Genomic DNA, 57,671 nt, shown 5'->3' with positions numbered 1-57,671 from the left:
CGTTGTATATTCGCTATAGAAGAGAGTTGTAGGGCAATTAACCTTCGTAGATTGTATAGAGGGTTGGCTAGAGAAGCCTAAGCGCGTGAGCCGAGCCTGGACCTCGTTGAGCCATTCGTCAGGCATGTTTGGACTAGAATCAGGAATAAGTGGATGCGTCTGTTCAAAGGTTCGTAGCTGGTCGTGAAAGGTGATATTTACCATAGTAACAGACTCCATGCGCTAAATATATGAGGTGCGGCCTGCGAGTTGGACTATTTCCAGGACTTTTGCTTTGGCCTGGCTAGTACCGCGAGCTATATATCTTGCATGCTATCTGTTGAAAGAGTATACTCAAGTGCAGTGAACGGGACAGGTCATAAGCGCGTGAGAAAACATTGTATGTGCCTCCTAGGAAGCACATTGCGTTTTTCTCTACATCGGTGTATTATAGCCTAAAGTTCCAGCAAATGCCTAGCGCGTAATATAAGTCAGCACAAGGACAAATTATTGCACGCTGTGAAGAGATACTGATTTACGGGAGAGATGCGCGTTGTCCAAACAACTTCGGCTCGATGTCGCACAGCTAACTGATGTTGGCCGCAGGCGTCCCCATAATGAAGACAATATGGCCTACGTCATTCCTAAAGACGCCCAGATGATGGCGAAGAAGGGCGCTCTCTTCATTGTGGCTGATGGTATGGGCGGACATGCTGCAGGTGAAGTGGCAAGCGAAATCGCTGTCGACACAATTAGCAAAGAATATTACCAGAATGGCAGGGAAGATGTCACCGAATCGCTGGTGTATTCCATCAAGCGTGCCAACACCCTGATCCATCAACGTGCCGCTGAGAGCGTTATGCGCAGTGGCATGGGAACGACCTGTGTCGCCGCTGTTTTGTGTGGTGGCACAGCCTATGTTGCGAATGTCGGTGATAGCCGTGCCTATCTCATGCATAAGGGGCAGGTAAAGCAGGTTTCGCAGGATCATTCATGGGTAGAGGAACAGGTGCGGGCCGGTTTATTGACCGGGGATCAGGCTCGTTCGCATGCCCAGCGCAATGTTATTACACGCTCACTGGGGACTAATGCGGAAGTCGAGATTGATATATTCTCCGAACCCCTTGAAGAGGGTGACTCACTACTTCTGTGCTCCGATGGCCTCTCTGGTCAGGTAGAGGATGATGAGTTACGCTCGATTGTCGACCAGTATCAGCCGCGCGAGAGTGTCTATCATCTCGTCGAGCGTGCTAATGAGAATGGTGGACCTGATAACATCACTGCAATTGTCATCCGTGTACAGGAAGTAGGTTGGGAACCTCCTAATGCTCGCCGTCCCATGAGAATGAGTAGCCGGGAAGTGAGCGATGAGCCAACCAAGATTATTGGGAGCCTCGCGGGCGCGCCTGTCGGGTTATTGACGCAGAGTGCTGATGCATCCTACCCTAATTCGCCTCTGCGTGTGGCGAGCGGATCGTTGGCTGCTGAAGGAATGCCCGCTCCACAGGCCGCAGTGCCGCTTCCACCTTCTAAGAGCAAGCGTCTGCTTTTTCCTACCCTTGCGATATTTGTGCTTCTGATTGTGGCCTTGCTCGGTGGTGGTGCGTTCTATTTCCTAGGATTGGGGCAGATGGGCGTTAATGTCAATGAATCCCTGTCATTAGCGGACCAATATATTACTCAGGCAAAAGGTACATTAACTTCGGATCCTGCGAATGCCCTTCGAGAGCTTAAAAATGCACAGCAGCAAATGACAAGGGTTCAGCATGTGGCCCTTTCTACGGAGCAACGGACAAAGCTTAATAGCTTGAGTGGAACTTTGGTGACCAGTACCAAGAGTGCGATTACCAATTATAATCAACGCTATTTGATCTCGCCCATTCCATGCTCAAATACGGGCTCCGCTTCGATCTCAAGTGGGAAGACTAAGGCTCAGGCCGATACACTTGCCGTCGTTCAGCATAATGATAAGAAGCTCTTTTATGCTTTGGGATATGATAAGGCCATCTACCTGATGAGCCAGAATGGCGGTACACATACTTTAGGCGAGAAGATTAATGTCGAAGGGCAAGTCCTCTCTATCGCAAGCGCGGGTACGCGCCTGCTTGTCTTGACATTAAACCTGAACGATAGTAGCTATTCCTTGCAGGTGTTGACGCCCAGTAACGATGCTGGAACAGCCTTTAACACGACTAAACTTCCCATCAGCCAGGAATTGACGGCGGAACATACTCCAGCTCCCCTGATCAGTGCCTGGGATAACGATGCGTTTGTGGTGTTGAATCCAACCAATTCCGATAGCACAGTGCTGGTGCTTAAGTATGATCTGAATGCTACCGATGCGAAAGCGCAGAAGATGGAGTTGTCCGCTGGCAAGATCCTGAGCCTTGCGGCCTTCCCGGACAAACAGCTCTTTCTCTTGCTTGACAATGGTAATATCCAGAGCGTTCTGTTTGCCGAAGGGAAGCGTGCCGCCGCTGGCGTAGGGATACAGCAGCCAATCTACACGCCATTGTCAGTCAGCACGCAAGGTTTCACTAGCAGCACAAGCCCTGTTCCGGCTCCGGTTCCTCAGATGCAGACGCTACTGATGATTCCACGTGCTACAACTTCAGTGCTAGCTGCTAATAAGGTGGGTGATGTGCCCCATCTCTTTATTGCTGATAGCTCGAATCATCGCCTGCTCGACCTGAATATTGTATCCTCTGGGAACTCGGGTACAACCCTTTCGGGAGATAATACGACTGGCACTCCACAACTCAAAATGCAGTTGTCTCGGCAGTATGTTTCCCCAGTGCTGTTGAACAGTTTAAAAAGCATCACACCCGATCCGGATGGCAACAAAGTCATATTGATCTCCCAGAGTGGCCCGGTTGATGCCCCGCGCACCCAGATCGACATTGACGCTAATAAGTCGCCGAATACCTGCCAACCTTGAGATCGCACGGAATATAGCATACCTCTCCTTGAGAGTATCTCGGGAGAGGTAGCTTTTTTGTGTCGTTCGCAGTATGATTGTCGGTAATCTATTGGTGGATCCACTATCGTCCGATACATTATCAATAAAAACTATAAGGAGTTCTAATAACGTGGCTTTTGAGGTGCATTACCGTACTGCTACCTGTGGTGAATTGACCGTGGAGGACGTTGACCGTGAGGTTGTCCTCTCTGGCTGGGTCAATCGTCGCCGCGATCATGGCGGTTTGATCTTTCTCGACTTGCGAGATCGCTATGGTCTGACCCAGGTTATCTGTGATCCTGAGCGTTCCGGAGGAGCACATAAAATTGCTTCTGATGTCCGGTCTGAATATGTGGTGCAGGTGAAAGGTGTGGTCTCACGTCGTCTCCCGGGCACTGAGAACCACCAGTTGGAGACTGGTGAGATTGAGATCGTCGCTCAGGAGATGGAGATTCTCAATGCCTCACGTACTACTCCTTTCCCGATTAATAGCGATGCTATACAGGTCGATGAGTCCCTGCGCCTCAAGTATCGCTATCTTGATCTACGCCGTTCTCGTTTGCGTGACAACATCGTCTTGCGTCATCGCATCGTCAAGGCTATGCGTGACTATCTCGATGAGCGTGGTTTCTTGGAGATCGAGACGCCAATCCTGATGAAGAGCACACCTGAAGGTGCGCGCGACTATCTGGTACCCAGTCGCTTATATGATGGCGAGTTCTACGCCCTTCCTCAGTCGCCACAGCAGCTTAAGCAGTTGCTTATGGTTGGGGGTATGGACCGCTATTTCCAGATCGCACGATGTTTCCGTGACGAAGATCAGCGTGCGGATCGTCAGCCCGAGTTCACCCAACTTGATCTTGAGATGTCTTTCGTTTCCGAAGAGGATGTCATGAGCCTGATGGAAGACATGCTCATTTTCCTGATTGAGAAGACGGTGCCACAGAAGCATATCAAGGCCCGTCCCTTCCCCCGCTTAAGCTTTAAAGAAGCTATGGACCGTTATGGCACCGACCATCCTGACCTGCGCTTTGATTTGCCTCTGATTGAGATTTCAGACCTGGCTAGCGCGGGGACCTTTGGTGTATTCAAGAGTGCCCTGGCGGCGCAGGGCATGGTTAAGGGAATCAAAGTGCCTGGTGGTGCAAGCTATACTCGCAAGGAAGTCGACGAACTGACTGAGTTCGCTCGTACCCTGGGTGCGAAAGGCTTGGTTCAGCTTGCCATTCAGTCGGATGGCACGCTTAAATCGCCCTTGACGAAGTTTATGACTGCTGAAGAGGTGCAGGCGATTGTGAACCGCCTGGAAGGCCAGCCAGGGGATCTCTTGCTCTTTGTAGCTGATAGTGTCAAGGTTTGTAATGAGGTTCTTTTCCGTTTGCGCGTCAAGCTCGCTGAGCGCCTCAAGCTGATTGATCCACAAGAGATGGCGCTATGCTGGGTAGTGGATTTCCCTCTTTTCCATTACGATGAAGATTTGCAGCGCTATGATGCCGAGCATAATCCTTTCTCCGGTATGGACGAGACTCATATTGAGCGTCTGAATAGTGATCCGCTCAACATACGTGCCAAGCAGTACGACATCATTTGTAATGGTTATGAGGTTGGTGGCGGTAGTGTCCGTATCAATGTCGCCGAACTTCAGCGGAAGATCTTCTCGCTGATGAAGATGAATGATGAGCAGATTCATGAGCAGTTTGGGCATATGCTAGAAGCCTTCGAGTATGGTGCGCCCCCTCATGGTGGCATTGCATTAGGAGTTGATCGCCTGGTGATGCTCTTTGCGGACGAGGAAAATATTCGTGAGGTCATCGCTTTCCCCAAGACGCAGAGCGCGCAGGATCTCTTAATGGGTGCCCCATCCCCTGTTGACGAGAAGCAACTGACAGAGCTACATTTGCAGGTGCGCCGACAGCCTCAAAATCAGGAGACTCGCTCCTAAAATTAAATTGCTTGATAATAAACGGGGGGGCAGAGGTGTTGATGCACAAACATCTTTGCACCCCGTTTATGCTGCGAGAGGCTCTCCTGTCCTGAATAAACAGCCTGAATTTCTGCTTAACCTTTCCCCCTCTACTCCCCGTTATTCGATGTCTCCTGTGAGTCTCTGAACGCGAAGAAGGCAAATATGAAAGGCTGGACGCGAGGGCAAAATGTTCTAACCCTGCCCGTCTTCAGGTGTATGGCGGGCTAGAACGGTAGTTTTAGGTCTTTCGACAGAGTGTATTCATGAGGTCGATTTGGATAGAGTTCTATAATTATTATAGGTATCTAGTTATTATAGGTAAAGGTACCATACGAAAAAACCCAGACTCAATCGTAGGTTTGACATCCGGTTGGGAGGATGGAAGGAGAGAAGTTTATGACATCGATGAATCAGGGAAATCCAAATCGTATTGCAACAGCACCCACAGGCCCGGCATCGTCCGCGGCCAATATGTTACATCGCCAGGCAACAACTGCCCTGGGGAGCACAACTGTAGGGATTGCTCCTAAGTTTGTGCCCACTCTCAGTGAAGACGATGCCGTTGTTCAGGCCCGTTTGCTTAAAGCGTTAGCTGATCCAACACGTTTGCGCATCTTGAGCCTGCTGAGCCGCCACGAAGGGGAAGTGTGTGTCTTTGAGATTGTAGAAAGCTTCACCTTGGAGCAGCCGACAATTTCGCACCACCTACGTATTCTACGTGATGCGGGTCTGGTTGATTGCCGTAAAAAGGGCTTGTGGGCCTACTATTATGTGCGCCGCGACGCTCTGGCACGCGCGCGCGATGTCATAGAGGGGCTTGCGTAGTCGCCTATGAGGTAGGGACTGGGATTGACGCGCACTGGTACAATCTGGTGTTTGCAGGTCGTAGCTAGTGCGCCCACTCGGCTTCTTACGCATTCTGGCATTTTTCTTATATCCTTTGTCTGCCGTGACCCTGCCTTTATGCTCCACTCTGAGACGCGTATCTTATTTTCGTCTCTGCATATGCAGGTTAGCGGCAGTCTTCACAAGAAAAAGAGATTTTCTATGGAGAGCCGAAAAGCTCTTGACAAGTTCAGGGAAATGAGGTAGTATACAACCCGTGATTGATCCCGTAGCTCAGTGGATAGAGCGTTAGATTGCGGATCTAAAGGTCGGAGGTTCGACCCCTCTCGGGATCGCTTAACAATCAACTTATTTTTGATTGTTGAAAAACTTACAATTGAATACGCTGTTTTTAGAAATTGATCCCGTAGCTCAGTGGATAGAGCGTTAGATTGCGGATCTAAAGGTCGGAGGTTCGACCCCTCTCGGGATCGCTACAAGCAAAACGAGTCGGCACAAAGTGTCGGCTCGTTTTGTATTTGGGTTAAAAACTATTTTTTATTAATATGTTGTTGTGATGAGATCATTCATAAAGCCAGGCTGGTCATTCTGCCAAAGGGAGGCGCTAAAATGTTGCGCACGCAACATTTTAGCGCCTCCCTTAATTTGCGTATGTAAGCGGATAAATCTTACACGCTAGATTGTAGCGTCAACGACTTCCTCGATTTTCGCCTCAGCGCGTTGCTCGCTATCAGGTGTATTGAGTGTAGTCAATTGCCGAATCTGCGGCCAGATACCTGTAACCGCTAGTACCACTACAATTGTGCCAATCCCGCCTGTTATGACTGTAAGCATTGGTCCCAACCATTGGGCCACCGCTCCTGATTCAAAGCCCCCAAGCTGATTTGAAGACGCGATAAAAAGTGAATTGACTGCTGATACCCGGCCTCGCATATGGTTGGGCGTGCGGGTGAGCATCAGAGTGCTACGAATAATCACACTGATGTTATCGAGGGCTCCTAGCACGAAAAGCATGAGCAGTGAGAGCCAGAAGGAGGTTGAGAAGCCAAACACAATTGTCGCAACGCCGAAGCCTGCCACCGCCAGAAGCAAAGTTCTGCCCGCATGGCGAAATGGTGGTCGGTGCGCGATCAAGAGTGTCATGCAGATGGCGCCAATAGAAGGAGCTGTATCCAGCCAACCTAGACCTGTTGGTCCCGTTTTAAGAATATCTTGTGCATAGATGGGAAGCAATGTCGTGGCACCACCAAATAAAACTGCGAAGAGGTCAAGCGTAATCGCAGCTAGGATGATTGGTGAGTGTCGCAAGAACTGCAAGCCCTCGCCCAGGTCTTTAAGTGTAGTCTGCTTTTTCTCGGCAGGCTCCTGGAATGTGGTCTGTTGGATGCGTATCTGCGCAACCATCAGTACCATGAAGATGCCTGCTAATGTATTGAAAATATAGACAGGAAGAGTCCCTTGGAAAAGGGCGATAGAGAAACCTCCCAGGGCGGGACCAATCACTGAAGCAAGCTGCCAGGAGCTATTAAACCATGTCGCGGCCCTCTCAAAGCTATCCTCAGGTATGGTCTCAGACAGAAAGGCTGATGAGGCTGGACTGTTGAAGGCAGAGGCGCAACCCATGAGTAGGAGACAGCCATAAATCATCCAGATCGGAGCCTGATTGTAGGAAAGCACCGCTAATCCTAGCGAGATGAGTGCCAGAGCGCCTTCTGTTATGAGAATAATGCGTTGTCGATTGTGGGTATCGGCAATCTGTCCTCCCGGAAGTGAGAGAAATATGACTGGCAAAACCATGACTAGACCCACACCACCCAGGACGAGTGCGGAATGTGTACGCGCGTAAAGTTCCCAACCAATGGCGATGCTAAGCATGCGCTGTCCAATGCTAGCGACTAGCGAGCCCAGAAAGAGCAGGCGAAAGTTGCGAATGCGCAGGACTCCATATGGATCGGGCTTGACTTGTGGGGCTGGATCTGGTGGTGGATGATCTCCATTTTCCCATATTGATGTTGTGTCTGACATAAATTCCTCGTTGCGTTGAATTGTGAGCGACTAATTAGAGTTGATTATAGCTGATGAGATGATTGGGTCGCGCATACGATGGGGGGTGTCGCGGATCTCTTTTCTAAAAACAAAGCAGAAGGCAATTATCTTCCCCCTTTTTGCATTTCCTTTGATAATCCATAATCTTCACATACAGGGAAGTGGTTTTGAATATTAGGGGCCAGACGAACGTAGTAGTGCCCAAATCGCCATTTTGTTAGTATATAAGCCCATATATACCCTGTCCTGCTGGTACTATTGGGGGGTGTTTTCTTTTATTTTTGTCAAGGGAGGCAGGCTTTGCCGACTGGTAGTTATGGGCTTGTGGGAATGTGAAAAATGCTCATGAGAGAAAATGCGCGAGGAAATTTAGGGTACAATCTCAAACACAACCGCTTGAAGATATAGTACCTTTCGAATCCTGAGCGCGACAGCGCTAGCCGCCTTCAGAGCGGTGTGGGTATTTACCTGAGATCGTAGTGCCGTTACTCATAGATGCTTCTTCAACGGTACTGCGATCCATATGTCCAATCCGCGCGGTGGTTACGCGCTTATACTCTTGACGTGGTTATCTGAAAAAGGAGCTAAGGATGAAGCAGCCCAAAAAGTATAGTAACTATACCCCGAATTACGCCAGGTACTTACACTGGCACGTGAAGAGGCTATTCGTCTCTGCCATCGTTCGGTGGGTAGTGCTCACCTATTTCTGGGGTTGCTCAAGCTGAATGATTCGCTTGTAGAAGCGTTATTTGCATCCCTGCATACCAGCCCCTATCGAGTTGCTCAGACGCTCGAATTTGTCTTGGGTTATGGTAATAAAGCATTAATTAGCACGCCAGGACTCAATCCTTCCGCGCGTGCTACACTCCGGAAAGCAGAAGAGGAGGCCGCGCTGGAGAACGAAGAATTTGTCTCATTGGAACACTTATTAAGGGCAATTTTTCTGGAACAGGATAGCACGACAATGGGTGTACTAAATACTATGGATATCTCCGCTGAAGACGCCCAACAACAATTGAGACATCTGACAAGTAAAGGTTATGACAATCTTCAGTTCGCGGTTCGTTTTCAGTCCTGTTACGATGAAACACCTCTCTTAAATGAGTTTAGTCGTGACTTGACCATGGAAGCTCTGATGGAAGAATTAGAGCCCGTTGTGGGGCGCGAGCCACAGATAGAGCGTATGCTTCAGGTTCTGGCCCGTCGCTCCAAAAATAATCCTGTACTTGTCGGCGAGCCTGGGGTTGGTAAGACTGCATTGGTTGAGGCGCTAGCGATGCGTATCATTGAGGGCCAGGTGCCAGATGAGTTTCGTGAGTGCCGTGTTGTGGCGCTTGATATAGCTGCCCTGGTGGCAGGTACAAAGCTGCGTGGTGACTTTGAGCAACGCCTACAAGGCGTGATGCGTGAAGTGTCTGCCGCTAAGAATGTGCTTCTCTTTATTGATGAACTACATACTCTGGTGCAGAGCGCAGGTGGCGAAGGGTCGCTTGATGCTGCCAACCTATTTAAGCCCCTGCTAGCCCGCGGCGAATTCCGCTGCATTGGGGCGACAACACAAGAGGAGTATCGCCGCCATATTGAGTCTGATCCTGCGCTGGAGCGCCGTTTCCAGATGATTGTGGTTCCTGAAGCGACTATTGACGAGACTATCGCCTGTTTGCGCACTCTGCGACCTCGTTATGAGAACTTTCATGAGGTGACGATTACCGATGCTGCTCTGGAAAGCGCTGCTCAGCTTTCAAAGCGCTATATCCAGGAGCGCTTCTTGCCCGACAAGGCGATTGATCTGGTTGATGAGGCTGCCGCACGCGCACGCGTCAGGCGCACTCTGCCACCACGCGCTATCCAGGTCTTACGAGATCAGCTTTTGAGTACGACACGTGAGAAGGACTATACTATCTCACAGGAGGATTTTCCTAAAGCGCTGGCATTGTTGAAGCGAGAGCAGCAGCTACGCCATGATCTCTGGTTGGCTGAACAGAGCTGGATGACTGATATAACGCCTTATCCTGTCGTAGATGAAGAAGATATAGCGCATATTGTGTCTAGTTGGACAGGTATTCCTGTTACGCGCTTGTCGACCAGTGAGCGCCGCATGTTGCTTTCACTGGAGAATGAATTGCATAAACGCGTGGTGGGGCAGAATGAGGCTGTTCAGGCCGTCGCACGTGCTGTACGTCGTGCTCGCTCGTCGATGCATGATGGGCGTCGACCCATCGGTTCATTTCTCTTTGTCGGTCCAACTGGCGTTGGTAAGACAGAACTGGCGCGTGCGTTAGCTGACATTGTCTTCTCCGATCATAACGCACTATTGCGTTTTGATATGTCTGAGTTTATGGAAAGCCATCATGTCTCACGCCTAATCGGCACCCCGGCTGGCTACGCAGGGTACGAACAGGCGGGTCAGTTGGTGGAGTCGGTGCGTCGTCGCCCATATAGCGTGGTACTCTTTGATGAGATTGAGAAGGCACATCCTAAAATCTTTGATCTGCTCTTACAGATCCTTGAAGATGGAACGTTGACAGATGCGCGCGGTCAGACTGTATCATTTAAGGATACGATCATTGTGCTCACCTCAAATGCTGGTGTTGAGCAGCTTACGACAGGCTCGATGTCGTTTTTACCTCGTCAAAAGAATGCAGAGGTGCTTCAGCATCAGGAGATAGAGCGTATTCGTCAGCGTGTGCTCCCCGCGCTCAAGAATCTGTTGCGCCCAGAACTGTTGAATCGCTTTGATGATATAATTATCTTCCATTCTCTGACAAAAGAGCATCTGCGTCAGATTGTTGATATGTTTATTCAGCAGACGAAAGAGCGGCTTGACAGTCGTTTCAACACGCTACCAGTGAAGCTGGAGGTCACCTCGCAGGCCCGCGAGTTGCTAGTTCAGGTTGGTTATGATGCCTCCTATGGAGCGCGTCAAATACGCCGAACGATCCAGACTTTACTGGATGATATGTTGGCAGAGGCAATTTTGCGTGGAGATATCGTTGAGGGCGATGAGGTGCTCATTGATGCTGATCCTGAAACTCGATCGCTAGTCCACGTGAAAGCGGCTGCTATGCCAGCTCTAGCGACTAGCGCCTCTCAAAAGGGACACCGCACTCCAACGACCATTGGTGCTGCTTAGCATATAAAATGCCTGATAAGAAAAAGGTCGTGGCTCAATACAAGCCACGACCTTTTTCTCTTTTGAGACTCTCACGATTCTTATATATGTTTTACTTGCCTGTTTGTGTGAGTAGGAATCGAAGCCTATCGTAGTATGAGATGACCTTGTTTAAAATTTCCATTTGTGAAAAACTAGTATACGCAATGTAAAAGAGAGTATAAACGTTTTGGAAAACATATAAATGCTATACATGTCTTAGTTGACGCATTTGTCTTTTGCTGTTATGATACTATTCTGTAGGCTCAAGAAAACGTTTAAGGCCGCTTCATGACCCCGAGCGTTCTAGCGCCACCACCACTGTGACTCCTAAGGGAGGATCGTGAGTTTATGTCCCCAGTGGGGGTCGGGTTTCACAAAAAATGTTTACACTCTATAAGAGGATGTATCTGTCACATGGGGGTGCACTGTGACTGAGTCAGCAAACTGGCGTGAAGTATTGGGTCGCATCATACAGGATACCCATCAGAGACAGCGAATAGCGAACGCATTAGATATCAATCCTGTTACCTTGACCCGTTGGGCCAATAATACTTCAACGCCGCGCACACAGAATTTGCGCCAGCTCTTGCAAGCCCTTCCCGAGCATAGCGCCGCCTTTATGGAATCGCTGCCAGATGAGGTAAGCAAGCCTTTTCAGGACCCCGAGATGATGAGTGTGGAGGTGGATACTATCACGATTTCCCCTCTTTTCTACTCTCGCTTGGTGAATGCTCACTGTAATCTGCCTTCTATCCTGCGCTTTAGTTCGCTTTGTGATATGATCTTGCAGCAAATTATCAAACATCTGGATCCGCATCGTGTTGGACTGGAACTGACCGTTGTGAAATGCATGCCTCCTTCGATTGGGGAAAGGTGCGTAGCTCGCGAGAAATTACCGGTCGGGGCACCGCACCCTGGGATCATGAATTGGAGCACCGCACTGCCTTTCTCGGTGTAGAGTCGTTGGCAGGTTATGTGATTAATACGGGTAACGCGCGGGTGATTGCAGATCGTTCAGATGGTTTTCAGCTATTTCCGGTGGTCTGGGATGAGCATGAACAGAGCTCAATGGCGCATCCCATTATGCTGGGTAACACGATTGCGGGGTGCCTGCTCGGCTCAAGTACACGCCCAAAGTTTTTTCTCTCCAGGTCCCATCAAGCCCTTTTTGCTGCTTATACTAAGCTCTTAAATCTGGCATTTAGCGCTGATGATTATGTGCCTCTGGACATGGTTGAGCTCTATCCTATGCCACTCCCTGCAAATCAGCAACAGTTTCTGACGCATTTTCGCAGTCGTGTTACTCAAGTCATGATACATAACCAATTAACGGTTGGCAAAGCTGAGGATGAGGTCTGGTGCCAAATAGAGAAAGACCTCTTGCAGTATCAAATGCAGCATGCATGAGACTATTTCTGGATATTTTTTGAGGATCAGGTTGTTTCTAATACTTTGAGATAAGAGAGACACCTATAGCAATTAGCCTCTTTGCTCGATTGCTATAGGTGTGTTTTTGTTCTTTACGTACCGCAGCCTCGAGGGCGAGCTTGACAAGGAAACTGCAAACTCTGAGGAGATCAGTGCTTACTGTTGACCGTGAAGCGGTGTGCTGGCTATAATGCAAAGGGTTTTGTGTTCAGCGATGATGTCGAGAGCCGCTGTTTTTCATAGAGGATAATGCATAGTATGCAGAGAATATTTCGTGTCTCCTGGTTCCCACTGGCCCTGCTTGCGGTAGCGTTGTTAAGTGTAGGCTTACGCCTGTATGGCGTGAATTGGGATGCAGGTAATAGTTTTCATCCTGATGAACGTCAGATTCTTTTTCGTATCACAGCGCTTGGCTGGCCTACAAGCTTCTCTCAATTTCTTGACCCTAATCATTCGCCGCTAAATCCGCACTTTTTTGCGTATGGTTCATTTCCCCTCTATCTCCTGGCTGTATTGTCATTTCTTATCTCGCGTTTGACAATGCAATCACCGATGACGTTTGTCGAATTAACCCTTCTGGGGCGTGTTTTATCCTCCCTTCTTGATACCGGCTCTGTCTTGCTGACGGCGTGGCTGGCGCTTTTGTTAACGCGCGACTTAGGATTTGGTCGTCGAGCTACCCAGTGTGCAACTCTGCTAGCTGCCATTCTGGTCGCGTTCACTCCTTTTCAGATCCAACTTTCCCATTTTTATACTGTTGATACACTTCTGCTCTTTTTTGTTGTGCTTACGCTCGTCTGTTGTGTTAAATATGTACAGTCCCGCCATGATCTGTTCTGGGCTGCCTGTTGTGGGTTGAGTTTTGGTCTGGCTCTGGCGACGAAGTTCAGCGCGGCTCCGCTCGGGTTACCAATCGTTGTGGCTGTGTTGTTGCGCGGCTGGAGACGGCGCGCAATTTATGAGGTAGGTACGGGGCTTCTGCTGTGCTTTATTCTAACCGCGCTTATATTCTTTGTTACTCAGCCATATGCATGGCTTGATATGCATAACTATATTGATCAGGTGAAAGAGCAGGGGAACATGTCTCGCGGGTCCCTGGATTTTCCCTATACACGTCAGTTCGCGAGCACGATTCCCTATATATACCAGGGGTACAACCTATTTTTGTGGGGTCTGGGCGTGATGTTGAGTTTGGCTGCTGTGGCTGGTCTGGTCTGGATTGCTCGAGGTCTATGGAGACGGAAGGTTGGACTAACCTGGCTCATTCCGCTCTCATGGTTGATTGTCTATAGTGTGATCATCGGTAGCTTTTATGTTAAGTTTATGCGTTATCTATTGCCTATCTATCCTCTTTGCGTGCTGCTGGCGGCTACTGTCCTGATCGCGTTTGTGCGTTCTTGCTGGACCCCTGAGCCACTAGCTACTATGGCGCCTGCACGTCGTAGGCGGAGCTATGGTGCGCAAGCTATTTCTGGTATTGCCTTACTGCTAGTACTGGCTGGCACGATCTTTCAAGGTTTGGCGCTAGCCAACATTTATAGCCAACCAAACACACGAGTACAGGCCTCTCGCTGGCTCTATACACATCTGCCGCGTGGAAGCCTACTGACATATGAACTATGGGATGATTCGCTTCCCATTAGCGTGGATCATTATGATCCGTCGTACTTTGCCCAGGTTACCTACCTTGATGGAAGTGGCAATGTCGCGACTGGGCTACCACTTTATGATGATGATACTCTGACCAAGGCGCACTTACTGGCGAATCTCCTTCCGACGGTTGATGCGCTACCCATGGCTTCGGATCGACTGGATATGTCTATTCCACGCTTGCCTGCTCGCTACCCTCTTACTATGCGTTATTATCAAATGCTGTTTTCTGGACAGCTTGGCTTCCGGCTGGAAGCCCAATTTGAGGTACGCCCTAACCTGCTTGGCGTGACGCTTGATGATAGTGGGGCGGACGAGAGCTACTCAGTATTTGATCATCCCAGGGTACGCATATTTGTGCGCCAGACCCCATATCCCTATACCCCTGAGCAACTCTACCAGAAGTTAGTTACGGGCCTTTCCCTGCCAAATTAATAGAAAGTGAAGAGTTATAGTGGACTCTTTACCCCATTGTAAGCGACGAATTGGCGTGAAAGGTAGGAACAATGGGCCCGAAACGTATAGAAATCCTCAGGTATGACGTTATGTATCTGTAGAAACTGTCTATTAGGGAGCGAGGCATGCTTGAATTATTCCAGATGTGGGCGCTGGTTGAGGCTATCGGTATCATTAGCCTTCCGCTCACTATCACCGTATTTCGCAATCTACCGGATCGTGGTTGGGCCTTTAGCAAGTCATTGGGCGTGATTGTCTTTGTGTTCTGTGTCTGGCTGCCGTTAATGTGGCTACGCTTTCTCCCTTATACTCAACTCTTTCTGCTAGGCATTGCTTGTATCTTGCTAGCGCTTAGCCTTCCTGGCTGGTTATGGAAGCGTCGCGATATCTGGAAGCTTATGCGTTTGAACATACCCTATATACTCGCGACAGAGGTTGTGTTTTTGAGTATGGTGCTCTTGTTGGGCTGGATACGCTCGTTTGGTCCAGAGATTCGGGGTTGGGAAATGTTTATGGACGAGGGCTTTCTCTCGTCTATCATGCGGAGTGCGCACCTACCACCCAGTGATATGTGGTACGCGGGAAGCGCAATCAACTACTACTATTATGCACATTTCTTTATAGCCACGCTGGCAAAGCTACTTGGACAGCCCTCCTATGTGGCTTTTAATACAGGTATATGTCTGCTTTTTGGTTTGACGGGTATCAGTTTCTTCGGGGTTACCTGCAATATTGTGAGTTGGACACGATACCTGCGCCAACGCTCTAAGGAGGGTCTGGCGTCAGAGGTGGTCCCCTCAACGGCCTATCCGTCGCTGACAGGGAGTATCCTCTTTGGTTTGCTTGCGATTTTTATGGCCCTGCTCATGGGCAATCTTGCCTCGACTCAAATCTGGTGGCAGAATCACGGCATGGTTACGACAACAGCCGACCAAGCATATATCTTCTGGGTGGGTCCATCGCGTGTTATCAGCAAGACGATCAATGAGTTTCCCGCGTTTAGCTTCCTGCTCTCCTGCTTCCATGCTCATGTGCTTTCCTTTGCCTTTACCGTGCTCGCTCTGGGCGTTGCCTTCAATCTCTTACTAGAACCTGCGGGTAAGGGATTGAATGTCTTTGGTGAGGGATGGCGATTGGGGCTGACGTTGTTCTGCACCGCGCTCATCCTGGGCGGGCTCTATCTGATGAATGGTTGGGACTATCCAACCTATCTGGGTCTGTGCCTGGTTTGCATTGTGTTTCAGCAATGTCTGGCCTATCAGTTACGCTTTCAGTGGGCGTTGCTGCTGGATATTTTCGTTGCTGCTGTGACGCTGATAGCTCTCAGTTTCTTGCTGTACCTACCTTTTTTTCTGACGTTTGTCTCCCCGGCCCAAGGGCTGGGTCTGGTTGCGCCCCAAGACCGTTCATCGCTTACCAACGAATTGCTGATTTATGGGATTTTTGCCTTTGTGGTTATTTCGTTTCTGGTTGTTAGTGCCTTGAAGCGACCTCTCCTTGATTTGACGATACGACGAGATCCCGATGGCTCTCTACATCAGTTACAGTTCAGCGTTCGCTTGACCTGGGTCCTGGTTGTGGCTGTCTTCTGCCTAGGATTGCTGGTGCTGGTGTTTGTGCGTAATAGTACGACATTGCTGATTGCGGGTGGAGTTGCTGTTGCAGCGTTTGTGCTGGCCCTGTATCATCTGGGAGATCGCGCACACGCATATGCGCTTCTGTTAGGGGGGCTGGCTTTCTTGCTCATTGCGGGGTGTGAAGTCTTTTTCTTGCGTGATGTCTTTGCAGACCAGGACCCGCGAATGAATACCGTCTTTAAGTTCTATTTTCAAGCCTGGGCCCTACTTTCTATTGCCTCTAGTGTCGGCCTATCTTTTCTTGTTGCGAGTTTGCGACCTGTTAAGTTGAACGTTGTCACGGTACATTGGCTGCAAAGGTTTGGGATTGGATTGTGGTACCTGCTTCTGCTGATTTTTATGCTAGCAGGTGCTGTCTATCCTCTGCAGGCGCCTTACGCGCGCTATGGTCCTGGAAATGTGCCAATCGCAAGTAAGGCCCTCTCCTCAACTGGTAGCTTGAATGGGCTGAATTACTTAAAGAATGACCCTCTGTATCCAGGTGACTATGCGGCAATTCTTTGGCTCAATGAGCATGTACAGGACAATCCAGGTATCATTGAAGCAGTAGGGGGAGACTATACGGAATATGGGCGTATCTCCATTTTTACTGGCTTGTCTAGCCCTATAAATTGGCCTGGTCATGAGGTGCAATGGCGGGTTGCCTTACTGCATAACCCGGTTAACGCTGAGGACTTTAACCAGCGTCAGACTGCGGTGGATCTGGTGTATCAAGATCCAGATAAGAATATGGTCCTGCAAAATATGAAGCGTTATCGCGTAGAATACCTATACGTTGGACCTTTAGAGTATAAGAAGTATCCGTCTGCGAATCTCCACCGTTTTGCCGCTTTCATGCAAATCGTCTATAATGCGAATGGTGTGACTATCTATAAGATCAAATCTTAAGAATGCTTTTGCTTCGTATGTGAGAAGCATAGTCGTCGCGAGATGACGCTGGCGAATACTTTTTACTCTGGAATAATCTGCCTGAATTAATGACTCTATTTCAACAATGGCATGAAGGCCCTTTGGGGCAAGGGAGGATAAAATCTTTGAAGCGATCAGACACCGAAACTCGTCAAGATGGGCAGCATAAACCCGACCTTACTACTTCGGAAGCGTTGGACCAAGTGGAGAAGGCTGAGGAAATGCAGGAGGAGGAAAGAAACGAGGATCAACGCGACGAGACAATAGTGGAGCCGTCGCCTAAGGAACTCACTCCTGAAGAAGCAGTAGCTTTTGTGCCCGAGGTGGAAAATGCGCAAGATCTTCCTGATGTTGCTCCCTTCCTAGTTCCTGAGCCAGAAGAAAGTGAAAGCACATCCGAATCTACTCCTGTAATAGAGGAGGCTGTTGCTGACCAGCAGATAGAGCAGCCTTTCTATGAGTATGAAGAAGCAGTTCCGGTGCCCGAGCAAATATCTCAGGGCTTTCGCTTCATGCGACCATCACGAGAGCAGATCTTACGTTGGGCACCGTTCCTGGGTCTGATGCTTCTTGGCGCGATTCTGCGTTATTGGGGCCTGGGCGATAAGCCTTTGCATCACGATGAGAGCCTGCATGCCTACTACTCACTGATGCTCATGCATAATTTGGAGAACTGGTTGGGGTGCTTCAGCCCGACTAGTAGTTGCTATCGCTATGATCCCCTCTTACATGGCCCCTTCCAGTTTCATGCTATTGCCCTGGTCTATCAGATATGCCAATGGTTGGGTTTGCCGGAACACGGTGTGAATACAACAACAGTACGTATCGCTGCGGCAACGCTAGGTACGGTGATTGTGGGACTACCATACTTCATACGCGACTATCTGGGGAAATATGGTGCCCTGGTAGCCTCATTCTTGCTGGCTGTCTCGCCTAGCATGGTCTATTTCTCACGCTTTGCGCGCGAAGATATCTATATGGCCTGCTTTACTTTGCTGGTCGTGGTGGCGATGGCACGCTATTGCCGGGATCGCTCGCTCTCATGGCTCATCATTGGTTCAATTGCCTTCGCGTTGTCCTATGCAACAAAGGAGGCCACATTCCTGACAATTGCAATCTTCGGCAGCTTTTTTGTTGGCCTGATTGTGTGGGATATTGGTGCGCGCTTTACCCTGGTCCGAAATACACGCGATACCAACGCAGGGCCGATTCATGCTTTGACACAGACATGGGCTCCCTGGGCGGTGCTTATGCTGGCAGTTGTGGCTGCTCCCCTGGCACTGCTCTTTTTCCGGTATATGCATAATCTCTCGCTCTATATTAATGATGTGAAGACGAAGCCGCTGGCGGATACCTTTGTCGCGCAGTTAAAGAATGTGACAGTGGCGATTGTGCCCTGGTTGGGCATCGCGCTTGGTGTGTATGTGCTCGTCATCTTGATGATGGAATACTTTGAGAAGTTGCCTGTGAATGATTCGCGTCGTCGTGGTCTGGCAAAGTTTGTAGACCCCGTCCGGCAGCCTCTTCTGGATGTGGTGACGACGATGCCCTGGATTCACTGGGTCTTCGCTATTCTCTGTGGCTGGGCAGTTTTTCTCGTTCTCTTCACAGTCATTTTTACCAATATCCGGGGCGGTATTGGTGATGGTATCTGGCAGGGATTGTATTACTGGTTGCAGCAGCAGCAGGTGGCGCGTGGTGATCAGCCCTGGTACTACTACTTTCTGTTGATTCCCCTGTATGAACAGGTTGGCTTAGTGTTTGGCATTGTGGGCGTGATACGCTGTCTGATACAGCCATCGCGTTTCCGTCTCTTCCTGGTCTATTGGTTTCTTGGCAGTGTTGTCATCTACACCTGGGCTGGCGAAAAAATGCCCTGGCTAATGATCCATATGACCATGCCAATGATGCTTTTGGCCGCGATTGGTTTACAGCCTGCATTAGTGAAGGTTGTGGCTTTCGTTCGTGAGCGAATCGTGGCGGCACGCGAGAAACGTGCTCATGAAGAGGGACAGTTACCAGTCGCTGAACCTCATTTCCATATTCAGCCCGTCAGCGCTGCTGGTGCCATAGCAACACTCGTGGTAGCGGTGTTGTTGCTGTTGCCAACACTACAAAACATGTTCCAGGTCTCCTATGTGCATGCGGCTGATGGTCCGCACGAAATGATGGTCTATGTTCAGACAACGCCTGATGTCAATAAGGTGATGGACCAGGTTGCGGCTGTCGATAAAAAAGCCTATGGAGGGCAGCAGAATATGCCCGTGAGTGTGATGGGCGATGCTACCTGGCCCTTTGCCTGGTATCTGCGCGATTATCACCAGACAACATTTATCAATACCACCGAGCAAGATCCCTGCCCAGCCATTTCAGGTAACCCGCCAGTGATTATTGTAGGGGGAGATTGCCTGGCGTCCTACAAGGCAAGTTACCAGGAAACGTATAAGGTTACTACCTACCATATGCGTACCTGGTGGGATGAGGGGTATAAGTTACCACCCTGTGTTCCTTCTAAGAATGATACCTGTGAGGGAAAGCCAACCTGGGGAGGGGTTGGGCCTCTGCTCTGGTTAAGCTATGGCGATACGCCTCCCAAGAATGCCCAATTTGATCTTGGGCGCGCTAGCTCTAATGTCTGGAATTGGTGGTGGCATCGCCAGGCCATTGGAAGCACGACTGGCTCATATGATATGGCGATCCTGGTTCGCAACGATTTGGCTCGCTAATAATACAATTATGTGCTAATGAACGGCGAAGAGCCGCATCTGGAGAAACGACCAGATGCGGCTCTTCGCCGTTATGTGCATAGAATATTAGAGCGGTTTGTCATATCGTTGTTCTAATATATTATGTTTGATTGGAAAATGTTGCCATGTAATCAAATGGCGATAGGCTTGAGTAAGTGCTGTTGTTTGGCTGCGATGACAGCCTGCTCTAGTACCGCGCTTATAATAGGAATGAGGCGGGAATTGGGCATCTCCTGAAAGAAGAGTGCAATCTCCATTGAGAGTGGCACCTGAAGCTTTCCTAGATTGCCTTGACTCTTTGCGGGGGGGTGAGTGCGTTGTGATTCAGGAAATAGCAGGACCAATAACCAAGGTTATGTAGTTTCAGCAATTCCGCTTGCGGCTGAGGGAAAAAGAGATTCACGGCTTGAGGCATAATGCCTCGGCGTTCAATGATCATCCTCTCAACAGTCCCTGCGATAGAAGTATTTACAACTATCTCTTGTGAGAGATATGGATTTTGGAAGACCATCATACGCAATTCAAGATAAAACTGCCTGGTAGTAGTATGCTGATGCCCGATCCAAAATTGAGTAACCTGGATGTGAAAATATTGTACCAGTGCCTCACCGAGCCACTGAAGTAATTCATCGAAGTGTTCGACCTCCCTTGCCACCATAGGTAGACGAGCCAGGATGGTCCGTTGGTAGTGATGCAAACGTGCCCCATCATGTGTATAAGCGAATCCCTGCGAGTTGTTCAATGTTTATCTCCCACTTCCTACCGGGCCAAGTTTAATGCTTGTGTAAAACATTGTCAGATAATGTACCTCCGTTACTCATCAATATTACACGAAAGTAGTATAGGTGTGTCAATGTTATAGAATTGGATTTCTCAATATTAATAATTATTTAATGTGGGCATAGAAGAGGAGTGCATGAGTTTTGGGTTTTGATACAAGGAGCCTGAATAAAAAAAATGCTAACATAGTGTGCCTGAGTTTAGAAATAGTAATAGAGCACCCCCACTTCGACCTTGAGAGCCGAGATGGAGGTGCTCTATTATCCTGGTATAGGAAAAGCTGTTTAGGCTTGAATCAGGCTCGCAAGCCGCTGTATGCCACTTGTGATCTCATCTGGAGTCAGTGCGCAGAATGGTAGACGTACGAAGCGCTCATTGGCCCCTGCCTGAGCTTCTTGCTCGCTCAGGAAATCCGCAAAAAAGGCGCTACCATCAGTGAGCATGAGTCCTTCTTCTTTAGCTCGCGAAAGCAACTGCTGGTAATTACTTTCGCGTGGTAGAGTCACGCTGATAAAAAAGCCGCCTTCCGGTTCTGCGAAAGCAATATCGGGAAGATAGGTTTTGATAGCGTTTATCGTGGCTTGCAGGCGTGGTGCGTAAAGCTGCTTTAAGTTTGCCAAATTTTGCTCGAAGAAGCCTCGCTGATGAAACTCAAACACTGCTGCCTGAGTGGGAAGCACCGGGGCGAGAATTGTCTCCTCGGCGAGTGCTGTGAGGGGTTTGATGATCTCGCGGGGGCCGACTATATACCCTACACGGATGCCGGGGCTAATCAGTTTGCTATATGAGCTGACTGTCAGTACGCGGGTAGATTGAATATCGCGCAAAAGAGGCAATTGCTCACCGCTATAGCGTAGCGTGCGATATGGAACATCTTCCAGGAGCCAGAAACCATGCTTCTCAGCTAACTGTACCAGAGCGTGTCGCTTCTCGGCTGAGGTTGTGACACCTGAGGGATTCTGGAAGTCGGGTATGACGTAGAAAAAGCGCGGCGTGTATTGTGTGAGCGCCTCTTCCAGGGCTGACAGATGAATGCCATCAAGGTCGAGTGGAATGCCTACTACTTTCGCGCCACGACGACGAAAGGTTTTGATGGCGCGATCATAGCTAGGCTGCTCAGTGAAGACAACATCGCCTGGTTTGACGAGAAGTGCTGTAAGCAGATCTTGTAGATGGAGCGAGCCATTGCCGATCAGCACTTGATCTGGCGCCACCTGATACTGCTCAGCAACTAATTGGCGTAGTGGTGCGTAGCCGCCATTGTGTCCATACTGAAGAACAGTTTTTCCATCTGGCCCTGCGAGCACTGCTTGTAGGCACTCGCTCATCAGTGCCGTAGGAAGTGCCTCCTGGGCTGGTACTCCACGCGTGAACAAAATAGGACTGCTGGTAGATGTGGTTGCCTTTTGCATGCGATCGATGAACTCCTTCAAATGTAAATTAAACAGTATAGTGACCCTCTATTTGAGAGACGCTATGAGGGGTCATTCTTCCCAGGCTGAGCCTATGAATGGAGCAGCACGATTTTTCCCTGGGGCTCTCCAGATTCCAGGAGGGCATGTGCCTCGGCTGCTTGCTCAATGGGTAAGGCGCAAGCGATGAGAGGTACGAACTTCTTCGTTGCAATCAGTTGCAACGCCTGTTCCTCTTCCTGGGGTGAGGCTTGTAGCTGCCCTCCACCTATGACGGATATGCGCTTGAGTCGCCAGGATTGGGTATCAACGGTGCTTTCCTTGCCACCCAGATTCCCAATCAGAACAACCCGCCCGTTGGGCGCGCAAGCCTCCAGGCTTTGCTGTAAGGTAGAGCTTACTAGCTCTATTACCAATTGTACTCCGCCTAATTTCTGCAATTCTTGCCCAACATCTTGCTGGCGGTGATTGAGTACAAGATCGGCTCCCAACTTACGGAGCTCTTCTCCTCGTTCGTGAGAACTGGTGGTGGTCGCGACCCAGGCCCCCCTTTGTTTCGCGATTTGGATGGCAGCGGAGCCAACTCCACTGGAGCCAGCCCAGATCAGAACTCGTTCACCTGCCTGGAGTTTGCCAAGTGTAAAGAGACTGCCCCAGGCTGTTGAGGCTGCGAGACCAGCCGCCGCAGCTTGCTCAAAGCTAACACTGTCTGGAATACGGGCCAGGTGTGAGATCGGCGCGGCGATCTTCGAGGCATAGCCACCACCGCCCAGGGCTCCCAATGCACGTGTTGTCAGGACTCGCTCGCCAGCTTGGAAGCCATGCCCATTCGCAAGTATGATGCCAGCCGCTTCCAATCCTGGCGTAAAGGGGAGTTGAGCAACAGGACGACTTCCGTCTCGCTGAAAGAGATCTAGATGATTGACCGTCGTTGCCTTTACCTCTAAGAGTATCTGGCCTGCCAAAGCAATAGGATCGGGTACATCTCGAAGTTGAAGCACATTGGGGGCACCATAGCTAGCGAATTGGACAGCTTTCATCGTATTTCTCCTTCAGACGTATTGCTCGTATATCGAACCGTTTCTGCTTGCAAGCGGTTTCACACAGGAATTGAGTTGTTCTCACATATTGTATCGCACATTCACCAGCCCTGCCGAGTTTGATTCACAGAGGTGCATACTTGGGGGCGAAGAATTCTCTTGTAATTAGAACAAATGTTTTATATAATAAGGGGGCGCAGAAAGAATAGTTTGGTAGGCGAATACGTAGCGTTTTTGCAATGTTGTTTTATGGTGGGCTAGGGGATAACACATGCGACTGATAACACCACTTACTCTTGTTTCTATCCTGGTGAGAGATCAGGATATGGCACTCCGCTTTTATACAGAAGCTATCGGTTTGGAGAAATGCCTGGATGTCACATATGCGCCAGGATTGCGCCTGGTTACTGTGGCCCCAAAGGGGCAGCGGAAGCCGCAGCTGGCGCTTGCTAAACCTGATGCATTTCATGATGATGGGTGGGTGCAAACTGCTCAGGAACGGATGAAACACAATGTTCCCTGGGTCTTTGCGACTCAAGATTGTATCAGTATGTATGAGAAATTGGCGACAAGAGGCGTCTCGTTCTCCCAGGTTCCGACACGACAATTATATGGGGTTGAAGCCATGTTCACCGATCCCGATGGCAATATGTTTTCTTTGTTAGAACCATCTCCTGAAGCGCGTTCGCTCTGCCTGGCTCGCTGTATTGGGTTTGCTGCATAAGAAGCTTTTGCCCTGTTCAGGCGGGCGAAACTGGTTTATCATCCTTCTATCCTTCTTATACTCACCTCGATCTCTACTGAAATTTCCAATACTAGCCAGCGTTCTTCTTTATAATGGGAGCGCTGGCTAGTATTAGAAGTGTCCTCTCCAAATTAGCTACTCCTCAGGACTTCGTAGCTTAGCGAGCTAAGGATGGCTGTTTTCTTACATGACTGCTTTGATATGTAGATGTGAGGCGGATAGTACTCATAGTACCTCTTTGGCTTATGCGTTACTTTGCTCATAGATGGACCGTCTTGCATTCGTGAACAGAACATCCTGTGCAACGATTTCTCAGGTCTTATACGAAGACTAATGCTGCTCTCACATAGTGTTGGTGCTCAGGCCTTCGTATAAGGAGCAAGAAAAATGTTTGGAGATTTGCATGTCGTTAAGTAATCTGGAGGAAGTCTCTGTAGCGTCAGTCCTTACCGAAGAACAGACAGCGCCTACAACCCCGGTCATCGCGCCAACACGCTCTTACCGCCCTTATCCCTGGAAAGTTGCGAACCAGTTACTGGATCTCGTTGACGACCTGACTGGTGGGCGTGCTGGTATGATACAGCGTCTCGGCACTTATGTTTTTATTGGTGGCCTCGCCGCGCTTGCGAACCTTTTCTTCTTCTTTGTCTTTAATCACTATGTTCCAATTGCTAATGATCAGGCGCGAAACGTTTTTGCGTTTATATGCGCAACCGAAATTTCTATTCTAGTGAATTTTGGCCTCAATGACTACTTTACCTTCCGACATATGGATGGAGGCAGGGATCGCTCTCGATTACAGCGCTGCTGGCGCTTTCATCTTACCTCAGTCAGTGGGAGTGTCTTAACATTTCTGATTCAATTTGGTCTCTCGCAGTTCGCGCATGTGTGGCCCTTCTTTGCCCAGGCAATCGCGTTGATTCTCGTTTTGTTCTATAATTTCTCGGCGCATCACTTCTTTACCTATCGCCGTGTCAAAAAGGTTGCCTCAGCCGAGTAAACAGATGGCAAGAAGTGTGTGTTAGCTCGATATTACTGTATATAGTGTGCCGTTCATGGACCTCAGCACAGTTAGCCTGGACGGTCTTACGTCCAAACACACAAGTTCAATTTGCGGGGAAATCGTGTGGTGGCAAGGCAAGCAGCCGCACAGGCGGTACTGGTAGCCGTATTTTAGGGTGAACCTATGTAGGTAGAGCGTGATTTTCAAGCGTTAAAATGCCCTATGACGCAGGTGCGTATCACACCTGCGTCATAGGGCATTATTGATTAGGCCCAGCGAATAAGGCCCATCTCATATTTCTCGGTTAGAAGTGGGTGAGAGGGAACGACACGGACATTGTAAGCAATACTGCCGCTTTCGGCTGGTGTGAGATGGATATCGAAACGATAGGCTCCATCCTCTTCACGCTTGATATACTTCATGGTGACCGTGTGTTGAGGTTTCGCTAGCTCCTCTTTCGTGTTGCCATATACTAGTTCCACACTGATATCTTCAGGCGTCAGGTTTGTGGTGCGGACCCAGGCATGTACATCAATGCCCTCACCCAGGCTAAGCTGTCCATTACGCTGACCCTGAATGTAGAGCTGTAGATTGCTCCAATATCGATTGATGCGTTCTTTCCAGGCTGCGAGAGTGCGTACATCTTGATAGTTGCCATCTCCCGCCTGTATACTCTGCTCAATATCAGGTACATAGTAATTGGTTGTATACTCTTTGACCATACGGCGCATGCTGAACTGGGGCATACAGGTGCTAATGGCTTCCTTCATATACCCGATCCAGCGATGAGGAATATCCTCGTTGTCACGGTCAAAGAAGGTGGGAATAATCTCCTCTTCTAAAAGGCGATAGAGCGAGAGGCTATCGGCCTCGGCCTGAATTTCTTGATCGTGGTATTCACGCTCTTCGCCAATCGCCCAACCATTCTGCCCATTATAGCCCTCGGCCCACCAGCCATCCAGAATACTACAGTTTGGCTGTCCATTAAGAGCCGCCTTTTGCCCACTGGTACCACTGGCCTCATAGGGGCGGATGGGAGTATTCAGCCAGAGATCCGTGCCAGAGACAAGATAGCGCGCCATATCGATATCATAGTTCTCCAGCAGAATAATCTTGCCTTTGAATTCTGGGCTACGTGAGGCGCGATAGATCTGCTCTATGAGCGCTTTGCCCGGCTCGTCAGCCGGGTGAGCCTTACCAGCAAAGATGATTTGCACCGGGCGTTCGGGATCATTCAGGATGCGCTTGAGTCTGTCGAGATCGCGGAAAAGCAGCGCGGCGCGCTTATATGTGGCGAAGCGGCGTGCGAATCCGATAATGAATGCGTTCGGGTCAAGCATCTGCTCGAACTCGTCGATCTGAAGGGAGCCTTCTCCCAGGCGTAGATGCTGTTGCTTTAGTCGCTCGCGGGCGTAGTCGATTAGTATCTCTTTGCGCTGATGATGTGCCTCCCATAGCTTGGCATCGGGAAGTAGTTTGATGCGCTCCCGCCAGAATTCCGGATCGTCAACATTTCGGCCCCAATCGGCATCCAGATAGCGTTGGAAGAGCAAATTGATTTCAGGTGCGATCCAGGAAAAGGTATGTACCCCATTGGTTATATATTCGATAGGCACCTCATCAACATCGAGTCCAGACCAGAGGAATTGCCACATTTTGCGGGAGACCGCTCCGTGCAGTTTGCTCACCCCATTATGCTGCCCAGTCAGCTTGAGAGCTAGCACTGTCATGCCATAGGTCGAGCCCCAGCCATGATCCTCGCGTGCTACCTCCATAAACTGGTCGCGGTTTAACTTTAGCAAGCTCCAATAGGAGTTGAAGTACTTATCGACCAGGTCATAGTTGAAGGTATCATTGCCAGCAGGAACCGGCGTATGTGTCGTAAAGAGCGAGTTGGCGCGGACAACCTCACGTGCTTCATTGAAGCTGAGTCCACGCGCGACTAGTTCGCGACAGCGTTCCAGGCTCAGGAAGGCCGCGTGTCCTTCGTTGAGATGCCAGGCTGCAGGAGTGATGCCCAGAGCGCGAAGTGCGCGTACACCGCCGATACCCAGCACAATCTCTTGTGCGATACGCATCTCGCGATCACCTGCGTAGAGGCGTGCGGAAAGTTCACGGTCGTTAGGGGCGTTGGGATCAACATCGGTATCCATGAGATAGAGGGGAACGCGCCCGACCATCAGTTTCCAGACCTTGGCATAAATGCGTCTGCCTGGAAGATCGACGCTGATAACCACTTCATTCCCATCAGGATCGACTGCTGGTACTGCCGGAGCTTCAGAGAAGTGCAGCTTTTCGTAAAGTGCCTCTTGCACACCATCGCGATTGATTTGCTGAATGAAATAGCCCTGAGGATATAGAAATCCGACGCCAACAAAGGGCAGGCCCAGGTCACTTGCCTCTTTACAATGATCGCCCGAGAGAATCCCCAGGCCACCAGAGTAGATGGGAAGAGATTCATGGAGTCCAAATTCTGCCGAGAAGTAGGCGATAGTCCTATCTTGCAAATGAGGATAGTTCTGTGAGAACCAGGTTTCATCCTCTTCAGGATGCATATAGCGATCAAAGTCATGGATAACGCTGTCATAGCGCTCTAGGTATTCGCCATCGTCGGCGACCTGTTCCAATCTTTGTGGCTCTACTTCGCTGAGGAAGCGCACCGGGTTATGCCCAATCTGCTCCCAGAGTTCTGGGTCAAGCGAGCTATAGAGCTCACGTGCCTCGGGATGCCAACTCCACCAGAGATTGTATGCCAGCTCATAGAGGCGGCTAATGCGAGATGGCATAATGGGAAAGACCGTTATGCGACCGTAGACTTTCACAGGTCTAGACTTCCTTTCTTCTCTCAAATGAGAATATCTGTGGCATGGAGCGCAACATATACACCCCAGCGTCAAGCTACAGGTGGAGTGTGAGGTCGATGCGTGTGCCTGCCAATCTTCTACCAACACCAGAGATACCAGTACAAGTGAGGCATATGTACCACTTTGTAATTGTGCTTCAATATGGATGATAGGTACCTGTACTTTCAGTATACAAAAAACCTGCTCAGATAAAAAGGCGTTCTGAGGCTTGGCTGGTGTTAGAGCAAAGTCGTTTTCGCTGATTTATGCAGGGGAAGGAGCGGAAAGAGGGCACAGGAAAAGAGGGAGGCTCGCTTCCAGATAGAAGTGACGGGAAGGTTCCACCCTGCAATGTCCTGTGTCCTTGCGGATTGTTAATTCTCGTTGATTTTGATCCAGCCGTGGCGCAAAGCATGCACAACTGCGGCTGTACGATCGCTGACGGATAACTTCTTGAGGATTGAGGTGATGTGGTTCTTTACGGTTTGATCACTGATCTTCAATGACTTCGCGATCTCCTTATTACTGTTACCGCGCGCGATGTAGTCAAGAATTTCGACTTCGCGACTGGAGAGGGGTGAATAACTATCCTTTGGTGTACCCTCTTCCTTCTCAACGGTCAATTCATGGAATGACCGCAGAACACGACTAGCGAGCTGAGGTTTGGAGAGCACGTCATCATTGATGAGGTATTCTCCCTGACTGACTTTGCGCACGGCATCGACTAATTCTTGCGCGGTAATGTTGCGCGTATAGTATGCAGCTGCACCAACTTTGATGGATTGAAATAGGCGCTCCTCGTCTTCGGAAGGCGTCAGCATAATAATGGCCGTCCGGGGTGCGAGATGACGCGTCTGCCGTGCTATCTCAAGTGGATCAGAGGAAGTGAGACCTGCATCGATAAGGGCGACATCTGCGGTATTGGTGCGGACTATGTCCAGCACTTCTCCAACATCCGTCGACTCTCCAATAATTTCGCAGTTACCCATCTGTTCCAGGGTAGCTCGAATCCCCTCACGGAATAGAGGTTGTTCATCAATGATGATGACACGTATCGTTTCCATGCATTCCCTTCTTGCGAAGAGCAGACAGCGTGGAGGCGCCACCGCTACACTGCCTACACTCTTTATGTAGCAAAACTCCAAGTCGAACTGGTTAAAAGGGGCGCTTTTACCCAGTAATATAGTCCCTGTTGTGCCAGGGGAAAGTACTATTACCTTTGGTTGTGCCCATTATACACACAAAACGCGCTGTGAACAATTGGTCTGAGGGCAAAAATTCTATTTCTGTGCGAATAGATGTATCTGAGTGGGGCACTGAAAAGGCTTGAAATGTGGGAGGAGGGCAAAATATTTGAAGGAGCCGCATTATGTCTGATCGCTCTGGACTATGCGGCTCCTTTCTGGAGACGTTTCGCTACAATGTCTGTTTATATTCTCAACATGACGTCGGCAAAATTACTCTTTAAGCGAAAACCTGAGCGTTAATCGCAGCAGGTTCTCGCTTAAGATATTAGAAGCGCTCCAGGCGTTGCAAGGTGGTATTAATACCAACGCGCAAGCACTCGATGACGCCTCTCCCTGTTACGGCGACAGCTTCGTAGCTCGGGACACGATAGGGATTAAGATATTTTTCCAGAACTGAGACTGGTAATGTATCTTGCAGGTCGCGCTTATTCCACTGCATGACCAGAGGATAGTCTGTGATATCCTTATTCATGCGACGTAACTGTTCTTGTAACTCATTCCAGCACTCGATATTCTCTTGCAATTTACTTGCCTGGGAGTCAGCCACAAAAACGACGCAATCGGCACCCTTGAGGACGGAGATACGTGTCTGCTGATAGAGAATCTGGCCTGGGACCGTATACAACTGGAAGCGAATATTAAAACCCTGGACCTTACCCAACTCCAAAGGAAGTAAGTCGAAGTAGAGCGTACGCTCTGTCTCCGTATCGATGGATACCATGCTTCCTACGTCTTGGGGATTTACTGCCTGATGGATGTAATGAAGGTTTGTAGTCTTGCCACAGAGACCAATGCCGTAATAGACAATTTTGCAGTTGATCTCTCGTTTCGCCATATTGATCAGAGACATATCATTTCGTTCTCCTGCCCACTCTTACGCCCACTACCTGTATAATGATGTATATCAGGCAGTAGTGTGTGCTACTACTGTCCGGGACAGTATATCGTATTTTGACAAAATTGCCAACGGCTTGCGATTACTGAGCGGAATCATGTGAAAAATTGGTTTCTATTTTGGAGCAACCCATATTTTGTGCTGCTTCTTTAGAAAGACTCGCCGAAGGGTTTCATCACAGCAAGAAGGATCTTCTCAAGGGCTCCGCTTATTTTAGACAAGAAAACGCCCAGGTATTACGCTACTAGCATGCTCGTCCTGGGCTGATGACATTGAGATGCTGTACTTGAGCGAGACATGGTGAGCGGTAATACCTTGCGATCAGGTCGTGTTCTCTCTCATAATCAACCGTTGATACGCCAAAATTGTACGCTATTTCACACAGTAATGCAATGTATGGCGAGCGGCTAGCCATTTTGTAAAGTTTTTGAAGAGGGTGTAAGAAAGGTCTGCTATTGCTGCTTCTCCTGGTTTGTGCCTTTAGTTGAGGTATCCCATTGACGAATGACCTGGAAAGGGCTAGACTTACAGTAAAATGCGACGCATATCTGTCTTTCAGAAGCGAAAGCTTTCCAGGTCTTATCGGTTCGACTATGCACGGCATCGCCATGGTTGGGGCGGAATCTTGAAGCGTTTCTGAAGATACTGATACAAATAAAGGTTGAGGGTTGGCGCATGACTACAACTGCTTCTACTCCCATTGATACGGATTTCGAGATCGTGATTGGCCTGGAGGTCCATTCGCAACTGCTGACGAAGAGCAAGATGTTCTGCTCTTGTAGCACTGGCTATGCCAATGAAGCCCCGAACACACATGTGTGCCCTGTCTGTATGGGCATGCCTGGTGTGCTGCCTGTAATTAACGAAGAGGCTGTTAGCTATACGATTATGACGGCGCTCGCGCTGCATTGCTCTATCCCCGAATACTCTAAATTTGATCGCAAGAGCTATAATTATCCTGACTTGATGAAGGGTTATCAGATCTCACAGTATGATATCCCACTCAGCCACGACGGCTATCTGACTATCGAAGTGAACGGTCAGAGTCGGCGTATTGGCGTCACACGTGTTCACCTGGAAGAAGATACCGCCAAGCTCCAGCATCGGGAGGGGTATAGCTTGATCGATGTGAATCGCTCGGGTACCCCACTCATGGAGATTGTCAGCGAGCCTGATATGCGTAGCCCCGAGGAGGCTCGCCTCTACATGCAAAAGCTGCGTGAGATTCTGGTCTACTTGGGTGTGTCCTCTGGCCGTATGGAAGAGGGAAGCTTGCGCTGTGATGCCAACGTCTCTGTACGCCCACGTGGGCAGGAGCGCCTGGGGACGAAGACCGAAATCAAGAATATGAACAGCTTCCGCGCCGTCGAGCGTGCGCTCGATTATGAGGCCCGCCGCCAGATTGCCGTCCTGCGCGAAGGTGGACGGATTCGCCAGGAGACACGCGGCTGGGATGAGGCGCGTGGCATTACACTGACGCAGCGCGTGAAGGAACATGCCAACGACTATCGGTACTTTCCAGAGCCCGATCTGCCTCCGCTGATCATTAGCCGTGAGCGTGTTGAGAGCATTCGCGCTGGCTTGGCAGAATTGCCGGATGCCCGCCGTGCCCGTTATGCCAAGGATTATGGTCTTTCTGAGCAAGAAGCCAATGTCATGACTGAAGACAAAGCCCTGGGTGATTACTTTGAACAGGTTTTGAGTGTGTCTAAGGTGAAGGATCAGAAGGCCCGTGCGAAAGCCGCAAGCAACTGGCTTTTGAGCGAAGTTGTGCGCCTTTTGAATGCGAAATCCATCGTAGTGCAAGAAAGCCCACTTTCACCCGAAGCGCTGGCGAATCTGCTTGACCTGCTGGAGGGTGAGCGTATCACTGGCAAGCAGGCCAAAGAGGTACTTGATGAAGCCTTTGTTTCGGGCGAATTACCAGAAAAGGTAGTAGAGAGAAAGGGCTTCAAGCCACCAATTACGGATACTAGTGCCCTGGAAGCCATTATTGACGAGATTATTGCTAAGAACCAGAAAGTCGTCAATGACTACCTGGGTGGCAAGACCAACGCGATGCAAGCCCTGGTTGGTCAGGTGATGAAGCAAACGCGCGGTCAGGCCAAAGCCAATATGGTTCAGCCCTTACTGAAGGCCAAATTAGATAGTTTGCAACCATAGTCCACGGGGAGCAGCCGGTAATGAGCAGTGACGCGAAAAGACGGGCTGTGAGCGCGTGGAAGAAGGAGTGCGCAAGACATGGACGACGAGGTCAAGTCTTTCTCATTCAATCCCTATCACATGGCGGTCCAGCAATTTGAGCTGGCCGCCGACCGACTGGATCTCTCGGAAAATATGCGAGAGATTCTACGCCAACCCAAGCGTGAGCTCACTGTCCATTTCCCAGTGCGAATGGATGATGGCTCAATCAAAACGTTTACTGGCTACCGTGTTCAACATAATGTCAATCGTGGCCCTGCCAAAGGAGGCATTCGTTATAGTCCAGAGGTAACGCTCGACGAGGTTAAAGCTCTGGCGATGTGGATGACCTGGAAGTGTGCCGTAGTTGGCATTCCCTATGGTGGCGCGAAGGGTGGAGTGATCTGCAATCCCAAAAGCATGAACACTGCGGAATTAGAGCGCCTGACGCGTCGCTACACGACTGAGATCGCTATCATTATTGGTCCTCATAGCGATATTCCCGCCCCTGATGTGAATACCAATTCTCAAATTATGGCCTGGGTTATGGATACCTATTCCATGCACCAGGGCTTCTCGATACCTGCGGTTGTTACTGGTAAGCCGCTCTCCATTGGTGGAAGCGAGGGGCGGAACGAGGCTACCGCGACCGGGGTACTCTTTGTGACCAGGCGCGCTGCTCAGCGCATTGGTATGCCTTTACGGGGCGCGCGAGTGAGTGTCCAGGGATTCGGCAATGCGGGAGCCATTGCCGCTCGCCTCTTCTACAATGAAGGCTGCAAGATCGTGTCCGTCTGCGATACCAGCGGTGGTATCTATAACGAAGATGGTCTCGATCCGGCTGCAATTGTACGCCATAAGCAGGAGCATGGCTCGGTGGGAACCTATCCTCAAGCGCAACACATTTCCTCACTTGAAACTCTGGAGGTTCCCTGTGATATACTCATACCCGCCGCTACAGAGGGAGCGCTCAATGCCGCCAATGCCGAACGTGTGCAGGCTCAAATTATTACTGAGGCCGCCAACGGCCCAACCACACCTGAGGCAGATGCCATCTTCTCGCAAAAAGGGAAATTGTTAATACCTGATATTCTGGCGAATGCTGGTGGGGTGACAGTGAGTTACTTCGAGTGGGTTCAAGATCTTCAGAGCTTCTTCTGGGGAGTAGAAGAGATTACAAGCAAATTGCAAGTAATTATGGATAGCGCGTTTGATGCGGTTGCTCAGACTGCCGATACCTACCATTGTGACATGCGTCTGGCTGCGAATATGTTGGCGATAGCCCGTGTCGCCGAAGCAACAAAGGTGAGAGGAATTTATCCATAGTCGTGCTCACAATAGAGTGAGGGGTTGGGTGCCTCACACACCCGACCCCTCACTCTATTGTGTTCTTATATCTTCATAGTGATGATGCGGACATAAGATTGTCTATGTCGCTCAAGCTTTAAAAGCCACGACGTGTCTCTCGGCGAGGCTTTTTGGTTGGTTTAACGGCTCGTGTGGGCTTGCTCTTCTTGCGTGAGCGTCCACCCCATTCTTCCTCGTCCTCGTCTTCCTCCTCCTCTTCATAGAGGCCTTCCTCGTCCTCGTCTTCCTCCTCCTCTTCAGCGATATCAACGTCGGGAACGTCAGCGTCTACAACTTCTTCGTAGGTATCGCTGGCAAACTCTTCCTCTGGCTCGGCATAGGCATCCGCCTGATCAACTGTTTCGAAAGAGGAGGTTGCTTCCTCCTCTTCATGAGTGTCTTCGGAGGCTGGAGACGCCTTAGGAGCGGCAGTGGCGACAGATGCATCGCCTTCGCCTTCCTCCTTAGGAGCGCCAATAATTCTGCGGCCCGCTGCGACGTCAAGCCAGAACTGGGAGTAATAGTGTGGCCTCTCTGAGTCTTTCTCGTTATCTTTTTTTACCATGAGCTATGCAGCCTCTCGCGGTTGTATCAAGTCAAAGTTACCTTTGATGGCGCGAGAGACTATGCCTCCTTTCATTGCGCGCGTGCGCGCGTGAGCGTTTACTTCTACGTATATGCTGAAGCAATGGGTAACTTACGCTGAAAAAGAAAGATGTTTCAGTATAGATCGTAAAGTGAGAGAAACCTGTTCCGTGCTCAAAGTAGTCCCTCGTGTGTCATAATAAAAAGAAAATGTAGGGCTGTCAAGGGACATGTGGACCACGATGAGATCGCTTGTGAAGCTGTTTTATGGCCTGTCAAGCCCTTAAGTGCATGAATTTTTTGGACCAAAGGTTTGCCAGGGAAGGCCTTCGAACTTATAATACGAAGAGTCATAACAGAAATAGACCTATTCTGTCATTTGTCTGCATCATCATATAAAGGGAATAATTATTCAGAGCAGTTCAAGAGTGGAGCCATGTGTCTCGTAGAGATTGAGAGAGTGTGCCTGAGTAATTACCAGAGAAATGTAAGCAGTCAGTTGTAAAGGATGTCATAGAGGATATCCACTGATTATGGCTTGCCCAGAGCAAGCAAGATCGGTGCAGCAGTATTCGGAGGAAACCTTTGACCAGGATTCTTGATACCATCGACAGCCCAAAGCAATTGCGTTCCCTGTCAGTTCCACAAATGGAGCAACTGGCGGAAGAGATACGTAAAGAGATTATCGAAAAGATCTCTGTGAGGGGTGGGCACCTGGCTCCTAACCTGGGTGTAGTTGAATTGACGATGGCCTTGCATCGTGCATTTAATACACCAGAAGATCTCCTTGTCTGGGACATTGGACATCAGGCATATGTACATAAGCTCCTGACGGGTCGGCGCGACCGTTTTCATACGATTCGCCAATTTGGAGGTCTTTCCGGGTATCTGCGCCGCGATGAGAGCCCTTACGACACCTTTGGAGCGAGCCATGCAAGTACGTCAATATCAGCTGCGCTTGGTATGGCTGCTGCGCGTGATCTAAACGGTGAAAACACCAACGTTGTCGCTATTATTGGTGACGGTGCGCTCACTGGTGGCATGGCACTTGAAGCTATCAATAACGCTGGTAGCATGAAGAAGAACTTGATCATTGTCCTGAACGATAATGATAAGTCGATCTCGGACAATGTAGGGGCCTTGCATCAATATTTGGGGCAGGTACGGAAAGTCCAAACGACGCCCAGCTATCAGCGTTTGCGTGATATGGCGAAGGGGTCTATTGAGCGTCTACCAGTCGTAGGCGACAAGGCTCGCTCGGCTGCGGGGCGTGCTGAGACGAGCTTTAAGCAGTTTGTGATGCATAGTAAAAGCGGTGCCATCTTTGAAGAGCTGGGTATCAAGTTTTTTGGCCCGTTCGATGGACATGATATTCCCCTTATGCTTGATGTATTTGAGAACGTGAAGCATATTGATGGTCCGGTGATGGTGCAGGTGGTGACGAAGAAGGGCAAGGGCTGGGAGATTGCCGAGAACGATTCGACGACCTGGCATGGACCTGGCGCGTACAACTACAGGACTGGCGAGATCAAAAAGAACGTTGGCGATCCGCCAACCTATACCGAGGTATTTGCTAATACGCTGGTACGTATCGCGGAAAGTGATCCTTCGGTGGTTGGTATCACCGCCGCGATGGCGGAGGGAACCGGGTTGAAAAAGATGTGCCAGCGCTTCCCAGATCGTTACTTTGATGTGGGCATCGCTGAGCAACATGCGGTTACCTTTGCGGCGGGTATGGCGGTAGGAGGCATTAAGCCTGTAGTGGCGATCTATTCAACCTTTATGCAGCGTGCCTTCGATCAGATTGTGCATGATGTTTGCGTGCAAGACTTGCATGTCGTTTTCGCGATGGATCGTGCGGGTATTGTTGGTGAGGATGGGCAAACACAGCATGGTGTCTTTGATATTGGCTTTATGCGTATGCTGCCGAATATGAAGGTTATGGCACCCAAAGACGAAGAAGAATTGCGCCATATGCTCTACACTGCGGTTTGTCTCGATGGCCCCATCTCTCTGCGCTACCCACGCGGCAAGGCACTTGGTGTTGATATGAGTGATGATCTGCATATGCTTGAGGTTGGAAAGGCTGAACTCTTGAGCCCGACGACGCTGGCAGAAGCAGTGCGAAGCGATTGCACGATCCTGGCCTATGGTTCCACTGTCGCACAGGCCGAGGTTGCCGCTCGTGAATTGTCTGCCGAAGGCATCAAGGCTACCGTCGTCAACGCCCGCTGGGCCAAGCCACTTGATGAAGAACTGTTTCTGGCACTGGCGCAGGGGACGCGTCGCGTCGTGACAATTGAGGACCATGTAGTGGCGGGTGGTTTTGGGAGTGCCGTGCTAGAGTTGTTTGAGAAACACAACCTGCACGATGTTGAAACCCGTGTCATTGGGCTTCCTAACGATACATTTGTTGAGCATGGCGCGCCTGCTATTCTGAAAGAGCTTTATGGGCTCTCTTCTGCTCACATCAAAGAAGTGGTTCGTGAGATGCTCGGAACTCAGCAGCCAACTCTGGCTTAATCTTTTCCTCGCAGGCTCTTTAGCGGTATCGGCTTACAGGTTGGTACCGCTATCCTCTTTTCAACCCTGTTCAACGATACGTCCATCGCGCATAGTGATGAGACGATCTGCTTGTTTTCCTACCTCTTGCGCATGAGTGACGATCACGAAAGTCTGATGCTGAGTCTGATTAAGCGTCATGAGCAATTGAATGATCTCTTGGGCCGTCTCGCTATCAAGGTTGCCTGTGGGCTCATCTGCCCAGACGATTGTGGGTTCATTTGTCAACGCGCGCGCGATAGTTACACGCTGGCGTTGACCGCCTGAGAGTTCGGCGGGACGATGGCGTGCGCGTTGTGAGAGCCCAACCAGATCGAGCATCTCAAGGGCTCGTTTGCGTGCCCTACGGGCCGGAACTCTGGAGACCAGCATTGGCAGTTCTACGTTTTCAACGGCACTAAGCACAGGTAGCAAGTTAAAGTCTTGAAAGATAAAACCCATATGGCGAGCGCGAAATTTTGTGCGCTCGTTGTCGCCCAGGTCACGCAGGTTCTGGTTCGCGATAGCGATTTCGCCTTCATCTATGGTATCAAGACCGGAGAGACAGTTGAGAAGGGTTGTCTTTCCGCTGCCGCTTTGCCCCATAATGGCGACCATCTCGCCATGTGCTACTGAGAGATTGATATTGTCTAAGGCTGCGATGCGTTGCTGCCCGATGCGATAAATCTTTCGTACATTCACTGCTTTAATAAGTGGCGTATTATCAATCATCCATGCTTCCTCTCTTTACTCAGTATGCGCGATAGAGGCAAGGCGTTCGGGTGAACTGATGACGATACGGCGGCGGTTGAGCTGAATAACATGCGTATCTCTAAGCTCACGCAATGCGCTGCTGACGGTTTCGCGATACACGCCCAGGCGTTCGGCCAACTCTTCATGTGTTAGCCCCGTGACGACGAGGCTTTCATGTTCGTGTGGATGTGCTTGTGCGATCTGGAGAAGTAAGCTTGCTAGGCGAGCGAGCACACTCTTGAAGGTTGTATCGATAAGTTGTTTCTCTATAGAGAAGAGGCGTTGTTCAAGGCTGGAGAGAAGCGCCAGGGTGATCGCAGGACGTTGGCTCAGGAGTGGCTCTAATTCAAGCTTGTTGAATGTGTAGATGCGTGAAGGGGATAAGCACTCAGCGAAGCTCTGATGGGTTTGGTTGGTTGGTTGAATAGAGAGGCCGAAACATGTTCCGCTCTCTGGGGTTACAAGAACGAGTTTGCGCCCATCTGTTGAGAGATAGTAGAGTTGCACTATGCCCTCTCTTAACATGAAAAGGGTCTTGCTTACATCGCCTGGTCGATACAAAATGTGACCAGGTGCACATGTAATCTCGGTGGACCTATGTGCTAGTACGTTGAGGTCCTCAATATTGAGGTGTTGAAACACACTATGTTGTGCTAAGAACGACAGGCGTTCTACTACTGGATTGTTCTTGTGTGGGTTTTGCTGTCTCTGCACCCGTTTCCTTTGCACGCAAACAGTTGTCTTTCTCAGAATAATCTCTCTGTAAACCAATGTTATCACATTGCGCCGCAGAAAACCTCGCCTGCTTAAAACATGGGAGAAGAGTTGGTGTTTCAGCGTGAGAGAGAGGAACATCATACACTGCTGCTTTATTATTCCCCATACCGCTGGGGTGTGTGCAGACACGTGTGGATGTTTTCGTGAAAACATAAGTCAGTGTAGTTGCATTACACAGCGGGCTCCCTTCGTCCGAAGGGAGCCCGCTGTATTGGTACTTTCGCTTTTATTGTACCATTACCTGGGTGGCGTTTGAATTTGGTGTTGGAGAAAAGTTTTCTTCCTCAAGCATATCTTCTTCCTCGTATTCAGTATTATCCTCAAGATAAGAGGCTGGCTGACCAAAGGGGCCGCTCAGCGGGATATCAGGAAGTGACTGGCTGCCGAGGAGTTGCCCCCCATACTCGTAAAGTAAATGGCCTCAGTGCGGTTGCGCGCTCGTAGTTTCTCGAAGATATTTTGTACGTGTTTGTGGACCGTCGATTCGGCTATACAAAGTTCACGGGCAATCTCGCGATTTTTGCGTCCCAGGCGCATAAGGTCGAGGATTTCGCGTTCGCGACCGGTGAGAGGTCTTGGCCTGCGTCTTGGCTTGGTACCAATAGATGGTTGCACGGTATTTCCCTGGGCGCCCTCGCTGTTCTCTTCAAGCTCATTGGGGCTCTCGGCTACTATCCTATCAGACATATTTTCCTGCATACCTTGCATACCTTGTGCCTTATTCGTGCGCCGTGTGCGACGTGGTGTGCGATAGGCCACCGTATCGGGAATAAAGCGTGCCGAGTAGAATTGCTCCTGTGTGCGCCAGACATTGCGAATATAGGCCAGGACTTGTGTTGCCAGGGCACCGGGAATGCAAAGATCGTTACGTGCGGCACAACGGACGGCGTGTATCAAGGCATCGGGCTCTATATCTTTAGTGATATAGCCCATAGCGCCTCGCTGAATGGCCTTGAACACATGTAGATCCTCATGGGCGGCAGTGAAGATAATGACGCGTGACTGAGGTGAGTGCGTCAATACCCGTTCGGTAGCATCGAAGCCATTGCAATCGGGCATATCCATATCCATTAAGATGACGTCTGGCTGCGTTTGGGCTGCTTGCTCTTCAGCCTCCTGACCAGTACCAGCCTCGCCTACCACTGTAAAGTCTCGCTCTTTTTCGAGTACCTCTCTGACGGCACGTCGCATTAAGGAGTGGTCATCGACTATGAGGATATTCACCATTTTGTTTGAAAACCCTTTCTACTTCTTCAACCCCTGTAAAAGCAATCTTAGCTGATGTGCTGCTAGCTGCTTAGTTATAAATGTGTATGGGTATATATTACACTATACTTCTCATTTCAAGAGGCAAACGGCGTTAATCCAGAAAATTCCGTATATGCACAAGATGAACACGTCGTAGTGTGGTCCTTCTTCTACGAGGGAGAAACATCAAAGGCGTCGGGCTAGGAGTGGGGAGGCGCCTCATATGTGACCAGAAGGGGTGCTGTGCTCGCACGTATGCGATAAGATGTACGCGTGAGAACTGTATCCTACCCTGCATCTATTTCCTCCACTCTTTTACACCCTTATTTTGTCCTAACCAATTATACCTTATTTGCCTCTCATATGGAAGATGATAGCCAATGAGGATACTACGTTTTATACAAGATAGGGCGGTAAAAGGTCATGGTAAGGAAGCCTCAGCCGAAAAGATTCTTGCGTCTCTAGTCTCTCTATGCTATACTTCTCAACTGGCGGGAGGCAGTATGCCCCGTTAATGTCGTGCTTTACGACTGACTGTTTCTATAAGATTACACACGCTCTCTGATCTGGCACGCCCTGGGGTCCATAAGCTTTAATTGAAATGCCTGCAAAATAAGGCTTGTGCCAATGTTTCAAGTTGGTGACTGGTTTTGTTCAGGCGAGTGAAGGCTTGGTAGTGGTAGTACCGGGTGGCCCTGTTGTCCAGGTAAAGATCGAGAGCGGAGGCTAAGGGAGGATCGATTTTTGGCTAATATCATCTCAATGAAGCAACTTCTTGAGGCCGGTGTTCACTTTGGACACCAGACGCGCCGTTGGAATCCCAAGATGCAGCAGTTCATCTTTATGGACCGCAATGGTATTCATATCATTGACCTGCAGCAGACGGTAACGCGCCTGAACGAGGCCTACAAGTTCGTCGAGCAACTTGTAGCTGACGGCGGTACCTTGCTCTTCGTCGGCACAAAGAAGCAGGCTCAAGAGGCTGTAGCCGAAGAGGCCAAGCGCTGTGGTATGTTCTACGTCAACCAGCGCTGGCTCGGTGGCATGCTCACAAACTTCCAGACCATTCAGCTTCGCATTAAGTACCTGCGCGATCTTGAGCGCCGCCGTGAAAATGGCGATTTTGAGCGCCTGCCTAAGAAAGAAGTTCAGCGCCTGACGGACGACATGGTGCGCCTTGAGCGCATTCTGGGCGGTATTAAAGATATGCGTTCGCTGCCAAGCGCGCTCTTCATCATTGATACCCGCAAGGAGCGCACGGCTGTTCTTGAGGCGCTGCGCCTGGAGATCCCAATCATCGCGCTGGCAGACACCAACTGCGATCCCGATGAGATGGATTATCCCATCCCAGCCAACGATGACGCCATTCGCGCCGTTCGCCTGCTGTGCGCCAAGATTGCTGATGCCGCAGTTGAAGGTCGCCGCCAGCTAGATGCGCTTAACAAGGACGAGGAGACCACCGAAGAAGAGACGCAGGTTGAGGAGCAGACAGTTGTCACCTCAGCTGAAGAGTCCGCTCCGGCGTCTGCTGAGGCCGAGCCTGCATCCGCAAGCTCAGAGGGTGAGTTGGTTACGAAAGAGTAACACACAAAGACTTTACAAGCGGGAGCAAGAGGCAAATCGGACCTCCTGCGCCCGCTTTTTTCCTGCTCTCCAACCTATAATAGCTTGTATGTTATTGGGTTGAGGAGCTTATACACGCTCTTTTCTCATTTGTCAAGCACTCAGAGTCCAAAAATCAAGGACAGTGGTCATTGCACTGGTAATGGCGTCTGAGTATCATACATCTACGTAATTGAGGAGAAACGAATCATGAACTACACGGCAGCGGATGTGAAGAAGTTGCGCGAGGAGACTGGCGCGACATTTGCTGACTGTAAGAATGCGCTTACGGATGCAGGTAACTGGGACGATGCCATCAAGATCCTGGATGCTAGAAGTGATCGCAAGGCTGAGAAAATGATGGCTGCCGGTCGCGAGACCAAAGAGGGTGGCGTTTTCTCATATGTGCATCACAATCATAGCATCGGCGTCTTGCTGGAACTTAACTGCAGCACCGATTTCGTCGCGCGAAGCGAGGCTTTCCGTCAGCTCGCCAGTGAACTGGCACTTCAGATCGCAGGTGTGGCACCCAAGTATGTAAATTATGAGGATGTGCCTGCCGAGGTAGTTGAGCTCAAGAAGCAGGAGATCCTGGAAGATCCGTCCATGGCTCGCGTCCCTGAGGCGAAGAAAGAGGATGTGATTGCGGGCAAGCTCAAGAAGGCTTTCTCTGAGCAGGTTCTGACAATGCAGCCCTGGGTGAAAGATGACACCATCACCATTGGCGATCTGATTCGTAAGGTTATTGCCGATACCGGTGAGAACATCATTCTGCGCCGCTTCAGCCGTTTCAAGCTTGGTGAAGACTAATTTCTTATGCGAAAACCAACGCTGCTATCGTGGCAAGTGCTAGCGCGCTCAGGTTTTCTGAAAGGAACTAAGACAGGACATCTCTTATGGCAACCGAACTGAAATATCAGCGCATTCTACTCAAGCTCAGTGGTGAAGCCCTGGGCGGTCAGGGATATGGTATTGACGCCGAGACTGTACAACGTCTTGCTGCAGAAGTCAAGCGTGTCCATGAATTGGGGGTAGAGATCGCGATGGTGATCGGCGGGGGGAACATGTGGCGTGGAGCTGATGCCGCTTCGACTGGCATCGATCGCGCTACCGCTGATTATGTCGGTATGCTGGCAACCGTTATGAACTCGCTTGTTATGCAGGATGCGACTGAAAAGCTCGGCATGACGACGCGAGTTCAGACAGCTATCGAGATGCCTCCTGTCGCGGAGCCATTTATCCGCCGCCGGGCGGTGCGTCACCTGGAGAAGGGTCGCGTCGTGATATTGGCAGCGGGGAGTGGTAACCCGTTCTTTACCACCGATACAGCTGCGGCTCTACGCGCTGTTGAACTGAATGCGCAGGTGTTGCTCAAGGCCACAAAAGTCGATGGCATTTATGATGACGATCCCGTCAAAAATCGGCATGCATGTAGATTCGATGAGATTAGCTATATGCAGGCGCTGAACATGGGATTAAAGGTGATGGATAGTACCGCTCTTTCGTTGTGCAAGGATAATCACATGCCGATTATCGTGTTCAACCTGCAACAAGAAGGGGCCCTGGAGGCCATTGTGCGCGGTGAGAAGTGTGGTACCCTGGTCACCCAGAACATACCAGAATCTGTCTAGAGATCGTGCGATATTGAACATTCTTGCACCATTCGTTTGATCGCGTTTGCATGTTGGTTGGTGTGAGACAGTGCCCAGTGAAAAGGGGTTGAAGCTATGACTGCTGATCTATTTGATGACGCTGAAAGGCGCATGAAACGCGCTGTTGACGCACTCAAGCAAGATCTGGGATCTATCCGCGCAGGTCGCGCCAGTGCCGCTCTGCTTGAGCGTATTACTGTCGATTACTACGGAACCCCAACGCCCATTAATCAAGTCGCGACCGTCGCTGTGCCTGAGGCTCGCCTTTTGGTGATCCAGCCGTGGGATAAGAAGATGGTTGCCGATATTGAGAAGGCTATTCAAAAATCTGACCTGGGTATTAATCCTAATAATGATGGCCAGGTCATTCGCCTGAATATCCCACCCATGAGCGAAGAGCGCCGTAAAGATCTTGTCAAGACGCTTCATAAGAAGATGGACGAGCATAAGGTCGCTGTTCGCAATGTGAGGCGCGATGTGCAGGATAAATTGCGTGATCGTGAAAAGAAAAAGGAAGTTTCCGAGGACGAGCTGAAACGTAGCTCGGACAAGCTACAAAAGCTCACTGATAAGTTCATCGATGAGATGGACAAAATCGGCAAAACCAAGGAACTGGAGATTCTGGAGGTCTAACGTTGACCAAGATACAAGATCTCTTATCCTCACGGAGGAAAGAGAATGTTTCGGCGCAGCCACAATCAGTCGCATCTGAGCAGTCTCGACCTCCCATTCGTCACATTGCCATCATTATGGATGGCAATGGACGTTGGGCCACTAGTCGCCATTTACCGCGCGTGGCGGGTCATAAAGCAGGCGTCTCTGCGCTTCGCCGCGTTGTCGAGTGCGCGACTGATGAGAATATTGAGATGCTCAGCGTGTATGCGTTTTCGACAGAGAACTGGAATCGCCCTCGTATAGAGGTTGATGGCCTGATGCGTCTCTTCTGGGAAACAATTCGCTCTGACCTTGAGAAACTACACCGCGATGGTGTGCGTCTGCGCCATCTTGGTCGCCTACATGATCTCTCTCCTGATATTCAACAGGCCGTGCGCGATTCCGTTGAACTGACAAAGAACAACACGCGCATCGGCTTGAATGTGTGTTTTAACTATGGTGGTCGGGCCGAAGTGGTGGATGCCGTACGCCAGATTATTGCTGACGGGCTTCAGCCCGAGGCCATTTCCGAAGAATTGATTGCTTCCTATTTATATACACGCGATCTCCCAGATCCTGATATGGTGATTCGTACAGCTGGTGAGATGCGCGTGAGCAATTTCTTACTCTGGCAGTCGGCATACAGTGAGTACTATGCGACACCAACGCTCTGGCCTGATTTTGGGCGTGAGGATCTTCTAGAGGCACTTCAAAGCTTTGCGCAACGCCAACGCAAGTTTGGAGGCATCACTCCCAAGAATGGCTAAATAAAGAGGTGTCTTCCTGTCACCATGAGTGCCGCAGGCGCGAAGAGAGAACTCAAGGATTGAGTTTTTCAATTACTGCGATCTCTCCATCTGCGCTATAACTGGCAGGCTCCGATAGTATATAATGTAGGGCGGCATATGATTACCGCCCTATTGTTTTTATCGGTTTTTATGGCTTGAGAGCTTTGGCTCTGCCTCGTAGAGGAAAGATTTTGTTTGCAAAGCGCGAATGAACATATAGAGCCTGGTGCTTCGACACCTCCTCCACAGAAAAGTAATCGCACATCGGTCGGGCAGCGCCTGCTAACCGCATTTGTTCTTATCCCTGTAGTGCTTGTTGTTGTCTGGTTTGGCGGTTGGGCATCTTTTGCCGCGACGCTGATTTTGCTCGTACTGGGGGCGTATGAGTTGCATACGATGCTCCAACGCGCAGGTTATCGACCTATGCTCTGGCTGAGTTTGGGCTGGGGCTTGCTCTTTCAAATAGCAGTACTTTTTCCCGCTCAGCGGGCTGTGCTGCTTGAAGCCGGGTTAGGCGTTGTCTTATTAGTTTCTTTTCCCGTTCTCTTCGCGCGTAAGAATCTTGATGGTTCTATCATCGATTGGGCTCTGACTCTAACGACTTCCCTCTATATTGGCGTGCCAACGAGCCTCTTACTTCTATTGCGTGGCTTTGGCGCTGGCGTTGTGCAGTTGACCCCCTCTTTGGTGGTAACCCTTCCTCATGGTGCCTGGTGGACGCTCGCCACCTTGCTAGGTGTATGGGGCTTTGATTCAGCGGCATTCTTCACGGGGCGACTAGTTGGGCGACATAAGCTGGCACCACGGATCAGTCCTGCCAAATCATGGGAGGGAGCTGCAGGAGGGCTTGTTTTTTCGATTATTGCGTCTCTGCTCTGTACCGTTCTTCCCCTGGGTTTGCCCTGGTACCTTGCTGTGTTATTAGGTATCCTGATAGGGATCGCAGCGACATTTGGTGACCTGTCTGAGTCTCTGATTAAGCGACAGATGCATGTGAAAGATAGCGGACAAATTGTACCTGGTCATGGAGGGGCACTTGATCGCATCGATAGTTTGCTCTTTGCTGTGATTGTTGTATCTATGTTTGCCTCGCTCGTTGGTGGACTCTGAAATGGTCCCCTCGTGCCACAAGACGGACAAGTAAATACAAATACGACATATTTGCACTTACTTCTTATGCGGAAACCCGAGTGCGTTTTTCTTGGTACGAATATCAACGCTGCCTTTGCGGCAGCTAGCGCTGATGCGCTCCGATATTCGTCTAAGGAATTTGTGTTGGTCGCGACCAGTGGCGCTGGTTTTTGTGTAAGATCTTACTAGCATTGAGATAGAAGGGCGGGAACGCTGGAAGGTTTTCTGGTCGTCGACGCGTTATTATATATATAGTAAGCCCATCGTCGTTGAGCAGAGAAACAGCCAGTCCCGTAAATATAGGTTGCATGAGCACATTTCCTAAACGCATCGCTTTACTTGGAAGTACTGGATCGGTGGGGAGGCAAACGCTCGATATTGTGCGCTCCTTCCCTGAACAGTTCAAGGTTGTCGCGCTGGCTGCGCGTAGCAATGTTGACTTGCTGGTGGAACAGGCGAAAGAGTTTGGCCCTGACCTGGTGGCTTGCTTTGCCGATTCGCCCGAAGTAGAGCGTAAGGCACGCGAAGCACTACCTAAAGCGCTTCTGGGTGAGCGTGGCTTGCTAGCTGTTGCGACCCATGCGGATGCTGATATCCTGGTTGCGGCGACTTCTGGTCAGGATGGTCTGCGTCCCACATTGGCAGCGATTAGCGCTGGTAAGACGATTGCGTTGGCGAATAAGGAAACTCTGGTGATGGCGGGTCACGTGGTGACCGAGGCTGCACGACGCCATGGAGTTGCGATCCTGCCAGTTGATAGTGAACATAGTGCCATCTGGCAATGTCTGCATGGTGAAGAAAACAACTCCATTCGCCGATTGATTCTTACAGCATCAGGTGGCCCATTCCGCACGACTCCTCTTGAGCAGTTGCGCGATGTCTCTGTGGAGCAGGCTATGGCCCATCCCACCTGGCGTATGGGACCAAAGATTACAATTGATAGTGCGACCCTGATGAACAAGGGATTAGAGGTCATCGAAGCGCACTGGCTTTTCGATATGCCCTATGAGCAGATTGATGTCGTGGTGCATCCTGAAAGCATCATCCATTCGATGGTTGAGTTCTGCGATGGTTCGATTAAGATGCAGGCCAGTTTACCCACCATGCATCTACCCATCTTGCATACTCTGACCTATCCTGAACGTCTGGATACTAGCGACAAGAACCTGATTAAAGAATTGAACTGGCCAACTGTTGCGCGTTTAAACTTTGAGGAACTGAATCTGGAGCGCTTCCCGTGCTTCAAATTGGCGATCGAGGCTGGTAAACGAGGAGGAACGTATCCTAGTGTTCTGGTGGGGGCTGACGAAGAAGCTGTCGCTATGTTTATGGAGGGGAAGATTCCCTATCGAGGAATTGCTGAGATTCTAGAGGCTGTTCTGGAGCGGCATGATTCAATTTCACAGCCCGATTCTGCCGCGATTGTAGGGGCTTGCGCCTGGGCAAGGAGTGAGGCGCGTGTGTGTAGCGCAAAATACCTGGGATAGTAGCCGCAAGACCAGGGATTAGCGGGCTTGCGTACATATAATGTGTTTGCTGGAGGCATTGTTGAGCAGTAAAGGATATTGTGAATGAATAATTGGTACTTACTCGCAGCTATCCCGGTTTTCGGGTTGCTTGTGCTTGTGCATGAGTTTGGACACTTTATCACTGCGCGTTGGGCGGGTATTCGAGTGGAGGAGTTTGGTATTGGTTTGCCTCCGCGTATCGTGGGTTTTCGTCGTCGACCTCAAGGGGATGGGAAGTTATGTGGTTTGGAGGTCGTTCCGAACAGCTAGAAGATACCCAGAACCCTCTCACAGGCGCGAGTGGTGGTATGAGCCGTTCTCTAGCTGGGGAGGCACAGAAGTCATCTACCATCTATTCGCTTAACCTTCTGCCCATTGGTGGCTTTGTACGTATGCCAGGTGAGGATGGTGATGCGCGAGACGAAATGGGGAACTATGATAGTGGTAGCTTCGCTGCTAAGCCTGCTGGCAAACGTATCGCGGTGCTCTGCGCGGGCGTGATAATGAATGTTCTCCTGGCGATTGTGCTTTTTACTGTCGCTTATGGGCAGGGAGAGCCAACTAACCCCGCCATAATTGCTCAGGTGACCCCGAATTCGCCTGCCTCCACTGCTGGCATGCGTGCGGACGATAAGATCTTGAGTGTTAATGGTCAGCAAGTCACACAGTTCCAGCAAGTCAAGGATATCGTCGATAAAGTCGCGGTTCAGAATAAAGGTAAACAAACTATTCCTGTCGAGCTTGTCGTACAACGAGCGGGAGTCTCGGCTCCCTTCCATATTACCGTTAATGCTCTGGTGAGCCCTCCTCCTGATAAGGGGCACTTGGGAGTCCTGGGTAAGACTGTGTACGAAAGTATCCCACTCTGGCAAGCACCTATTAAGGGATTTGCTCAGACCTTCTCAGTGACTGGTCTCTTTATCTCGACCATTGGACAGATGATTGTGGGTGCTATACAGCCTCAGATCTCTGGCCCGGTGGGTATTGTGAAGATTACCGGTGAGGTGGCTCAGACTGTACCCACAGTTGGCTGGTGGTACATCTTGAATTTAACTGCTATGCTCAGTATTAACCTGGCAATCGTGAATATACTGCCGTTCCCTGCCCTGGATGGTGGGCGTGTGGTGCTTATTCTCATCGAAATGATTCGGGGTGGTAAGCGTCTTAAGCCCGAACGCGAGGGCCTTATTAATCTTATTGGTATGGGAATCTTGCTTGCTCTGATGGTTGTCGTCACCGTAAGTGACGTCATGCATTGGGGTGGCTAATTATGGAGACGTACTCCTAACATCGTATGCGGAAACCATCCCCTATTGCAGGGGGCTGCCTGGAAGCGGCACTACCATGCCCTCACATGAGGGTGCCGCTAGTGGTGGTGCTCAGGTTTTCGGAGAGGCTTTAACTATGTCTAACAAAACTCGTCAGGTCCGCGTTGGTAATGTTCTGATTGGTGGCGGCGCTCCTGTTGCTGTACAGTCAATGACCACCACGTACACCCGTGATGTGAAGAGCACGGTAGAACAGATCAAACGCCTTGAGGATGTAGGCTGTGAGTTGGTACGTGTGGCGGTACCTGAGATGGAAGATGCCGTCGTTCTAGGTGAAATTAAGAAGCAGATCTCTATTCCGCTGGTGGCGGATATTCACTATAATCCTAATTTGGCTTTGGAGGCTATACGCCAGGGAATCGACAAAGTGCGTATTAATCCCGGTAACTTGCTCAATGGCCGTGAGTCGCTGGTGCAGATTGCACGCGCCGCCAAGGAGCGAGATATCGCCATGCGTATAGGCGTTAATTCTGGCTCTATAGATGCGCTAGATAAGCAGGCACAGATGCAGCGTATCCAGGTGCGCCTACGAGCGGACGGTACGCTAGAGCGTTCTGACCCTGCCGAGGCGCGTCGTCGGGAGCGTGAGCACCTGGCCGAGCGGATGGTGAGCAAAGCGCTGGAGTATATTAGCTGGTGTGAAGAGATCGATTTCCACAATATCATTGTCTCGCTTAAGTCTTCTACTGTGTTGACCGCCGTTGAGGCGTATCGCCGTTTCTCCGAACGCTCTGATTATCCAATCCACCTGGGCATTACCGAGGCGGGTACATTGGTAACAGGTGCGGTCAAATCGTCGGTGGGAATGGGCCTCTTGCTGGCGGATGGTATTGGCGATACGATGCGTGTGAGCTTGAGCGCGGAGCCAGAAGAAGAAATTCCCGTGGCGTATGAGATCCTCAAGTCGCTTGAGCTACGCAACCGGGGTGTAACTTTCGTTTCCTGCCCCTCATGTGGTCGCGTGGAGATCGACGTAATTAGTGTCGCTAACGAGGTCGAGAAGCGTTTGACCAAGGTTCAGACGCCGATCCAGGTCGCTGTCATGGGCTGTGTCGTGAATGGCCCTGGCGAGTCACGTGACGCGGATGTGGGTCTGGCAGGTGGTAAAGGTAAGGGCGTAATCTTCCGTAAGGGCCAGGTGGTCAAGACTGTACCTGAGGATCAGTTCCTTGATGCGGTCCTGAAGGAGGTTGCTAGCCTGCTTCCTGAGGCTGAGGCCAAACTCGTCTATCCCGAAGGTGGTATTAAAGATATCGCGGGCACCCATCGTACGCGCGATGAGGGCATGAATCTGCCTATTTTGCCCGGCACGCGGGGTTAATACGAGGCAAAGAGAAGAGAAACCAGAAGACAGGGATTATGCTCTAATTATTGGAGCGTAGTCCCTGTCTTTTCTATGTGGGAATGAAGACAAAAAGAGAAGCGGCTTCATTCAAAGCCGCTTCTCAAGCTTAATGGGCGATACAGAACTCGAATCTGTGACCTCCACGATGTCAACGTGGCGCTCTAACCAACTGAGCTAATCGCCCTCTCGACGTAGAGAATAATACCATTGCGTCCTTACTTTGTCAATAGGTTTGGGAGGCTCTTTTTCGCGTTGGGAAAATTGTACCTGATCTGTGGGGAGAGCAATTTATGCCGCTGTCTAGTGACGGGGGAAAGAGGATGTAATGCTCGCTCGGATGGGCTCGCTGATGAGTAAAAGGGTCCTGATGGAGTACGCATTCCCTTGTAGCCCTATAGAGACGATGTTATAATTCTAAATGTTCGTTCGAGGCACAAAACCTGTAAGACTCAGGTCACATACAAAAACTAAAGCTCCATATAGGAACTTACTCCTTATCCGAAAACTTGAGCGCGCTGTGCCCCTGCATGGGGTCAGCGCTAGCCGCGATCAGCGGTGTCTGTTTGCGAATAAGACCTTACTTCCGAAGAAAACAATCATGAATAGGGATCTAACTATTTTTCTTCGGTAAAGAAGCAAGGATTGATGTTATATTTTGTGCTTGCTGGAAGGGACTCCTGGTATGCGTCCTGGAATACATTGGCTTATCGCGTCACATCATCAGCGCGTCGTACGTAGTTGCAGCCTTCTACTCATTCTAGCTGTAGTGATTGTGGAGTTTCTGCCGTGGAGCGCTTCGGCAAGCTATGCTATGGCGCAACAACATACAGTTGCGACAGTTGATCAGAACTGTCAGCAGGTGGGTTTCTCTCCAAATGGAAATCCGTATCCGATTTGCCCTGGTCCCTTCCCGACGGGTGGCAACTGTACCTGGTGGGCCTGGGAACAGTGGCACTTGCTAGGATATGACTTGCCACGAAACTGGGGAAATGCCGCCGCGTGGGCGGTGGATGCGGTGCGTGCTGGCTTCTCAGTGGGAACGGTACCACGTCTGGGAGCGATTGCTGTCTTCCCAGTAGGGGATGGTGTTTGGGCCTATGGTGCGGAGGGGCATGTTGCCTTTGTTACCTCAGTAGGCAGTGATGGTCAGACTTTCAATGTCACATATCAGAATTTTGGTGATGCCACACGCATGTATGTGGGGGATAGTTATAATGCATCCTACATCAATCAGGCGCGCTTCCAGAAAGGGCAGTTACGCTTTATCTATTTCCCTCGCTCTATCGATCCGCGGCGCTTTACTAACCTCACTGGTACCTCATCGACCTCGTCGGATCAAATAACGCAGGCTAACAATGAACTTACCACCAGCACATCTAGTTCAACGACATATACGGATAGCCACCTCGCTCTAGGGTTGTCAGCTACTTCGTCAGATCAAGAGTTTAACGCTGATTTTACTGGGATGGGACATAGTGACCTCTTGCTCTATGATCGCGAAGAGGGCGTACTTCAGATAATGCAACTCTCAAAGCAGGCGCGACCACAGGGGACCTTTGTAGCCAATCCTGGAGATGATCCTCAGCAAAGCACACGCTTAACCCAGGATGCGCCCACGTTGGTCAGCCTGGGTGACTCTATTGTGCCTTCGGGAAAGTGGGGATCCTCGCTCGATATTCATGTAGGGGATTTCGATGGCTCGGGGACGTCCGATATTTTGCTCTATAATCGTGATACAGGCAAGATTCATCTTATTAGCTTGACCTCGGATCTCACGATCAAGAAACATGTCGTGCTGGATGGCGAGGGGCCGGGATGGGAACTTTATGTTGGGCGTTTCGACGGACATCGTAGCTCGGTTATGATGTATAATCGCTTCGCCAACCCCGCCGCTTACGACCCTGGCACTAGTACGTCCATTAGCGATAATGATAACAATAACAGTGACAATAACGGCACTGATACACCAACGCCGACGCCAACAAGAACTACAACCCCAACGCCAACCAAAACAGCGACACCAACGCCAACCCCAACAAAGACGGTGACGCCGACTCCCGCTCCAACCAAAACGGCGACGCCGACCCCGACGCCAACAGTGACGCCAACTCCCACTCCGACTGAAACGGCGACGCCGACCCCGACTCCTACTAGTACCAGTACGCCAAGTCCGACGCCAACGCAAACGGTGTCACCAACTCCAACTCCAACAGTCGCACCTGCACCGACGCCAACATCGACGAGCACGACCACATCCCAGCCTACCCAGACAAATAGTGCCGTCGTGAGCAAGACCAGCACTGTTTCTCAGCAGACAAATACGACACTTACTGATAGCAACTCGAATGGCGATTTAAGTGGTGTGAGCCTAGCGGATTGGGAGATCCAGGGGAAAACTGCCAATGTGATTCTGCTTGATTTCGATTCGCGTTTTCATGTCAGGCATCGTCAGGTGTATACGCTGTGGCATGCGAGTTGGGAAGTGTATGTAGGACGCTTTGTCAATACCCTTCAGGACGGTATATTCCTGTATAATCGCCTCGAAGGAACAGGGCGGATGTTAGGTTTGAATAGCTCACTCAAGGTAACAGAACAGCAAGATATTAATGATCTTGCTGGCAATTGGATGGTCTATAGCGGCGATTTTAACTCCTCGGGACGTGCGCAGTTGCTGCTCTATGATCCAGGGGTAGGAGAGGCTCAGATTCTAACTTTTAAGTCCAATCTTGCGGTTGCAGATACAAAAGAGTATTCCGATTGGGGGCAAAACCTGATCCCATATGTGGGTCATTTTGGCACCTCCTCAACTGGCATCATGCTTTATAATCAAGAGGAGGCGTTGAGCACTTTCTTGCTTTTCGATAACACGCTTCAGGTCGTGCATCAATACACCGCGAAGAGTTGGGATAAGCGCTGGCAGATTCTTGTTGGCTCCTTTATGGACCGCTCTGCTTGCCAGGACCAGGGGGAGTGTGGAAGCGGCGATGATATTCTGGTTCTGAACCGAGAAACGGGTCAGCTTCAGCAGTATATCTTCTCCTTTGGGCGTGCCTTTGAGGTTTACGATAATCGTGCTCGTGCTTTCGAGCGCCAGGGCGTGAAATCAACCTCGGGCGAATATATCAGCGCTCGGGATACGACGACCTTCACGCTCGCTTCAACGCTTATGACCGACATTCACAATCAGGAATTGTATTAAGAGTTTCTGCGAAAACCAATGCCACTATATGGCTGGCATTACGCGCTCAGGTTTTCATATAAGGAGTAAGGATGAGCACATCACAGCCCGCAATTCAAATCACACAGGCCACCATTGAAGACCTGGAAGAGCTTATACCCCTTTTTGATGGTTACCGCCAGTTCTATCGTCAGGTATCGGATATTGAAGGAGCCAGAGCCTTTTTAACTCAGCATTTCCAAAACAAGAGTTCGGTAATCTTCGTGGCGCGTTTGCAGGAGTCAGATGGAAGCGATACGCGCGCCTGTGGGTTTACACAGCTCTACCCTTCTTTCTCCTCAGTATCGATGAAGCGCCTCTGGATTCTGAATGACCTCTTTGTCGCGCCAGGGGCTCGCAAGAAAGGCGTTGGCCCAGCACTCCTGGATCGCGCGCGTGACTTTGCTGCGCAGACTGGTGCGCGGGGTCTGACCTTGACCACCGCGCGCGATAACTACACTGCCCAATCCACCTACGAAGCCAACGGCTGGCTACGCGACGAAGAGTTCTACTCCTACCACTTCTATTTCGCATAGCCATATTTCATGCAAGACCTCAGAGAATGTATCTGATTTCTCTGAGGTCTTTTGCTATTTGCACAGGTTTTTGCTGACCAGTCGATTATCTCGCAATTGAACGATTGCGGAAACAAGGGGAATTGATTTGGCAAATTTGTTAACATCGGTGTTTTTTACGTCCTACTCTATAGAGTAGGACAACAAATCTTTGTTTCAATGGTAAAGATTTGTAGATTCGGAGAACATTATGAAGTATATCGGTGTGGCAATTCTGGGCCTAGGATTTCTCATTGGCATCATTGGTGGAAGCATGATCTCATTCGGAAATGGGAATGCTGCGCTCATCGGTGCTTTGCTAGTGCCTACGGTGGGTTATCTGGTGTGGTATTTTGTCAAGCGGAAGCGTGGCTCACTCCCGATTGAAGAGCGTAATCAGCAGAACATTTTGACTCATGGGCATAGGACCGGAGCGGGTAATGATGCGTCCGGGATTCATCTCTTCTTTGTTGAGAAATTCGGGCGCTAATCAATTTCTATAAGGCATTCCTGCTGTAAGCATTGGCATGCGAGAAAAAGGACTATACATGGTGGACTGGCAGAGCCAGTTTGACATGTATAGTCCTTATTGTGGGTCGAACTGAGAGGATTATAATCGTGCTATATAGGCCGTGCTGAGTTGGTTTGAAGGAAAGGGCTATACACACGCCAGCCGATTAATGTTACAATAGCGCCATGCGACATGTTTTTTTGATAGGGCTTTCAGGGAGTGGTAAGAGTACAGTGGGGCGCCTCCTGGCGCGGCGTTTAGGGCGACCTTTGCTGGATATTGACGCGTTAGTGGTGCAGGAGGCAGGAGCAAGTATACCCGAACTCTTCACCCGTCATGGCGAGGCGGCTTTTCGCGACCTTGAAAGTCGCGTGCTGGAGCAGGCCGTGTGCTCGGAGGAGAGTGCGGTCATCGCTACGGGTGGTGGCATCGTCGTGCGGGAAGAGAATCGGCGGCTGATGGCCGAGCGAGGTGTACGTCTCTATTTGCATACCGATCCTACCTCTTCGCTTGAACGCTTGTTGGCGCAACAGGAGCGTGCCCGCGCCGATTTGACGTCGCCAGAGGTGCGCCCGCTGCTTTCCGGGCCAGATCCTTTACAGACACTACAGAACCTCTATATGTCCCGCCGGGCCTGGTATGAAGAGGCCGAGCTAACCTGTGCGACGCAGGGGCGAAGCGCGGAACAGGTGGTTGAGGAGATTATCGCTATGCTCACCGATGCTGAAGCATCCCATGAAACCGCGCCCATTGTGCGGCGTGTGCATATTGGTGCTGGCTATGATATCGTTGTGGATTGGGGAGGGTTGGAGCGCTTGCCTCAATATCTGACGCAACTGGCACTGCCGCGCCGAGTCTTCCTGTTTACAGATAGTAATTTGCGTTCGCTGTATGGCGATGACGTGATCCAGAATCTCGCGCGGGCAGGTTTTGATGCGTATCTCTATACTGTACCTGCTGGCGAGTCCAGCAAGTCGTTTGAGCAACTACAAGCTATCTATGATTGGCTGTTGGAGCATCACGCAGAGCGACGTGAACCGCTGATTGCTCTGGGTGGTGGGGTGATTGGGGACCTGGTGGGATTTGTGGCTGCAACCTATCTACGTGGTGTTCCACTCATACAGGTGCCGACCTCGCTATTATCTCAGGTGGATGCTGCGATTGGTGGGAAGACTGGGATTAATCATAGTCAAGGGAAGAACCTTATAGGCGCGTTTTATCATCCACTTCTGGTCCTGGTTGATCCAGCGACCTTGCGGACACTTCCTCTTAGGGAGCGTACAGAGGGATGGGCAGAAGTTGTAAAGTATGGTATCATACTCGACGCCAAGCTATTTGCGCTTTTGGAGACGTACAAAGATGCTTTAGGCGATTTCTCGTCATTACCTGCCTCTTTGCTGATGCAGATTATTGCTCGCAGCATTGATTTAAAGGTGCAGGTCATTGAAGAAGATGAGAAAGAGAGTGGGCTACGTGCTATTTTGAACTATGGTCATACCGTAGCACATGCATTGGAGAGCGTTGCGGGTTATGGCGAATTGCTCCATGGCGAGGCTGTTTCGCTTGGTATGGTAGCTGCGGCGGCCCTGGCGCAAGAGGCAGGTATGCTACCCTCTGATGAGGTACAGCGGCAGAACGCCTTGCTGGAGGCACTGGGTCTCCCAGTTGCCTACCAGGGAAATGTGCGTGCTCAAGCCATCCTGGCGAAAATCCAATTGGATAAGAAGGTTGTGAGCAAGCGTGTGCGCTGGATTATGCCTCGGCATATCGGCGATGTGGTGATTACAGAGATGCCTGATGAATTGGTTGAGCGCGTGATCTCAACGTTCTTCGCGGAAGCGAGGGTCTAGCTCATGGTTGCAATTCTGGTGCTTAATGGACCAAACCTTAACACGTTGGGAAAGCGTGAGCCAGGTGTGTATGGTACGCTGACACTCGATATGATTAACGAGCGGATATATGCGCGAGGCGAGGCTCTTGGGGCGACGGTTGAGTGCTTTCAGTCTAATCATGAAGGCGCGTTGATTGACTGCATTCAGCAGCATGCTGAACAGGTCGATGGTATTATCATCAACCCTGGCGCATTCACGCATTATTCTTATGCTATACGTGATGCGCTGGCAGCAGCTAAACTGCCGATAATCGAGGTGCATCTGAGCAATGTGTATGCGCGCGAAGCCTTTCGTCACCATTCAGTCATCGCACCGATCTGTCTGGGGCAGATTGCGGGTCTGGGATGGCGTGGCTATTTATTAGCTCTTGAAGCGCTTGTTGCCGATCTACAGGAAGACAAATAGCCACTGTTACAGTGTATAGCTATAGATTCTTTTCTTGCATAGCAATGCGCTGAGTAATTGAGAAGCTTGATAACGATTAAAGTACAATATCTGCATATCGAGGAATCAATGATTCGCGCATAGCAGTAATAGAGAGTAAGACACTTACTTATCAAAGGAGTTTTTTGGGATGATTTCCACTAGTGACCTGAAAAAAGGCGTCACAATAGAATTTGAGGGCAACCCCTGCACTATTCTTGATTGGCAGCATGTGAAGATTGGACGCGGTGGGGCCATCGTACGCATGAAGTTGCGCAACCTGCGCAGTGGCTCAACTGTTGATCGCACCTGTGACGCTGGTGAAAAGTTCAAGCGCCTCTATCTGGATCGTTCCAATGTCACCTATCAGTACAATGATGGCGACTTGTATCATTTCATGGATACCAGCACCTATGAGGATATTGTGCTGACGGAGGCCCAGTTGGGGGATGCCAAGGACTACCTGATTGACAATCTGGAGCTAGACATCATTCGCTACAACGAAGAGCCGATCTCAGTGGAATTGCCAGAAAAGCTTGTACTGAAGATAACCTATACCGAACCTGGCTTCAAGGGAGACACGGCTACTGGTGGCTCTAAGCCCGCAACAACCGAGACTGGCCTGATTGTCCAGGTGCCGCTCTTTGTTACGGCAGATGACTCCATTCGTGTGAATACAAGCACGGGTCAGTATGTCGAGCGTGTGTAAGACCTTATAGATTTTCTCAGCCACTCGCATGCGAGGCCTATACAATAGTGGGTCGCGTATGCATGAGTGGTGAGATGATGGTGATGTCTCAGAGATTGAGGTATATTGTTTGCGAACGTAGTTCGGGAGTTACTTTTATGGATGGCAGCAGACACGCTTCCTCGCCCCTGGAGATGCTAACAGAGGAAATACGGGAAGAGTCGGAGCATATGGATCTGGAAGCCCTTGAGCATCTGGTAAAGGTGCTGGACAAGAGTGATGTTTCAGAGATTGAGGTCAAGCATAGCGAGACAGGAACACGTCTAGTTCTGCGCAAGGCGAAGGCGGGCGAAGGCGTAGCCTCTGGTGTTACTCTTTCCGTGTCAGAGCCGGGAGAAACCGAAGCGGCTCCGACACGATCTTCGCATACAGTGACCGCGCCTCTGGTGGGTATCTTTCATACATGGGTCAAACCGAAAGGGAAGGCACTGGTCGCAGTGGGTGACAAAGTCAAGGTTGGACAATTGCTTGGTTCAATACAATCACTCAATGTACTGTATGAGGTTGAAGCCACTGTGGCAGGCCGTGTTCATGAGATCCTGCTAGAGGATGGGCGGCCCGTCGAGTATGGTCAGGCTTTAATGACACTTGAGGTCGCGGAGGACGCATAGGAGGGCATAACAGCCATGCAGCTACCTGGCTTTAGTGACGCGTTAAGCGTTTCTGCCCTCTCTGTATATCTGAAAGAGTGGTTGGAGACCAACGACATGTTACAGGATGTGCGAGTGTATGGCGAAGTCTCCAACTGTAAGACCTACCCCTCCGGCCACTGTTATTTTACACTTAAAGACAGTGGCGCACAGATGAATTGTGTCTTCTTTAAGCAGGCGCGCCAGCGAACAGCCGCGCCTCCCCTACGTGATGGTATGGGGATTGCGGTGTATGGGCGTATTTCATTTTATGAACGTGATGGCAAGCTCCAACTCTATGTAGAGAGTGTAGAGCCGCTTGGTATGGGACTGCTCTTTGCGCGCCTGGAGCAATTAAAAACGCGCCTGGAAGCCGAGGGGCTTTTTGATCCTGAGCGAAAGCGAGCGCTGCCTGAGCGGCCGGAAGTAATTGGTATTGTGACCTCACCCCAGGCCGCTGCTTTGCGCGATATGGCGCGTGTTCTGCGCCAGCGCTATCCACTAGCACGTGTGAT

Annotated in this window: 46 protein-coding genes, 3 tRNA genes and 1 pseudogene (2 of these 50 only partly in view); 35 read left to right on the top strand and 15 right to left on the bottom strand. The window is 50.3% G+C overall.

Going from position 1 to position 57,671, the window contains the following annotated elements:
• On the bottom strand, nucleotides 1-204 hold the 5' end (the start) of the coding sequence (locus K3T82_RS06205; RefSeq protein WP_220192614.1) for a peptidase dimerization domain-containing protein. 1,080 nt of this gene lie to the left of the window's left edge; the window shows 204 of its 1,284 coding nt (coding positions 1-204); the start codon lies at nucleotides 202-204; its stop codon lies off the left edge, out of view.
• Nucleotides 205-532: 328 nt separating this feature from the next.
• On the opposite strand from K3T82_RS06205, the gene K3T82_RS06200 reads away from it, so the two are divergent.
• From K3T82_RS06200 to K3T82_RS06180, 5 genes are all read left to right on the top strand, one after another.
• Nucleotides 533-2,917 (top strand): Stp1/IreP family PP2C-type Ser/Thr phosphatase, encoded by a 2,385-nt coding sequence (locus K3T82_RS06200; RefSeq protein ID WP_220192613.1) that lies wholly within the window; start codon nucleotides 533-535, stop codon nucleotides 2,915-2,917.
• Nucleotides 2,918-3,068: 151 nt separating this feature from the next.
• Nucleotides 3,069-4,880: an aspartate--tRNA ligase gene (aspS, locus tag K3T82_RS06195; RefSeq protein ID WP_220192612.1), complete on the top strand. Its 1,812-nt coding sequence runs from the start codon at nucleotides 3,069-3,071 to the stop codon at nucleotides 4,878-4,880.
• Nucleotides 4,881-5,300: 420 nt separating this feature from the next.
• On the top strand, nucleotides 5,301-5,729 hold the full coding sequence (locus K3T82_RS06190; RefSeq protein ID WP_220192611.1) for an ArsR/SmtB family transcription factor: 429 nt from the start codon (nucleotides 5,301-5,303) through the stop codon (nucleotides 5,727-5,729).
• A 283-nt stretch (nucleotides 5,730-6,012) separates the two neighbouring features.
• Nucleotides 6,013-6,085: transfer RNA gene (locus K3T82_RS06185), tRNA-Arg, on the top strand.
• Between the two features lie 65 nt (nucleotides 6,086-6,150).
• Nucleotides 6,151-6,223: transfer RNA gene (locus K3T82_RS06180), tRNA-Arg, on the top strand.
• Between the two features lie 202 nt (nucleotides 6,224-6,425).
• Here K3T82_RS06180 and K3T82_RS06175 read toward each other — a convergent pair.
• On the bottom strand, nucleotides 6,426-7,775 hold the full coding sequence (locus tag K3T82_RS06175) for an MFS transporter (RefSeq protein ID WP_220192610.1): 1,350 nt from the start codon (nucleotides 7,773-7,775) through the stop codon (nucleotides 6,426-6,428).
• A gap of 658 nt (nucleotides 7,776-8,433) precedes the next feature.
• On the opposite strand from K3T82_RS06175, the pseudogene K3T82_RS50865 reads away from it, so the two are divergent.
• From K3T82_RS50865 to K3T82_RS06145, 7 genes and pseudogenes are all read left to right on the top strand, one after another.
• Nucleotides 8,434-8,763 (top strand): annotated as a pseudogene (locus K3T82_RS50865) (Clp protease N-terminal domain-containing protein); the annotation flags it as partial.
• Complete coding sequence (locus tag K3T82_RS06170; RefSeq protein WP_476630037.1) at nucleotides 8,761-10,929, top strand: ATP-dependent Clp protease ATP-binding subunit; 2,169 nt, start codon at nucleotides 8,761-8,763, stop codon at nucleotides 10,927-10,929. The pseudogene K3T82_RS50865 and the gene K3T82_RS06170, both read left to right, overlap by 3 nt.
• Before the next feature lie 448 nt (nucleotides 10,930-11,377).
• The gene (locus K3T82_RS06165) at nucleotides 11,378-11,908 is read left to right on the top strand and encodes a hypothetical protein (RefSeq protein ID WP_220192608.1); all 531 of its coding nucleotides are present in this window, start codon (nucleotides 11,378-11,380) and stop codon (nucleotides 11,906-11,908) included.
• The gene (locus K3T82_RS06160; RefSeq protein WP_220192607.1) at nucleotides 11,824-12,357 is read left to right on the top strand and encodes a hypothetical protein; all 534 of its coding nucleotides are present in this window, start codon (nucleotides 11,824-11,826) and stop codon (nucleotides 12,355-12,357) included. The genes K3T82_RS06165 and K3T82_RS06160 overlap by 85 nt, the downstream gene beginning before the upstream one ends.
• 279 nt (nucleotides 12,358-12,636) lie before the next feature.
• Nucleotides 12,637-14,463, top strand: a complete 1,827-nt coding sequence (locus K3T82_RS06155) for a glycosyltransferase family 39 protein (protein ID WP_220192606.1) — start codon at nucleotides 12,637-12,639, stop codon at nucleotides 14,461-14,463.
• A gap of 146 nt (nucleotides 14,464-14,609) precedes the next feature.
• The gene (locus tag K3T82_RS06150; RefSeq protein WP_220192605.1) at nucleotides 14,610-17,009 is read left to right on the top strand and encodes a DUF2298 domain-containing protein; all 2,400 of its coding nucleotides are present in this window, start codon (nucleotides 14,610-14,612) and stop codon (nucleotides 17,007-17,009) included.
• Nucleotides 17,010-17,155: 146 nt separating this feature from the next.
• Entirely contained in the window at nucleotides 17,156-19,756 is a 2,601-nt protein-coding gene (locus K3T82_RS06145; protein ID WP_220192604.1) for a flippase activity-associated protein Agl23, read from the top strand.
• A 152-nt stretch (nucleotides 19,757-19,908) separates the two neighbouring features.
• Here the strand turns inward: K3T82_RS06145 and K3T82_RS06140 are convergent, their stop codons facing one another.
• From K3T82_RS06140 to K3T82_RS06125, 4 genes are all read right to left on the bottom strand, one after another.
• The gene (locus K3T82_RS06140) at nucleotides 19,909-20,046 is read right to left on the bottom strand and encodes a hypothetical protein (protein WP_220192603.1); all 138 of its coding nucleotides are present in this window, start codon (nucleotides 20,044-20,046) and stop codon (nucleotides 19,909-19,911) included.
• An 11-nt stretch (nucleotides 20,047-20,057) separates the two neighbouring features.
• Nucleotides 20,058-20,519 carry a hypothetical protein gene (locus K3T82_RS06135; RefSeq protein WP_220192602.1) on the bottom strand — a complete coding sequence of 154 codons (462 nt, stop codon included), beginning with the start codon at nucleotides 20,517-20,519 and terminating at the stop codon, nucleotides 20,058-20,060.
• A gap of 322 nt (nucleotides 20,520-20,841) precedes the next feature.
• Nucleotides 20,842-21,969: an aminotransferase-like domain-containing protein gene (locus K3T82_RS06130; RefSeq protein ID WP_220192601.1), complete on the bottom strand. Its 1,128-nt coding sequence runs from the start codon at nucleotides 21,967-21,969 to the stop codon at nucleotides 20,842-20,844.
• 92 nt (nucleotides 21,970-22,061) lie between these two features.
• Nucleotides 22,062-23,009 carry a quinone oxidoreductase family protein gene (locus K3T82_RS06125; RefSeq protein WP_220192600.1) on the bottom strand — a complete coding sequence of 316 codons (948 nt, stop codon included), beginning with the start codon at nucleotides 23,007-23,009 and terminating at the stop codon, nucleotides 22,062-22,064.
• A 271-nt stretch (nucleotides 23,010-23,280) separates the two neighbouring features.
• Between K3T82_RS06125 and K3T82_RS06120 the strand changes: the two genes are divergently transcribed.
• Both K3T82_RS06120 and K3T82_RS06115 read left to right on the top strand, forming a co-directional pair.
• Entirely contained in the window at nucleotides 23,281-23,733 is a 453-nt protein-coding gene (locus K3T82_RS06120) for a VOC family protein (RefSeq protein ID WP_220192599.1), read from the top strand.
• Between the two features lie 424 nt (nucleotides 23,734-24,157).
• Nucleotides 24,158-24,754, top strand: coding sequence for a GtrA family protein (locus tag K3T82_RS06115; RefSeq protein ID WP_220192598.1), 597 nt, complete (start codon nucleotides 24,158-24,160; stop codon nucleotides 24,752-24,754).
• Between the two features lie 269 nt (nucleotides 24,755-25,023).
• Here K3T82_RS06115 and glgP read toward each other — a convergent pair whose 3' ends face one another.
• The 3 genes from glgP to K3T82_RS06100 all read right to left on the bottom strand — a co-directional run bounded on the left by glgP (nucleotide 25,024) and on the right by K3T82_RS06100 (nucleotide 29,697).
• Nucleotides 25,024-27,579 (bottom strand): alpha-glucan family phosphorylase, encoded by a 2,556-nt coding sequence (gene glgP / locus K3T82_RS06110; protein WP_220192597.1) that lies wholly within the window; start codon nucleotides 27,577-27,579, stop codon nucleotides 25,024-25,026.
• Nucleotides 27,580-27,974: 395 nt separating this feature from the next.
• The gene (locus tag K3T82_RS06105) at nucleotides 27,975-28,664 is read right to left on the bottom strand and encodes a response regulator transcription factor (protein ID WP_220192596.1); all 690 of its coding nucleotides are present in this window, start codon (nucleotides 28,662-28,664) and stop codon (nucleotides 27,975-27,977) included.
• A 448-nt stretch (nucleotides 28,665-29,112) separates the two neighbouring features.
• Nucleotides 29,113-29,697, bottom strand: coding sequence for a GTP-binding protein (locus tag K3T82_RS06100; RefSeq protein WP_220192595.1), 585 nt, complete (start codon nucleotides 29,695-29,697; stop codon nucleotides 29,113-29,115).
• Nucleotides 29,698-30,417: 720 nt separating this feature from the next.
• Here K3T82_RS06100 and gatB point away from each other — a divergent pair.
• The gene (gene gatB, locus K3T82_RS06095; protein WP_220192594.1) at nucleotides 30,418-31,905 is read left to right on the top strand and encodes an Asp-tRNA(Asn)/Glu-tRNA(Gln) amidotransferase subunit GatB; all 1,488 of its coding nucleotides are present in this window, start codon (nucleotides 30,418-30,420) and stop codon (nucleotides 31,903-31,905) included.
• 78 nt (nucleotides 31,906-31,983) lie between these two features.
• On the top strand, nucleotides 31,984-33,249 hold the full coding sequence (locus K3T82_RS06090; RefSeq protein WP_220192593.1) for a Glu/Leu/Phe/Val family dehydrogenase: 1,266 nt from the start codon (nucleotides 31,984-31,986) through the stop codon (nucleotides 33,247-33,249).
• A gap of 118 nt (nucleotides 33,250-33,367) precedes the next feature.
• On the opposite strand, the gene K3T82_RS06085 is transcribed toward K3T82_RS06090, so the two are convergent.
• Nucleotides 33,368-33,835, bottom strand: coding sequence for a hypothetical protein (locus tag K3T82_RS06085; protein WP_220192592.1), 468 nt, complete (start codon nucleotides 33,833-33,835; stop codon nucleotides 33,368-33,370).
• Nucleotides 33,836-34,440: 605 nt separating this feature from the next.
• Here K3T82_RS06085 and dxs point away from each other — a divergent pair.
• Entirely contained in the window at nucleotides 34,441-36,378 is a 1,938-nt protein-coding gene (dxs, locus tag K3T82_RS06080) for a 1-deoxy-D-xylulose-5-phosphate synthase (RefSeq protein ID WP_220192591.1), read from the top strand.
• A 60-nt stretch (nucleotides 36,379-36,438) separates the two neighbouring features.
• On the opposite strand, the gene K3T82_RS06075 is transcribed toward dxs, so the two are convergent.
• The 3 genes from K3T82_RS06075 to K3T82_RS06065 all read right to left on the bottom strand — a co-directional run bounded on the left by K3T82_RS06075 (nucleotide 36,439) and on the right by K3T82_RS06065 (nucleotide 39,153).
• Complete coding sequence (locus K3T82_RS06075; protein WP_220192590.1) at nucleotides 36,439-37,128, bottom strand: ABC transporter ATP-binding protein; 690 nt, start codon at nucleotides 37,126-37,128, stop codon at nucleotides 36,439-36,441.
• A 15-nt stretch (nucleotides 37,129-37,143) separates the two neighbouring features.
• Nucleotides 37,144-37,863, bottom strand: coding sequence for a Crp/Fnr family transcriptional regulator (locus K3T82_RS06070; protein WP_220192589.1), 720 nt, complete (start codon nucleotides 37,861-37,863; stop codon nucleotides 37,144-37,146).
• A gap of 417 nt (nucleotides 37,864-38,280) precedes the next feature.
• A complete protein-coding gene (locus K3T82_RS06065) occupies nucleotides 38,281-39,153 on the bottom strand; it encodes a response regulator transcription factor (protein ID WP_220192588.1) in 873 nt (290 codons plus the stop codon).
• A 783-nt stretch (nucleotides 39,154-39,936) separates the two neighbouring features.
• On the opposite strand from K3T82_RS06065, the gene rpsB reads away from it, so the two are divergent.
• From rpsB to K3T82_RS06035, 6 genes are all read left to right on the top strand, one after another.
• Nucleotides 39,937-40,758, top strand: coding sequence for a 30S ribosomal protein S2 (gene rpsB, locus K3T82_RS06060; RefSeq protein ID WP_420799292.1), 822 nt, complete (start codon nucleotides 39,937-39,939; stop codon nucleotides 40,756-40,758).
• Between the two features lie 228 nt (nucleotides 40,759-40,986).
• Nucleotides 40,987-41,586: an elongation factor Ts gene (gene tsf, locus K3T82_RS06055; protein WP_220192586.1), complete on the top strand. Its 600-nt coding sequence runs from the start codon at nucleotides 40,987-40,989 to the stop codon at nucleotides 41,584-41,586.
• A gap of 86 nt (nucleotides 41,587-41,672) precedes the next feature.
• A complete protein-coding gene (gene pyrH / locus K3T82_RS06050; RefSeq protein ID WP_220192585.1) occupies nucleotides 41,673-42,407 on the top strand; it encodes a UMP kinase in 735 nt (244 codons plus the stop codon).
• Between the two features lie 96 nt (nucleotides 42,408-42,503).
• Nucleotides 42,504-43,061 (top strand): ribosome recycling factor, encoded by a 558-nt coding sequence (frr, locus tag K3T82_RS06045; protein WP_220192584.1) that lies wholly within the window; start codon nucleotides 42,504-42,506, stop codon nucleotides 43,059-43,061.
• Nucleotides 43,062-43,063: 2 nt separating this feature from the next.
• Nucleotides 43,064-43,849, top strand: a complete 786-nt coding sequence (gene uppS, locus K3T82_RS06040; RefSeq protein ID WP_220192583.1) for a polyprenyl diphosphate synthase — start codon at nucleotides 43,064-43,066, stop codon at nucleotides 43,847-43,849.
• Between the two features lie 216 nt (nucleotides 43,850-44,065).
• Nucleotides 44,066-44,980 (top strand): phosphatidate cytidylyltransferase, encoded by a 915-nt coding sequence (locus K3T82_RS06035; RefSeq protein WP_220192582.1) that lies wholly within the window; start codon nucleotides 44,066-44,068, stop codon nucleotides 44,978-44,980.
• 151 nt (nucleotides 44,981-45,131) lie between these two features.
• Here K3T82_RS06035 and K3T82_RS06030 read toward each other — a convergent pair whose 3' ends face one another.
• Entirely contained in the window at nucleotides 45,132-45,311 is a 180-nt protein-coding gene (locus tag K3T82_RS06030; protein WP_220192581.1) for a hypothetical protein, read from the bottom strand.
• Here K3T82_RS06030 and K3T82_RS06025 point away from each other — a divergent pair.
• The 4 genes from K3T82_RS06025 to ispG all read left to right on the top strand — a co-directional run bounded on the left by K3T82_RS06025 (nucleotide 45,310) and on the right by ispG (nucleotide 49,158).
• Complete coding sequence (locus tag K3T82_RS06025; RefSeq protein ID WP_220192580.1) at nucleotides 45,310-46,488, top strand: 1-deoxy-D-xylulose-5-phosphate reductoisomerase; 1,179 nt, start codon at nucleotides 45,310-45,312, stop codon at nucleotides 46,486-46,488. The genes K3T82_RS06030 and K3T82_RS06025 overlap by 2 nt on opposite strands.
• Before the next feature lie 84 nt (nucleotides 46,489-46,572).
• Entirely contained in the window at nucleotides 46,573-46,779 is a 207-nt protein-coding gene (locus tag K3T82_RS06020) for a site-2 protease family protein (RefSeq protein ID WP_220192579.1), read from the top strand.
• Nucleotides 46,749-47,777 (top strand): M50 family metallopeptidase, encoded by a 1,029-nt coding sequence (locus K3T82_RS06015; protein WP_220192578.1) that lies wholly within the window; start codon nucleotides 46,749-46,751, stop codon nucleotides 47,775-47,777. The genes K3T82_RS06020 and K3T82_RS06015 overlap by 31 nt, the downstream gene beginning before the upstream one ends.
• Nucleotides 47,778-47,913: 136 nt before the next feature.
• Nucleotides 47,914-49,158, top strand: a complete 1,245-nt coding sequence (ispG, locus tag K3T82_RS06010) for a flavodoxin-dependent (E)-4-hydroxy-3-methylbut-2-enyl-diphosphate synthase (protein WP_220192577.1) — start codon at nucleotides 47,914-47,916, stop codon at nucleotides 49,156-49,158.
• Between the two features lie 134 nt (nucleotides 49,159-49,292).
• Here the strand turns inward: ispG and K3T82_RS06005 are convergent.
• Nucleotides 49,293-49,366 (bottom strand) — tRNA-Val (locus K3T82_RS06005).
• Between the two features lie 498 nt (nucleotides 49,367-49,864).
• On the opposite strand from K3T82_RS06005, the gene K3T82_RS06000 reads away from it, so the two are divergent.
• From K3T82_RS06000 to xseA, 8 genes are all read left to right on the top strand, one after another.
• Complete coding sequence (locus K3T82_RS06000; protein ID WP_220192576.1) at nucleotides 49,865-52,381, top strand: CHAP domain-containing protein; 2,517 nt, start codon at nucleotides 49,865-49,867, stop codon at nucleotides 52,379-52,381.
• Between the two features lie 71 nt (nucleotides 52,382-52,452).
• On the top strand, nucleotides 52,453-52,935 hold the full coding sequence (locus K3T82_RS05995) for a GNAT family N-acetyltransferase (protein WP_220192575.1): 483 nt from the start codon (nucleotides 52,453-52,455) through the stop codon (nucleotides 52,933-52,935).
• 229 nt (nucleotides 52,936-53,164) lie between these two features.
• Nucleotides 53,165-53,443: a hypothetical protein gene (locus tag K3T82_RS05990; RefSeq protein ID WP_220192574.1), complete on the top strand. Its 279-nt coding sequence runs from the start codon at nucleotides 53,165-53,167 to the stop codon at nucleotides 53,441-53,443.
• Nucleotides 53,444-53,649: 206 nt separating this feature from the next.
• Nucleotides 53,650-55,314 (top strand): 3-dehydroquinate synthase, encoded by a 1,665-nt coding sequence (gene aroB, locus K3T82_RS05985; RefSeq protein ID WP_268886620.1) that lies wholly within the window; start codon nucleotides 53,650-53,652, stop codon nucleotides 55,312-55,314.
• 3 nt (nucleotides 55,315-55,317) lie between these two features.
• On the top strand, nucleotides 55,318-55,761 hold the full coding sequence (aroQ, locus tag K3T82_RS05980; RefSeq protein WP_220192572.1) for a type II 3-dehydroquinate dehydratase: 444 nt from the start codon (nucleotides 55,318-55,320) through the stop codon (nucleotides 55,759-55,761).
• A gap of 169 nt (nucleotides 55,762-55,930) precedes the next feature.
• Complete coding sequence (efp, locus tag K3T82_RS05975; RefSeq protein ID WP_220192571.1) at nucleotides 55,931-56,488, top strand: elongation factor P; 558 nt, start codon at nucleotides 55,931-55,933, stop codon at nucleotides 56,486-56,488.
• Nucleotides 56,489-56,625: 137 nt separating this feature from the next.
• A complete protein-coding gene (locus K3T82_RS05970) occupies nucleotides 56,626-57,138 on the top strand; it encodes an acetyl-CoA carboxylase biotin carboxyl carrier protein (protein WP_220192570.1) in 513 nt (170 codons plus the stop codon).
• Nucleotides 57,139-57,153: 15 nt separating this feature from the next.
• A protein-coding gene (gene xseA / locus K3T82_RS05965) for an exodeoxyribonuclease VII large subunit (protein ID WP_220192569.1) crosses the window boundary here: on the top strand, nucleotides 57,154-57,671 show its 5' end (the start). 709 nt of this gene lie beyond the right edge of the window; the window shows 518 of its 1,227 coding nt (coding positions 1-518); the start codon lies at nucleotides 57,154-57,156; the stop codon falls past the right edge of the window.

This window comes from Ktedonospora formicarum (genome assembly GCF_016587355.1).
Classification (GTDB): Bacteria; Chloroflexota; Ktedonobacteria; order Ktedonobacterales; family Ktedonobacteraceae; genus Ktedonobacter; species Ktedonobacter formicarum.
Note: the sequence above shows the minus strand (reverse complement) of the source record. Positions and strands in the feature narration are given on the sequence as shown.

Excerpts from the sequence above, each read along its gene's own strand:
- K3T82_RS06125 (WP_220192600.1), bottom strand. The coding sequence starts at position 23,009 with ATGAAAGCTGTCCAATTCGCTAGCTATGGTGCCCCCAATGTGCTTCAA.
- tsf (WP_220192586.1), top strand. The coding sequence starts at position 40,987 with ATGAACTACACGGCAGCGGATGTGAAGAAGTTGCGCGAGGAGACTGGC.
- ispG (WP_220192577.1), top strand. The coding sequence starts at position 47,914 with ATGTCTAACAAAACTCGTCAGGTCCGCGTTGGTAATGTTCTGATTGGT.
- K3T82_RS06015 (WP_220192578.1), top strand. The coding sequence starts at position 46,749 with ATGTGGTTTGGAGGTCGTTCCGAACAGCTAGAAGATACCCAGAACCCT.
- K3T82_RS06000 (WP_220192576.1), top strand. The coding sequence starts at position 49,865 with ATGCGTCCTGGAATACATTGGCTTATCGCGTCACATCATCAGCGCGTC.
- K3T82_RS06065 (WP_220192588.1), bottom strand. The coding sequence starts at position 39,153 with ATGGTGAATATCCTCATAGTCGATGACCACTCCTTAATGCGACGTGCC.
- K3T82_RS06190 (WP_220192611.1), top strand. The coding sequence starts at position 5,301 with ATGACATCGATGAATCAGGGAAATCCAAATCGTATTGCAACAGCACCC.
- K3T82_RS06030 (WP_220192581.1), bottom strand. The coding sequence starts at position 45,311 with ATGCAACCTATATTTACGGGACTGGCTGTTTCTCTGCTCAACGACGAT.
- pyrH (WP_220192585.1), top strand. The coding sequence starts at position 41,673 with ATGGCAACCGAACTGAAATATCAGCGCATTCTACTCAAGCTCAGTGGT.
- K3T82_RS06170 (WP_476630037.1), top strand. The coding sequence starts at position 8,761 with ATGGGTGTACTAAATACTATGGATATCTCCGCTGAAGACGCCCAACAA.
- K3T82_RS06130 (WP_220192601.1), bottom strand. The coding sequence starts at position 21,969 with ATGCAAAAGGCAACCACATCTACCAGCAGTCCTATTTTGTTCACGCGT.
- K3T82_RS05970 (WP_220192570.1), top strand. The coding sequence starts at position 56,626 with ATGGATGGCAGCAGACACGCTTCCTCGCCCCTGGAGATGCTAACAGAG.
- frr (WP_220192584.1), top strand. The coding sequence starts at position 42,504 with ATGACTGCTGATCTATTTGATGACGCTGAAAGGCGCATGAAACGCGCT.
- gatB (WP_220192594.1), top strand. The coding sequence starts at position 30,418 with ATGACTACAACTGCTTCTACTCCCATTGATACGGATTTCGAGATCGTG.
- K3T82_RS06020 (WP_220192579.1), top strand. The coding sequence starts at position 46,573 with ATGAATAATTGGTACTTACTCGCAGCTATCCCGGTTTTCGGGTTGCTT.
- K3T82_RS06115 (WP_220192598.1), top strand. The coding sequence starts at position 24,158 with ATGTCGTTAAGTAATCTGGAGGAAGTCTCTGTAGCGTCAGTCCTTACC.
- K3T82_RS06100 (WP_220192595.1), bottom strand. The coding sequence starts at position 29,697 with ATGTCTCTGATCAATATGGCGAAACGAGAGATCAACTGCAAAATTGTC.
- K3T82_RS06090 (WP_220192593.1), top strand. The coding sequence starts at position 31,984 with ATGGACGACGAGGTCAAGTCTTTCTCATTCAATCCCTATCACATGGCG.
- rpsB (WP_420799292.1), top strand. The coding sequence starts at position 39,937 with ATGAAGCAACTTCTTGAGGCCGGTGTTCACTTTGGACACCAGACGCGC.
- aroB (WP_268886620.1), top strand. The coding sequence starts at position 53,650 with ATGCGACATGTTTTTTTGATAGGGCTTTCAGGGAGTGGTAAGAGTACA.
- K3T82_RS06025 (WP_220192580.1), top strand. The coding sequence starts at position 45,310 with ATGAGCACATTTCCTAAACGCATCGCTTTACTTGGAAGTACTGGATCG.
- K3T82_RS06155 (WP_220192606.1), top strand. The coding sequence starts at position 12,637 with ATGCAGAGAATATTTCGTGTCTCCTGGTTCCCACTGGCCCTGCTTGCG.
- K3T82_RS06120 (WP_220192599.1), top strand. The coding sequence starts at position 23,281 with ATGCGACTGATAACACCACTTACTCTTGTTTCTATCCTGGTGAGAGAT.
- K3T82_RS05990 (WP_220192574.1), top strand. The coding sequence starts at position 53,165 with ATGAAGTATATCGGTGTGGCAATTCTGGGCCTAGGATTTCTCATTGGC.
- K3T82_RS06085 (WP_220192592.1), bottom strand. The coding sequence starts at position 33,835 with ATGGTAAAAAAAGATAACGAGAAAGACTCAGAGAGGCCACACTATTAC.
- K3T82_RS06150 (WP_220192605.1), top strand. The coding sequence starts at position 14,610 with ATGCTTGAATTATTCCAGATGTGGGCGCTGGTTGAGGCTATCGGTATC.
- K3T82_RS06075 (WP_220192590.1), bottom strand. The coding sequence starts at position 37,128 with ATGATTGATAATACGCCACTTATTAAAGCAGTGAATGTACGAAAGATT.
- K3T82_RS05995 (WP_220192575.1), top strand. The coding sequence starts at position 52,453 with ATGAGCACATCACAGCCCGCAATTCAAATCACACAGGCCACCATTGAA.
- K3T82_RS06105 (WP_220192596.1), bottom strand. The coding sequence starts at position 28,664 with ATGGAAACGATACGTGTCATCATCATTGATGAACAACCTCTATTCCGT.
- K3T82_RS06175 (WP_220192610.1), bottom strand. The coding sequence starts at position 7,775 with ATGTCAGACACAACATCAATATGGGAAAATGGAGATCATCCACCACCA.
- aroQ (WP_220192572.1), top strand. The coding sequence starts at position 55,318 with ATGGTTGCAATTCTGGTGCTTAATGGACCAAACCTTAACACGTTGGGA.
- efp (WP_220192571.1), top strand. The coding sequence starts at position 55,931 with ATGATTTCCACTAGTGACCTGAAAAAAGGCGTCACAATAGAATTTGAG.